The organism is Pseudomonas sp. S2_F07 (assembly GCF_054668325.1).
In genome coordinates, this window is sequence record NZ_CP162758.1 from 225,956 (window position 1) to 283,626 (window position 57,671).

A 57,671-nucleotide genomic window follows, 5' to 3' on the forward strand; every position below is an offset into this window, starting at 1 on the left:
ACTTGAGCGAAGCGAACTTCCAGTTCGATGTGGACCCGATCACCAACAACGCCGGTACCCTCACCATTGCCGACGGCGCGATCATGCCGTTCGGTGGCAGCATCCATAACAGCGGCACCATCGAGCTCGGCTCCACCGGCAGCGCGACCAGCCTTGAGATTCTGTTCCGTGGCGCGACGTTGAGCGGTGGTGGGCAAGTGGTTCTGTCCGACAGCGCGCAGAACGTGATCTTTGGTGGCAGCGCGGACACGGTGCTCACCAATGCCGACAACACCCTCTCGGGTGCCGGCCAGTTGGGAGCGGGGCAGATGATGCTGGTCAACTCGGGCCTGATCCTTGCCAGCGGTATGAATGCACTGGTGATCGATACCGGCAGCAGCGCCGTCACCAACACGGGTGTGCTGCAAGCCAGCGGCAGCGGCGGACTGGTGATTGAAAGTGCGGTCATCAACAGCGGCAGCCTGTGGGCGAACGATGGCAACATCACGGTCCACGGCGACGCCAGTGGCGCGGGAAGCGCGACTATCAGCGGTTCGGCGATCCTGGAGTTCGGTGCAGCCTCCGATCAGCATGTGACGTTCGACAGCGGCGCGGCAGGCACGCTCAAGCTCGATGAGTCGACGGCGTTCAGTGGCAGCGTCAGCGGTTTTGCCGCAGGTGACAAGCTGGACTTCGGCGATGTTGCTTTCGGCGCCAATACGCAGATCACCTATGCAGCGAATGACACGGGCACCGGCGGCATGCTGAGCGTGAGCGACGGTGCGCATGTGGCGCAGGTCGCGCTGAATGGCCAATACGCGGCCGCGGGTTTGCAGGCGAACACCGAGGGCAGCGGCAGTGAGCTGGCCTACGATGCAGCGGCGGCAAGTCATACGATGCTGGGCGGCCAGGCCAACGACATTCTGGTCGGCGGTGCGGGTGACGATCTGTTTTTCGGCGGGCTGGGCAACGACACGCTCAATGGCGGCTTCGGCAACGATACCTTCATGTTTGCTGCGGCAGGCTTCGGCAACGACTCGATCCAGGACTTCGATATTGATCCGGCCGCAGGGCAGGACTTGCTCAATATCGCAGGGCTGGGGATCAGCAGCGAGACGTTCGCTGCCAACGTGAGCATTGCCGCTGACGGGGCGGACACGGTGATCGGGATCGGAGTGGACACTATTCGCCTTGTCGGTGTTAACAGTGCAGGTATCGATCAGACGGACTTTATCCTGATGACATGATGCTTTTGCTACTGGCCGCACGTTGCTATGCGGTTGCAGACCTCATCGCGAACAAATCCGCGATGGGGTTTGCGGACGGTAGAGTCCTGGTTGCGGTGGCTGTTGCAGTGGGAACTTCAGGGTGCTGGCCAGGTCAATTGGGGCCCCGTATCGCAGATGCCGAGCAGCGCCTTGGCCTGTTTTACTTCAGTGTCGTCCGAGATCAGTCGAGTTCGCCCCCCTGATGCCAACCAAGAGTTTTCTGTCGGGACTCATCCTGGCGTTCTGCGCCGTCGCGTCGCTTTGTTCGGTTGCTGCCGAGCGAAGAGCGCCCGCGCAAAGCAACAGCGCATCAACCACCCTGATCGAAACCGCCTCGCGACAGTATGAAAATGGCCAACTGGACCAGGCTGCTGCCACGCTGGAGCGTGCCCTGCATATCCAGCCGAACAATCCCGCGACCCTGCATTACCTCGGTGTGTTGCGTCTTCAGCAGGGGCAGTACCAGCAGGCCGAAACCCTGGCGGCGCGCTCGAACATGCGGGTTGGTGGCAATGTCGCGTTACGCAACCGCAACTTCCAATTGATCCAGGCGGCGCAGCAGGCCCAGGCTTCGGGTATTCCACCCAATGCCAAAGAGGACCTGGTCGCAGCACAGAAGGGGCTGCAAGAGGAGGCCCAAAGGCGCCGCGAAGCGGAATTGGCCGTTGCCGAGCAATCCACTTCCGACACTGGGCACGATGCTGGCAACTTCGCTCGCGCAGAGGCAGATCGGGTTCCGGCTGCGCCGATGGCTGGCAGAACCGGGCCCGAAGGAAAATTACAAATGGCTAATGTCGAGCCGGGGCGGGCGTACGCTGAGGTTGAGATCCCGCGCGACTATATGCCGCCTCCGGGCAAATGCCGAATCTGGTTTCCTGATCGTCCGCCGGGGCATCAGCCTGCACCCGGCAAATGCAAGAAGCTGCGACATCGGGTTCCGTCAGGAGCCTATCTGGTGCGCGGCTGAGTTCTGAGTGTCCACTTCTGGCTAGGGGGGTGTCCGTCGCGAGGGGCTGCAAACAACTGTGATCGGGATAAAGTTACCTGCCGAAAACGCTATCAAATGCGGACTGACCGATCGTCACCAATTGGATCAAGGCCAATTGACCGGTGATTGAGCTACTCGGCCTTTTTACCGGAGGTCACGAGTTCAATCGGATCCGTTATGTAGAACAAGCAGGTAGATATGCAGGGCGATGTTCAATCTGCCTGTACCGATCAACTATGATTTTTCGCTGGCGGATCACGCTGAGGGTAAACATGCGGAGCCTCGATTCTCTCCTTGAGCTTGGCAGCAAAGTCGTGAGCACTTTTTTCATGCCGAAACTGAACTCGTCTGATGCCAAAACATACAGACCAAAGAGCTTCTCTTTGACTGGATAGGTACTCGATTTTCACTGACATGATCATGTCTCCAAGGCGCGATCCAAGGGTTAAAAGTGGATTTCAGCGGTCTTGAGGCCCAAGTCTCGAAGCTCTGCGATCAGGTCATCCAGATGCCCGAAAGACTCGACTTCCTCGTTGTCATCTACCAAGAAATAACTTCTCCCGGCGTCCTTCTTGAAAAACACGATCCACTCCTTGGGGTTGGTCGGGTTTGCGATCACATGGGTGTCAAAGGTCACGCCTTCGGCGTGTTTGCATTTCACAGCTTTACGATTCATGTCAGTCACCACGCTACACGCGCTCTCAAGATTCTCTATTTGCAGTGCATGCCCGCCCAGCTCCATCTGAACTTTCTCTATAAACATTTCCAGCCGCCCGAAGCAGTGGATCAAGGGCATTTAAATTATCACTGTATGTTAATATTATGCACATGCATCCACTGAGGAGCTAGCCATGATTGCGATAGTTGAGGCATGGAAGGCGGGGTTGTTGGGGCGAGAGCATTGGCTGGGCAATATGGTGTCTGGCGTGATCGTCGGGGTCGTGGCGCTCCCTCTGGCAATGGCGTTTGCCATTGCATCTGGCGTCAAACCTGAGCAAGGCATCTACACCGCAATCATCGGTGGCCTGCTGGTTTCGCTCTTTGGGGGAAGCCGCTTGCAGATTGCCGGGCCGACAGGCGCGTTCATCGTGATTTTGGCGGGAGTCACGGCCGAGCATGGTGTTGACGGTCTGCAAATCGCCACGATGATGGCAGGTGCCATATTGTTATTGCTGGGGATGACCCGGCTCGGTGCAATCATCAAGTTTATCCCCGATCCGGTGATCGTCGGATTCACCGCAGGCATCGGCGTGATCATCTGGGTCGGACAGTGGAAAGACTTTTTCGGTTTACCGAGGATCAGTGGAGAGCATTTCCATGAAAAGCTCTGGCATTTGCTCCAGGCGCTCCCTGATCTTCATTTGGCCACGACCCTGCTGGCGGTACTTAGTCTTTTCCTGGTCATCACCGCGTCCAAAATGCCCGGACTCAAACGGGTACCTGGTCCATTAGTCGCAATGGCGGTAGCTACAGCGATACAGTCAACCTTTCATTTCGAGGGGGTAGCCACGATTGGCAGCGCATTTGGTGGCATACCTCAAGGCCTTCCAGCGTTGAGCCTGCCTGAAATCACGCTGTCTCGCGTCATCGATTTGATCGGTCCGGCGTTCACTATCGCCATGCTTGGAGCGATCGAATCACTGCTGTCGGCGATGGTGGCCGATGGCATGGCGGGCACTAAGCATGATTCCAATCAGGAGCTGATCGGTCAGGGAGTGGCTAATCTGGTCACTCCATTGTTTGGCGGTTTCGCAGCTACCGGAGCGATTGCCCGTACTGCAACCAATATCCGTAACGGCGGCACGAGCCCGCTGGCCGGCATTATGCACGCGGTCACGTTGGTGCTTATTATTCTGTTTCTGGCACCTCTGGCCTCAAACATTCCACTGTGCGCTCTGGCCGCCATTCTTTTCGTGGTCGCGTACAACATGAGCGAGTTGAAGCACTTCAAACGCATGGTCCAGCGGGCCCCTCGCGCAGACGTAGCTATTCTGCTCATCACTTTCAGTCTCACAGTGTTCAGTGACTTGGTGATCGCTGTGAATATCGGCGTCATCCTTGCGATGCTGCACTTCATGCGCCGCATGGCCTCATCTGTTGAGGTACAACAGGTAGTCGAGCATGAGCTAGAAGAAGAGTTGAGGGCCAATGGGCACACTCGCCTGCCGGCAGGCACATTGATTTATACGATTGAAGGGCCATTGTTCTTTGGCGCGGCTGAGACCTTCGAGCGAGTCTTGGCACAGACCCATACCGATCCACGTCTGCTGATTATTCGCTTGAAGCGTGTACCGTTCATGGATATCACTGGCTTGCAGGTGCTGGAGGAGGTCATTCAGCAACTGCACAAGCGCAATATCGTGGTGAAACTCTGCGAAGCGAACACGAAGGTGCTCAACAAGCTCGATAGGGTGGGTATCTTGCAAGAAATCGGCACGGAGCATTACCACGCCGACTTCAACACCGCGCTGGCTAAAGCGGTCAGCCTCGCAGAGGGTCCGTCGATCCTTTAGAGGCTTGCTGCCCGTGTCAGGTTATGACTTGGTACTGGCGGCATGCTTACTTTTGGTTGAATAGGTGGCGCCGTGGGTGTCCAGGTAGTCACGAATCAGTTGACGGACCACCTGAGAAGGCGTCAGGTCTTGTGCTGCACAGAGTTTCTCGAAGGCTTTTTTCTTGACGGGATCAATGAGCACAGTGAGGCGCGCAGTCTTGCTTTCCATGGGGTATTCAATCGCTCAAGTCGCTAGATGTTAATCAAATTGTAATTGCCTTGTCCGGTGCTGTCACTGTGCTGCTCGTTAGTTCGACTTTACTCACACGAAAAGATTTGGCTCTCACGGTGGGTGATGAGTCGGATCTGCTTCGACTCAGCGTGGATAATCCCCATCCGCAAGGAAGGGAGCAAATTTATTCCAGGCTAGCCGACTGCCTGCAACGGGTGGACTGTGGCTAGTCACGAGCGACCGGATATGGCCGCGGTCCGAAAAAGAAACCGCGGCAACCGATCAATCAGGCGGAGGGGAGCAGGCCTTTCTGTTTGGCAACATGAGTCGCCAGTGCGTCCATCAAATCCGGGGACAGGCAGTCATAGGGTTCCAGGCCGATCGAGCGCAGGCGCTCGCGAATAGCCTTCATTTGCGCTGGCGGTGTGCCGGTTTCGATGATGGAGGACACGAACGCCGCGAATCCCGGCGCCGCCCATCCGCTCTGTGGCGAAAGTTCGGTGTGGACGAAGTCCAGGCCATAAAACGCATGGTCCTTGTTCTCGATGCGCCCAAAGAGATGAGCGTGACACTGCTTGCAGGCGTGGCGCTGGATGGTGGCGGTTTCGTCGACAATTGCCAGTTTTTCGCTGTGGGCAATGACGCTGACCTTATCTCGAGGCACCACCGCGATGACGGCGAATGTCGCGTTTTGTGGTTTCCAGCATTTGCTGCATCCGCACGCGTGGTTATACAGAGTTTGTGCGTCGATCTTGACCTCGACCTTGTCGGTCGCACACAGGCATTGCAGGGTGCCACCTGTGAAATTCGCGGCGGCGGGTTGGATACCGTTGTCCAGTGCGGGGTGAAGTTGCAAGGTGCTCATGCTGGCGTCTCCGTTTCAGGGGGGCGGACAAAATTGCCTGGGGCCGTACCTCAGACCGGTAGTTCAGCGACTTCGAGACGATGGTCAGGGCAGAGGTTGCAGGCTGGTTTTGAAGGTAGTGACCACTCGGTTACGGCCTTCGTGTTTAGCGTGATACAGGCGTTGATCGGCTATACGCAGAATTGCCTCGATGGTGTCGCCATCGCGACCGGATTGCGATACGCCGATGCTCACTGTAACCACGGTTGACCGCTGCAGGCCATGAAAGGAACTGTTTGCAACGGTGTTTCGCAGACGCTCAGCGATTTCGTGCGCGCCTTCAAGTGAAGTCTGAGGTAGCAGTATCATGAATTCTTCCCCGCCCACTCGGGCTACACCGTCATACGGCCGGATCGAATCGAGGCATTTCTCCACGAAACTCTTCAGGATGTCATCGCCAACCTGATGCCCGAAGCGATCGTTGATGGACTTGAAATTATCCAGATCGAGTGCCAACACGGAGAACGGCGCACCGCCGCGTTTGGTCCGGCCAATTTCGGCTTCGACCCGCTCCATGAACCGACGCCGATTATCAGCGCCTGTCAGTGGATCGGTCGCCGCAAGGTGCCCGAGTTTTTGATTGGTGCGCTGGAGCTCCTGCAGGGCGCTCTCGGTATACGCCATCGCCTCGGCAAGACGCACCATCAACTCCTCCTGGCTGTAAATCTTCGAAAACGACCGCGTGGTGAGGAACGCTTGCACTACCCCATAGCTCAGCATGAAGAATCCACCGGCGAAGATCGCGTGGGCGAGCCACCACATATGGTTCCACGGACGTGCAAGGATGAAGGCAAGAGAGGACAGCGCGAACGCGGTGACCGAGATGATGAAAATTGTCATCAGCGGCGAACGGATACGGCGCAGTACGAGTATTGTCACGGTCAATGTGGAAAGAACGAGGGCACCACCCTCCATCGAGAGGCGCACCGCGAGATCGCTGGCGATCGGCGAATTCGCGACGTACGCCACTGCCCCGTCAACCACCAGGAACAGTCCTATCCAGGTCAACCACGGGCGGGCCTTCATTCGTTGGTCCGCGGTATCAGGTGGGCGGTGGTACGACAGCATTGCGACTAACAGCAGAATCGACATGACCAGTCGAGAGGCTGGTCCATAAAGCAGGAAGAGCCAGATATTGTGGTGTGCTTGTTCGGTGAACGCACCGTGCAACGCGTAGATCAGAACAAAGCCGAGAAATCCAAGCGTCATCCATCGCAGCAGCGGATCTCCCGATGACTGATAGCAGCGCCACGTTACGTAGGTAACAAACAAGCCTGCCAAGGTGGCTGTCGTGATCGCAACTATATGGAACAGGTGATTCTCGAATAAAAGCGTGGGGTCCTGGAAAAAGTATAAGTAACCAATCAGATAGGCCGGAACAAACGCAAATCCTGCGAGCAGCAAGTAGGCGTAAACCCTGACCATGAGGCGAACGGCTTCAGGTGGTTCGTCGGTGGCGATGAGATTGCTCATGGTTCCCTCCAATCTTGAATCCATACAGCCAACACCGGTCCGGTGTTGGCGCCGCCTGCATGCCCACGGTCACTCGTATCAATACCTAAATACGGGATGGACCGGTCTATGGCATTTCAATTATGGATAAAAATTCAACCTTCTGATCAGAGTTTTTTCAGGAAGTCCAGTAGCAGCTCATTGACCTCTGTCGCGCGCTCTTGTTGTATCCAGTGGCCGGCACCTTCGAGGATATGACACCCGCGCAGTTCCGGCAGTGTCTGCGCGAAGGCTTCGATCTGCCGCGGGGAGCTCGGAAACTTCAGCACGCCGTCGCGGCTGCCCGCAATGAACATCGACGGCTGCCGGATAATGCAACCGCGCCAAGGTGCCAGCAGTGCCCATGAGCGAGTCATGTTGCGGTACCAGTTCAAGCCGCCGCGAAATCCGCTGCGGGTGAATTCGCGGGTGTAGTAGGCAATATCCTCGAGGTTTAGCCAGTCTGGCAGGGTTTCGGGCTCGATCATCGCGCCCAGGAAGCCCTGGCCTGGCTGCAGCCTGCCGAAAACCGGCCAATCGGGCCCGTCACCCGAGCCACTGAAGTAGATGCGCCGGATCGACGACTCGACGTCCCTTTCCAGCTCGGCCTCGGCCACACCCGGCGTCTGGAAATACTGGATGTAGAAGTCGCTGATACCCCGTGAGACAAGCGCACTGAGGAGCTCCACGCGCCCCGGTGGCGAGAAGGGAACACTCATGCCGACCACGGCGCGGAACAGATCGGGTCGCATCAATGCTGCGCTCCAGGCCACCTGCGCGCCCCAGTCATGGCCAACGATCACTGCTTGCTGTTCGCCGAGTGCATTGACCAACTCGACCATGTCGCCTACCAGGTGGAGCGTGGTGTAGGCGTCGGGTTCGGCTGGCGCATCCGTGCCGCCATAGCCGCGCATGTCGGGCGCTACCGCTCTGTAGCCGGCGGCCGCCAGCGCAGCAAGCTGGTTGCGCCACGAGTACCACAGCTCCGGGAATCCGTGGCACAGCAAGACCAACGGACCGGAGCCCTGGATGGCGACCTGCATGCGGATGCCATTGATGTCGAGCAGTTCGAGGTGTGGCTCGTTCATGTGCGCTTCCTGCTATTCAAGCGATGGCCTCCAGTAACCGCGGCAGATTCGCCAGAGCCTGCTGCTTGCTGACAGAGAGCCGATGCAGCTGCGCCAGTTTCTCGGTGTCGGCCTCTTGCATGCCCCTGACCACCGCCGTCATGAAGTACAAACGCGACTGCCTGACCCAGCGGGCCAGGCCTTCATGCTCTCCCCAGCGTAGTTGGTTACCCAGGTTGACCGCCCACATTCTGATCCAGTCCGTGGGGAGGTGAGGCGGGGGGACCATTGTGCAAAACGCGTTCATTTGCGTTTGATCCTCCAGGTGGCTTTCCACATAAGCGATCAAGGCCGCGCTGAACAACGGTTGGCAGGTGCTTACCATCAACAGGTTGATCTTGCCTCCGTCGAACACCTGCATTTCAGGCAGTGACGGAATGGCGCTGGCACTGCAATCAATGTGCAGAACGCCTGGGCTCGTGGCGATGCTTCCCTGCTCGAGCACAATGCGCGTTGGCTCGATCACTCGCACCCGCCCCAGGCGCACAATGTTGTCGATGCGTCGCAGCTCACGCAGTTCCGCCTGTGTGACGGTGGCGCAGCGGTAAGCAGTGGGTTCGACGGACTTGTCCAGGCGCAGGAGCTGGCCCGCCGCCTCAAGCCTGGAGAACAGGTCCGGGATCGAGTCCGCGGCGGCGATGGCCTCGAACTGTGCCGTGAGGCCGCCGATTGTTCGTTCGAAGCCGTCGAGGCCGGGTTGCAGGTTGGCCCGGTCGATCAACCACGGATCGTTCGGCATGATCCAGCAGATTTTTTCGGGCGCAACACCGTTTTGCAGGCACCACAGGCAGGCGTCGATCCCGGTCTTGCCCGATCCCACCACGACGTAGCCAGTGTGTGGGTGCCGGATCTTCGGCAGGTCGTTCAGTGGCACGCATTGCACGCCGGGCTCCACCGTGTATCTGGGCGGGTGGGTCGAGGGCACCGCCGTCTGGGCATGGGTGGCGTCCACCACCTTTTTGTACACCCGCACCTGATGGCTTACACCGCTAACGAGGGAGGTAAACCGGTGGTCGTCAATGCGGTCGCCGGTGTAGTCGCACATGGGGAAGTAACGGACCCGACCTGACGGCAGAAACTGCTGGTTCATCACCTGATCGAAGTAGCTCACCACCTCGGCGCCGGAGGCTAGCTCATACAAGCCCTCGTTCAGTGCCGTCGTGTCTTTCGTTCCGCTGCCCAGTTCCCGTGAGTTGACGCCATAGAAGGCCGAGGGCTGGTGCAATCGGACAAAGGGGTAGGCATCATTCCAGTGCCCGCCAGGTCGACCGTGTCGATCCACCATCACGATGCGTGCATTCGTTTCCTTGAGCAGCGTATCGACGAAGGCCATGGCCGTCGCGCCAGCCCCGATGACCAGGTAGTCGGTTTCGATAGGATTTGCGTCCATAAGGTTGCACCTTCCCGGAGGCTGCCCCTCCTTAACCTCCGAAGATTAGCCACCCATGCCGCGCGCAATAGAACGAATGCTCCTCACCCACATAACCAATGGAATTAATGGCTGCAGCCTGAATGTCCATACTCAAGTGGGCATGCGCGAAGAAACATCCAGCCATGCGGCCTGGATTTCAGTTAACCGGTAGTCAATGACCGCGCGGTAGACGGACGCCCCGAAAACCGTCCCGGTGAACAACTTGAACGCATTGTCAGGTGTATTTAACGGAATGTTCCATTTAACAACTTTCTGCCTCGGGCGCACGGAAGGCCTTACTGTAGTAGCCGGACTGGTCGAAACAGCAAACCTGCTTCTTTCCGGATGCAAGCATATCGCAGGCATCACCAATTCTTTTTGCGCGCGTCTTAAGTTGCTTGGCTGAAGTAATCCAGTGAATCCAGTCTACTCGTGCGATGGTCGTCGTATTGTTCCAAACGTTACGAGCCTCGGGAGCGGCTGCCAGTGCCTCCTGAAAATCTGCCGGGATGTCAGGCTCGGGTTCCTTCTTCACAGGGGTTAGCTCGAGTGTAACGATATCCCCAACGGCCGCGCCTGCGGCCTCGAGTAACGCTCTACTTACCTGCAGCCAATGGCTCAGCTGACCATCGGGCTCAAGGGTTGCCTGGAAATGCTGTCCATTGATTGTGCCTTCAACGGTTGTCCTTCCTCGCCTCGGAAGCTGTTCACTCGCGTCTCTTGGCAGTACTACGAACGCCCACGACGTATCGTTACCAGGCTTTGCCGGACGAAGAAGCTTTGCTTCGAATCGGGATTTCACATCGATTGTTGTCATTGCAACTCCTCCAACTAATACGCCAAGCTCAGCTGCGGTCGTTACCCAGGCCGACAGACAGGTGCCGATTCCGAGGTTCAGGGACGAGCGGTAACGGCACAATGTGACACATTCGGGATAAGACAGGTCAGTGATGCGGGCCGTTGCGAACCACTTGCCACTCACGCGGGGAATCGGGCTATCCAGTGCCTGGCAATCTCTTCGCGCCGGCAGATCCACACCGCATCGTGGCATTGCACGTAATCGAGAAAACGCGCCAGCGCCATCGCACGACCTGGGTGGCCACTGATCCGCCCATGCAGGCCGATGCTCATCATCTTCGGGTGTTGCGCGCCCTCCTGCCACAACAGGTCGAAAGCGTCCTTGAGCAGCTGGAAGAAGTCTTCACCGCAGGCGAAACCATTGGGCAGCAGATAGCGGGCGTCGTTGTTGACCAGTGTGTAAGGAATCACCAGGTGAGCGGGCGAGCCTGGGAGCCAATAGGGCAGGTCATCGTTGTAGGCGTCCGAGCTATAGAGAAACCCACCTTCCTCACGCAACAGACGGCGGGTGTTCTGGCTGACCCTTCCTGTGTACCAACCCACGGGGCGCTTACCGCAGATCTGCTCGATCACGTCGAGAGTGAGGCGAATATGGCGCCGCTCCTGGTCTTCAGGCATGTCGCGATAGTCCAGCCAACGGTAGCCATGCCCGGCAATCTCATGCCCCGCAGCGCAAAGCGCCAGGCCAATGGCCGGGGTGAGTTCCAGTGCCCGGCCGACGGCGAAGGCGGTCAGCGGCAGGCCGCGGGCGCTGAACAGATCCAGAATGCGCCACACCCCCGCGCGCGATCCGTATTCGTACATGCCCTCGACGCTCAAGTCCGGTTCCCCCACACGTGGCGGGCGGCCCGGCAGCTCGTGAAGCCAGGCCTCCGACTGGGCATCGCCATTAAGGAGGCATGACTCCGCGCCTTCTTCGATATTGAGTACGAACTGGACCGCGACGCGCGCCTCACCGGGCCAACGCGGGTGGGGCGGGCAGCCGCCATATCCGATGAGGTCGCGAGCGGACATCAGCCCAGCTCGAAGGTCGTGACGCCGAACACACGTTCGTGCGCGATCGCCGGAGGAGGGCCGAGGTACATGCGTGCGCAGCCGAAAACCTCGAGCATGCCCTGTTGGTGCACGAGTGCCATCGCGGCGGGGTTATTCTCCGGGGCATCGAGAAACAGCGGGCCACCCTCGGCAAATTCCGCCAGGCGCGCATAGAGGGCATTGGCTGCCAGGGCGTCATCGGCGAACAAGGGGCCGATCTTGTAGCCTTCCCGGCAGCGCCTTACTACGCCATAGCCGTTTAGCCTGCCCGCGCGCCGGCAACCCACGGCGAGCGCATCGGCCTGGGCTATCCACCCGCTCAGGAAACTTGCGCGCGCGGCGGGAAAACAGGTGCGGTCGTAATCGACAACCTGATCGAACGGGAAGGAGGCCAACGGGACGATGTCCTGGCCGTCTACCTGCGAAGTCGTCGGGCGGGCGGTGAGATCGGCGCGAAAACGCATGTTGCGATGGGAGAAGACGAAACCACCCTTGGCGTAGTAGTCCTGCATCGCGAAGACGCCGTCCATGCCGATGCTCGCGCCTGGGCGCAGTCGGGCGAGGAGTCGCTCGCGGCGTGCGTGCCAGAGGGTATCGCCCAGGCCTTGACCGCGATATTCAGGCCGGACGATGAAAAAACCCATGAAGCCGAATTCGCCATTGTAGGAGGTGATGGCACCGCCGCCGATCAATTCGCCGCCCCGGGACGCCGCGATGAAGGCGGCAGGGTCCGTCGCCCAGAACAGCTCGGCATCGTGAAGGCCGGGATTCCAACCCTCACGGGCAGCCCAATCGACGAGCTCGTCCAGCTCGGGACGGGTCATGTTGCGTATGACCAGCTGATTCGACACCGCGAAGTTCTCCTCAGTCGCTATTGACGGTATGCCCGACCCGGGTAAAAAAGAGGGTAGCAGGGCACCACCTGTTTGCCATTGGCCTGTCTACCGACCGCTTTGACCCGGAGCATCGGAGGGTTCTTCGCGGATAAACAGCGCGAGCATGCCCAAACTGAACGGTCTTTTGTCCCAGTATCACAATATTGTGTCCTGAAAAGCTGAGTGCAAGGCGCCCTCCGAGGGCTACCTTCAAGCCGACTACTGAAAATAGATGGAGGTAGAAAGTGGATGCACTCACTGCAATGCGCGTTGGTCAATCCTGACCGCCGCCCCCCTGCTCAAGAACGTTCTGCCGGGCAACAACATGACCCTGGCCATGTAGATGCACTCCCGTGCGGGCTTTGAAGAGACTATCGCTCGCCGTCCGGCTACACGCTTGATAACAACAATAAAATAAAGACTTCGAGGAGGCTGCATGGCCTTTCATCCAATCGTCGCCGACGATGACGACGCTGGTTGCGTCAGCGTTTCGCGCCAATATGCCTGGATCGTTTTTGCACTGACGTTCGGCCTGTTGATTTCCGATTACATGTCGCGTCAGGTGCTGAACGCGGTGTTCCCGTTGCTCAAGACCGAGTGGGCGTTGAGCGACGGACAGCTCGGCCTGCTCAGTGGCATCGTTGCCCTGATGGTGGGCCTGCTGACGTTTCCCCTGTCGTTGCTGGCCGACCGTTTCGGCCGGGTCAAGAGCCTGGCGCTGATGGCGTTGCTGTGGAGCGTGGCGACCCTGGGTTGCGCGCTGGCTCAGGACTACCAGCAGATGTTCATCGCGCGCTTCATGGTCGGTGTCGGTGAGGCTGCCTACGGCAGCGTCGGCATCGCCGTGGTGATTTCGGTGTTCCCCAAACACATGCGGGCCACCCTGACCAGTGCCTTCATGGCCGGCGGATTGTTCGGCGCTGTCTTAGGGATGGCCCTGGGCGGCGCCATCGCGGCCAAGCTGGGCTGGCGCTGGTCGTTCGCCGGCATGTCGTTGTTTGGCCTGGTGCTGGCGATGCTCTATCCGCTGATCGTCAAGGAAGCGCGCATTGCGCCATCACGTGTCGCTCCAGTGGCGAACAAGGCAACGGTGGCGGTCAAGCGTCCGCTGCGCACGCTGTGGTCCAGCCGTTCGGTGGTGTCGACCTACATCGGCAGCGGCTTGCAGTTGTTCGTCGGCGGTACGGTGATGGTGTGGATTCCCAGCTACCTCAATCGCTACTACGACATGCCCACCGACAAGGCCGGTGGCATGGCGGCGGGCATCGTGTTGTGCAGCGGTGTGGGGATGATTGTGTGCGGCATGCTCAGCGACCGCCTGTGTCGGCACTCACCGGAGCGCAAGGTCAGCCTGGCCATCGGCTTCTGCCTGGGCAGTTGCCTGTTGCTGTCGACGGCCTTTGCCTTGCAGGCAGGGCCGGTGCAACTGCTGCTGATCTGCCTGGGCATGTTGATTGCCACCGGCACTACAGGCCCCAGTGGCGCGATGGTTGCCAACCTGACCCATTACTCGGTGCACGGTACGGCATTCGCCACGCTGACCCTGGCCAACAACCTGCTGGGGCTGGCGCCGGGGCCGTTCATCACCGGCCGGGTGTCGGACCTCATCGGTCTGCATGCCGCGTTTCAACTGGTGCCATTGATCAGCCTCGTCGCGGCGGCGGTGTTCTTTTATGCCAAGTGTCATTACCACAAAGACATTGCCCGCCTTCAGGGGCAGAGTGTTCCTGAGTCCATGAGCGAATTCGGGCTGGAGGTGAAACTGTGAGTCGTCGTTAACATCCCGACCTGTGCCACAAACACCGTTTTTTGCGGCGACTGTACCAGCAGTCGCCGTTTTTTTTGCCGTGTGTTCAGAATGACTTGGAGGCGGCAGCGTCCGAACCGGACTGTTTCTGCGCGCTGCGCCACACCGCCGGCGGCATGCCGAACTGGTTGATGAACCAGCGGGTAAAGGAGCTCGCCATGGAGAAGCCGAACATGTCGGCAATGTGGCTCAGCGAGTGGTTCGGGTTTTCCATATAACGCAGTACCAGGGCGCGGCGCACATCGTTGATCAGGTCGCTGAAGGCACAGCCATGGTCCTTGAGGCGACGTTGCAGGGTGCGCACGTTCATCCCCTGGTGCTGGGCGATCTGCTCAATGGTGGCGCGGCCCATGGGCAACAGCAGGTAGATGGCCTTGCGCACTTCGAACAGCGTCGAGGTGGTCTCGGGGCTTTGCAGCGAGTCCAGGTAGCTCTGGGCATGACGGGCCATGGTCGGGTCGGCATCGGGGTTGATCATGTCGAGGCTGGCGACAGGGCAAACGATGCCATTGAACTCGCTGCCGAATTCCAGGTTGCAGCCGAATACGCGTCGATGCAGGTACAGGTTGTCCGGCGGCTGGTGCATGAAGTTGACGCTGTAAGGGCGCCAGTGCGAGCCGAGCAGGGCCGAGCACAGACCGAACGTCACGCCGATGGCCAGCTCCGTGGCCTGGCGACTGGGCATCGGCGACTCGGTGACCATCTCTTCACGGATGATCACCATCTTGCCGCACTCTTCAACGAAGATGGCCAGCGAGTCATTCATCAGATGACGGTAGCGCACCATCACCTGCAGCGCTTCGCGCAGGGTGCGTTGATGGCTGAGCAGCAGGCTGACCACGCCGAAGTCCGATAACTGGCGCGACTCGGCCATGCTCAGGCCGAAGGTCTGGCAACCGCTGGCGATGGCCGAATCTTCCAGCAGACGCACGGCGGCATCGATGGGAATGCGCGATTCCGGGTCTTGCAGCTGAGCCTTGTTCAGACCTGCGACTGCCATGACGTCGAGCGGGTTGAATCCCAGGTCCTGGGTAACGTCCAGGTATTTGGTCAAAACGGCGGCGCGAACAAGCGTGGGCATGCGTAGGACTTCCCTCGGCCGATGGTGACGTGAAGATGTGTTGCGCGATCGGGCGCTGTTCTGATGATGTTTGCGCTGCTCCCGGGACGATCCCGGTGGGGGACTGCAAGTAGCGCGACCAGATCCAGGATCGTATTTTTTGCATCACCATCGAATGGGTTGCTGGACCCGAATTCACGAACCGCTGGAGCCATCAAGGACCCAGGATCCTGGGCGGTCTACGTGTATCCGGTAGGTGTTGTGGCCCCCATCAACGGAGCAGGGGCCACTGACCCATAGTAGGTTGCACGAGCGCGGTGCAAGGAGCATTTCAGGACAGAATCTTCGCGTATTGGGACGCTTGCGCAAGGGTGGCGGGGTCAGAAACGTCGGGGGTGCGAGGCTCAGGCAATGTGGCTGGCCAACAGGCTTGAGTCGGCCATTAACCTGCTTTCTTATTCAGGCGACAGGGGCCCGGATGCCGTCTTGCTCGCTCGGTAGGAGACGGCCCAAGCCGAGGGTGTCTTGCCAAAACGGCTGCGGAACCAGCGTGAAAAATCACCGGCAGAGGAAAAACCGAGGAGTTCGGCGACTTCATACAATCGGCGCTTGCTGTTGGCCAGATACTCTTCGGCGAGTTCGGCGCGTACGGTATTCATGATGGTCGTGACACTCTCTCCCTCGGCTGCCAGGTGTCGGTTGAGGGTGCGTCGGTGCATTCCGAGATGCTGGGCCACGCCATCGACGGAGCACAGTCCGCTTGGCAGTAGCATCTTGACGATCTGGCGTACCCGCTGCGCCGGTTCGTCGCGCAGGTTGGCCAACTGCATGTCCAGCGATCGCTTCACCTCGCGATGCAACGCGGGGTCGGCCGTGGGAATAGGCAGGTCCAGATCATGCCGACGGCATACGATGGCATTGAATTCCTGGGAAAACTCGATGTTGGTACCCAACACGCGGTGGTGCACTTCGAGGCTGGAAGGTCGCTCGTGAGTGAAACTGACCCTTACCGGCCGGAAGGCATGGCCGCTCAGGATGCTCAACGTGCGAAGCATAATACCGGTTGCCTGTTCAATCGCCTGGCGCCAGACGCCACGATGGCCCTGCATGTTTACACCCACATGCAGCAGGGTCAGGTCGCCTGCATCCTCGAGCCACATTTGCACACCGGCGTTATGCAAGCGCGTATAGCGAAAGCACGATTGCAGCGCTGCGCGAAGTGTTGGCTCTTCGCGGATGAGCAGCGCGAGCATGCCAAAGTTGGAGAGGTGCCGGGTTTCCGCAAGCAGCAGCCCGAAGGCCTCCTGGCCGGACAGGCGGGCTGACTCCTCCAGCAGCCAGCCTACCGAATCGCTGCTGATCATGATGTTGGGATCGTCGAGGACACTGGCCGGTAGCCGGGTCATGCGCAGCATGCGAAATGGATCGAGCCCCACTGAACGGGCAACCTGCTCAAAGTCGGTAAGGCTGGCGCTTCGCGTCAAGGTATACATGCTTGGCCTCGTGTCCCAGTTTCACCAGATTGTGTCCCGGGAAGCTTAGTGCAGGACAACCGCCCAAGGCTACCTTCACGCCGACAATGACAACAAAGATGGAGGTAGATAATGGACACGCGCACCGCTACAGGTATCGGCCAGCCGCTCGCGGCAAGGGCGCAGGTGGACGCCGACGACCCCGATGCATTCAACCACTGCTTTGCCGAACTCAACGGCATTCGCATGCATTACATCGACGAGGGACAAGGGCCTCTCGTCATCCTGCTGCACGGTTTTCCTTACCTTTGGTACATGTGGCGGCGCCAGATCGCGGCACTGGCCGAGGCCGGTTATCGAGTCGTGGTCCCTGATCAGCGGGGGTTTGGCCAAACCGATCGACCCGATGCCATTGAAGCCTATGACATAAGTCAGGCCGTCGGCGACATGGTCGGCTTGATGGCGACGCTGGGCGAAACATCGGCTGTGATCATCGGGCACGACCTGGGCGCCTGGGTGGCCCAGGCGGCGGCCATGCTGCGGCCGGATCTGTTCCGTGGCCTGGTGATGCTCAATACGCCAGTGCCGCCGCGGGGCAAGGTCAAGCCGACCATAGGCTTGCAGGCAATGGCGAAGGGCAGGGTGTATCACCACCTGTATTTCCAGCAGCTCCACAAGCCGGACCGCGAGTTGGCCAGCGATCCGCGCAAGACCTTGCGCAGCGTCTTCTACTCGATCTCCGGCAGCGCTGTCGGGGCTGAACGCTGGCGCCTGTTCGTCGAACCTGGTGAACCCATTCTCAACGCGTTCACTGAGCCGAAGGGCGAGTTCCCGTCATGGCTGAGCCCACGGGCGCTCGACTACTACGTCACTGAATACACGCGCACAGGGTTTACCGGTGCCTTGAACTACTACCGCTGTCGTGACCGGAACTGGGAGATCACCGCGTTTCTCGACGGTGCGCTGGTACGCCAGCCGAGTATGTTCATTGGCGGTGCCGCCGACCCTTCGCTGGAACCGGACGAAATCCGCGCGCTCTACGAACGGCTCGACACTTATCTGCCCGGGCTGCAGAAGAAGGTCTTGCTACCCGGCGTGGGCCACAGCGCCGCGGAAGAAAGCGTCGATCAAGTCAATGAATTACTCCTGACCTTTCTCGAGCAACTGGAGCGCTAGAAACAAGTGCACTGTGCGTGGTCGCGATCACTCGCGGCCACGCACAGTGCTTACACTCGTTCAGCCGGCAACCTTGACCAGCAGATGGTCACCGAACTGCTCGCGCAGACGGTTCTTCTGGATCTTGCCCGTAGCACCCAACGCAATCGTATCGACAAAGATCACATCATCCGGCGTCCACCACTTCGCGATCTTGCCTTCATAAAATGCGAGCAGTTCTTCTCGCGTCAGTGTCGCTTGCGGCTTCCTGACGACGATCAGCAATGGGCGTTCGTCCCACTTGGCGTGTCTGGCGGCAATGCAGGCCGCCTGGGAGACTGCCGGATGGCCCATCGCAATGGTTTCCAGCTCGATGGAGCCTATCCATTCGCCGCCCGACTTGATCACATCCTTGCTGCGATCGGTGATCTGCATGAAGCCATCGACGTCGATGGTCGCTACATCGCCGGTTGGGAACCACCCTTGGCCTGCGTGCTCGAGCAGCGGCGAACTGTTCGTTTCGTTCCTGAAATAATCGCGCACCACCCAGGGTCCACGCACCAACAGCTCACCCGAGGTTGCGCCGTCCCAGGGTAATTCCATGCCATCGGCGTCAACGATCTTCATGTCGACGCCAAACACCGCCCGGCCTTGCTTGGATTGCACGACATGACGCTCTGCCGGGGACATTTCGAGGTGCCTGGCCTTCAGGGCGCCGACGGTTCCGATAGGGCTCAGCTCCGTCATCCCCCAGACGTGCAATACCGCTACGCCGTAGGTTTGCTCAAAGGTGTGCAGCATGGACGGGGGGCAGGTCGCGCCACCAATGATGCTGCGTTTCATGCTGGAGAATTGCCGGCCGGTTTTTTCCAGATGACCAAGCAAGCCTTGCCACACGGTCGGGACACCCGCGGACAGTGTCACCTGCTCGGCTTCGAGCAGTTCGAACAGCGATGCTCCATCCAGGGCCGGTCCGGGAAATACAAGTTTTGCCCCGACCATGCACGCGATGTAGGGAAGTCCCCAGGCGTTGATATGGAACATCGGCACAACGGGCAGGATCACGTCGTGCGCCGAACAATTCAGGGCATCGGGGAGCGCGGCGGCATAGGTGTGCAGCACCGACGAGCGATGACTGTACAAAACCCCTTTCGGGTTGCCCGTCGTGCCAGAGGTGTAGCAGAGCGTACTGGCGGCATCCTCGTCGAAAACCGGCCAGGCGTAGCCGGCGGATCCCTGTTGAAGGAGGTCTTCATAGCACAGCAAGTTGTCGATGCCGGCATCCTTGGGCATACGCGCCTGATCGGTCATGGCGATGAACGCCTTGACCCCATTGCAGCGCCCGGCGATGGCCTTGATCAGTGGCAGGAAGGTCAAGTCGAAGAAGATGTACTGGTCTTCGGCGTGATTGGCGATGTAGGCGACCTGGTCTTCATGCAGGCGAGGGTTGATGGTATGCACAATGGCACCCATGCCGGCAACGCCGTAGTACAACTCCAGGTGCCTATAGCCATTCCATGCCAGTGTACCGATTCGCTCGGAAGGCTTGACGCCCAGGCGGGTCAGCGCGCTGGCCAGCTGGCGCGCGCGGCGGTGGCAGTCACGGAAGGTGTAGCGATGGATATCGCCCTCCACCCGACGGGATACGATCTGCGTATCGCCGTGATGGCGGTCGGCATGTTCAATGAGTGAGGAAATCAAAAGCTGCTTTTGCATCATCAGGCCTTTCATGGCATCGCTCCGTTCGCTTGTCTGTGATCGGGGAGCGAGCAGGCGGCCAGGCCCGGGTCAGATGTCGCGTCAAGACCGCGACCCGACACAGCCTGTTTCCCTCCCCTGAATGATTGCCAACCGGCAACTGGCCCGGTCGCCCCTTGAACCAGAGGCGCCGGGTTTTCCCGTGAAATCCGGGTCAGTTGAATGCCGTCAGGTCCTTCGGCGCGATGTCATGTTGCTCGCAATAAGCCAGATAGCGTTGCAACCCGGTCTTCCAGTTCTCCAGCGCGACGATGTTGTCGTTGCCGTCAAGGAACGCGAGATCGCCCGTCACTTGAACCAGCATGAGCGAATACCCGTCCGTGGTCCCCGTGCTGACGACTTCAGGGGTGTGAGTCGACGCGGCCGTCTCGTAGACGATGCTGCCGGGGCCGGCGATCCAGTCGTGTTCCTTGTATTTCCACTGGCCTTCGATCGTGTAGACCATGACCGTGCCCGTGTGGTGGTGCTTGGGCAGTTGCATGTCCAGCGGCGCCTTCATCATGACAATCCATTCACCGCGAATCGGGTCAAGCTTGAAGTACTTCAGCAGGACGTTTTCGGCATAGGGCGTAAAGGGAATCCACGGCAGCGATTCGCCATCGATGACTGCGGTGTCGACGTGTTCGTAGAGCATAGGTATCTCCATTGTTTTTGTTTGAGGTCGAGCATTTGTGAGCGGCCAGGGCTGCCCGACTGACTCAGATGGTCGGTCGGGTGCCCTAAATTCTCCCGGAGGGAACCCGTTTGGATTAGGCAAGCGGGGTGCCCGCAAGGGTGGCGCGCAGCATCTTTCTGGGTGCATTGCCGTAGTCCGCCACCGCGTAGTGCTGGACTTGCAGGTTGTCCCACATGGCAATCGTGTTGGTTCGCCACTTCAGGCGTACCTGGTACTCCGGAATGGCAGCCTGGGACATCAGGTAGTTCATCAGGTGATGAGCCTCTGGCATGAAGTCCTGGCCGTAGCGGATATCCTCGAAGTTGAAGAAGTTCGAGAAGTGGGTCGTGAACGCGGAGTTGACGAACAAGACCTTTTCGCCGGTCTCCGGATGGGTAAGCACCACCGGGTGTTCAACGGCGGGGTTCTTCGCGGCCATCCCATGACGCTCTTCGCGTGGCAACTGGGCGCCGAAAGTCTGCTCGGCGCCATGCTTTGCATACAGACCGTCGATTCGTTGCTTGATGGCCTGCGGCAGTTTTTCGTAAGCCATCACCATGTTGGAAAACAAGGTATCGCCGCCGGCCTCCGGCCCCATCTCGCAGCGCAAAACCGCACCGCGGGGCGGCGCCGGCTTGTAGGTGACATCGGCATGCCAGAGGTTTTCGCGGCTGGCCTTTTCGACATAGCTCTTGGGTTTACCCGGATCGAGATTGCGATACAGCATCAGCAGCTTGTCCGCCTCCGGATGGCTCGGTGCCAGAGGGTGGGCTTCCAGTTCGCCGAATTGCGCGGCGAAGTGCTGTTGCTCCAGGGGGGTGATGTCCTGGTCGCGGAAGAACAGCACTTTGTGCTTCAACCACAGTGCCCTGATTTCTGCGATCAGTTCGGGGTCCTGGGCAGCGTCGGCCAGGTTGACGTTGCTGAGCTCGGCACCGATGGCGGGGGAGCAAATCTGCACCTTGATCGAATGCTGGCGCACTGACGAGCGGATAATGGCGGGTGCCGAGGCGGGAAGAGGTGAAGGAGCGTCTTGGGGTGCGGCGACTGTTGTCATTGTTGTCTCCAATCCGTGCTTGTCCGGGTGCGCTGTGCACATCCGGTATAGGTAGCGGGTCCCTGCCAGTGGGGCAGGGATGCAGGTCCAATAGTAGGTGTCCAGGGCGCAATGTCATGGGCATGGCGGGACAGTTTCTTCGCATATTGGGACGCTGGAGAGGAGGAGAACGAACAAAGTTGCTCGCGGGCTGCAGTACCCGGCCGGTCTGCATCTGACTGCGCAATTGGAGAGTCGCCTGCGCAATCGGGGAGGTTGGCGGGCAGTGCAATCGCTAGTTTAGGGTCCATTCAGCAACAAGACCTCGCTAAAGGAAGGCTTATGCAATACAGGCTTGCCATCGCCCACTGTGGGCCCTGCGCTTTTGAGTCGACTAAGGGAAACCTTTAGCCGGGTTGAAGATTTCCCCCCAGAGGATGCTGTTCATCTCGATATCGGCGCGGCGCCTGCTGACTTACCTTGGTTAGACAAGAGGCGTGTCGTCGTGGCGGACTGTTCCATTGAGCCCGCCTGGCGTTTTACCCCCATAACAACAATAGGCCTGACAATGCTCGAACCCATCGTTCTCTATATCCCTGATGCAATCCGCCTTCCTGCGCAAGAAGGCTCGGTGTTCGGCTGCCGGCATTTTTAATTTTCAGTTCGAATCTGCTCCTATAAATACAGTGCCCAGCACATACAAGTGTGGAGAAGTTAGATGTATCAGGTAAAACAATCTTGCCGTGGGCTCGGTATTGCCGGCGTGTTGGGAATGATCTGTTCACCATTGGCAGTCTATGCCGATGTTGTCGATGACAGTCACTTGAAAGTGGATACGCGCAACTTCTACTTGCACCGTAACTACACCAATAACAACGCGCCGGTTTCTGAAGTGCATAGTTGGTCTCAGGGTTTCGATGCGCAGTTTACGTCCGGTTATACCGACACGGCCCTGGCCATCGGCCTTGATGTGGATGCGCAGTACGCCGTGCGCCTGGATTCGTCGGGCAACGACGGTTCGCTGCCCTACAGCGTCCGTGACCAGCAGACGGCCGATGACTACAGTCGCGCCGGTGCAACCTTCAAGATGCGCTACAGCAAGACCGAGCTGAAGGTGGGTGACCTTCGCCCACAATTGCCGGTGGCGTACGATGACACCAGCCGGCAACTGGATACGATCTATCAAGGGGCTGTGGTCGAGTCCAGGGAAGTCGACGGGTTGACGATGACCGGTGGCCGGTTCTGGTCTGCCGTGACGCGGGAATCTTCCAACCACGAGAAACTGTACAAGTTTGGCTCCACCGATAATCTCGACAGTGACGGCCTGGATTTCGGCGGCGCAACTTACGACATTACCAAGAACCTGCAAGCCAGTTATTTCTACGGCGTGTTGCACGATATTTATCAGCAACACTATTTTGGCCTGATGCATATGGCTGACCTGGGTAATGGCTACAAACTTAAAACCGACTTGCGCTACTTCAATAACAATGAAGATGGCAATGCCTTGAACGGTGAGATCGACAACCGTTCCTACGGTGGCTTGTTCACTTTGCTCAAAGGCGCGCACATGTTTGGCCTCAGTTACCAGCGCATGCTTGGTGACAGCGTGTTCCCGACGATGAACGGTTATATCCCGCAACCTTACCTGGTGCACTGGTCGTCCCTGGGGTTTGTCCGCCCGGATGAAAAGTCCTGGGGCGCGCGCTACAGCTATGACTTTGCCGGGATGGGCATGCCGGGGCTCAAGCTCTACACCCGCTACATCAAGGGTACCAACTGGGACCGAGGCAACAACCTGAGCGACAACCAGGAAAGCGAACGCTTCCTGGGGCTCAGCTACGTGGTCCAGAGCGGAGCGCTGCAAGGCCTGGGGCTGGACCTGCGCAACATCGACGTGAAACAGAAGTACGGCTACGACTACAACGAATTCCGTGTCGCCACGACCTACACCTGGAAGTTCTGGTAAGCCCGGTCCACCCAGGGATTGACCCCATAACAATAAGAGGCCTGACCATGTTCGAACCCTTTGTCCTTTGCATCTGCCCCGCAACTTCCCAGTCGGTGTGCTGTGCACCGTCACCCGGCGCGCTGCGCGCATGAGCGGATTCCAAGAGGAGCAAACACTAGTGAATATCCAGGTCGATAACGCGGTCCTGCAGCAGCAGAAGAAGAAAACCTACATTTACGAGTGGTACGTGGTCGGCTTGTGCATGATCGCCTACATCTTTTCATTTGTGGATCGGCAGATCCTGGCGCTGATGATCGAGCCGATCAAAGCCGACCTGCAGATCAGCGACACCCAGTTCAGCTTGCTGCACGGGCTGGCCTTTTCGTTGTTCTATGCGTTCATGGGCATGCCCATCGCCTATCTGGCCGACCGCTTCTCCCGGCCGAAGATCATCGCCGTCGGCGTGGTGTTCTGGAGCCTGGCGACGGCGGCCTGCGGCCTGAGCAAGAACTTCCTGCACATGTTCCTCGCCCGCATTGGCGTTGGCGTCGGCGAAGCGGCCCTGTCGCCCTCGGCCTATTCGATGTTCAGCGACATGTTCCCCAAGGAGAAACTCGGCCGCGCCGTGGGCATCTACTCGATCGGCTCGTTCGTCGGTGGTGGCCTGGCCTTCCTGGTGGGCGGCTATGTGATCGCGATGCTCAAGGACATGAACACCATTGAGGTCGCCGTTCTCGGCGCGATGAAGGCCTGGCAGCTGGCGTTCTTCATTGTCGGCCTGCCCGGCATCGTGGTCGGCCTGTTGATCTGGCTCACCGTGCGCGATCCGGCGCGCAAAGGCCTGCAGGTCGATGCGCAGGGTCGGGCGAAGAAGGTCGCGATGAGCGATGGCTTGCGCTTCCTTGGCCGCCACCGTGCCACTTTCACCTGCCATTACCTGGGCTTTTCGTTCTACGCCATGGCCCTGTTCTGCTTGATGAGCTGGAGCCCGGCGCTGTACATCCGCAAGTTTGGCCTGTCGCCGATGGAGGCTGGCTACATGCTCGGCACCGTGCTGTTGGTGGCCAACACCGCCGGGGTGCTGTTCGGTGGATGGCTCACCGACTACCTGGCCAAGAAAGGTCATCAGGACGCTGCCATGCGCACTGGCGTCATCGGTGCCCTCGGCATGGCGGTGCCGGCCGTGCTGTTCTCGCAAGTCGATCAACTTTGGCTGTCGGTGACCCTGTTGGTGCCGGCGATGTTCTTCGCTTCGTTCCCGATGCCGGCGTCCACGGCAGCGATGCAGATCCTCGCGCCGAACCAGGTACGTGCGCAGGTATCGGCGGTGTTCCTGCTGATCAGCAACCTGCTGGGGTTGGGCCTGGGCACCACGCTGGTGGCGCTGTTGACCGACCGCTACTTCGGATCGCCTGCGGCAGTCGGCTCGTCGATGTCGCTGGTGATCGCCGGCGCCTCGGCATTGACCGTACTTCTACTGTGGCGTGGTTGCCGTCATTTCCGCGAAAGCTATGCCCGTGAGCACCCGACCCGGGCCTGATTGGTCATAGTCCACGATCGGCGCCCCGGCCTCGCTCCTGTTAAAGGGAGCGGGGCCGAGGTGCTCCAGGTCAGGAGAACCCTTGATGTTGAATGACGTACACCTGCTTGAACGGCACAGCCTGCTCAGCTCGGCCGATTACCGCGAGATCAAGGACAAGGTCAGCCAATACCTGTGCCCCCACAGCTTCAACGTGCTGTGTGACGAGCCGATCCACACCCGGCTCAACGGCGTATTCTTCGGCGATTCGGCACTGCTCGACCTGCGCTATGGCGCGCCGGTGGAGATCACCATCGGCGACATTGCCGATCAGTACCTGTTTCGCATCACCTTGCAGGGGCATTGCGAAGTGGCCCACGGGCGGCGCAGCGCGGCGATGCAGTCGGGCTACCTGAGCGTTTCCTCGCCGTTCGCGCAAAGCCGCATCGTCACCGATGGCGAGTGCCGCAACCTGATCCTGCGCGTCGACCGTGATGCCCTGGAGACGCAACTGCAACGCCTGCTTGGCCGCAGCCTGCGACAGTCGGTGATCTTTGATGTCAGCGTCGACCACCTGGGCGTCGGGGTCGTCAGCCTCTATCACACCCTGGACTACATTTGCCGGCTGTACGGCAGCGGCGTTGACGGTTCGCGCCTGGCTAGCGGCCTGTCCGAATACCTGATGCAGTTGCTGCTCACTCAGCTGCCGCACAACTACTCGGCGGATCTGTTGATCGACTCGCGCGCGCCGCTGCCGCACCACGTGAAAAAGGCCCGTGACTACATCGAGGAACACCTCGACGAACCGATCAGCCTGACGACCCTGAGCGAACTGTGTGGCGTCTCGGTGCGCACCTTGCAGAACGGCTTCAACCAGTTCCTCCAGCAGGCGCCGGTCGAGTACATCCGCGACCGTCGCCTGGCGGTGATCCACGAATCGCTCAAACAGGGCAGGGCCGGCGAGACCGTCACCGATATCCTGTTGCGTCATGGCATCAACAGCTTCGGGCATTTTTCCAGCGCCTACCGGCAGCGCTATGGTTGCCTGCCGTCGGACACCCTGCGGCGGCAAAAGCATTGAGACTCCTGCGCAATCCGTCATTCGGCTGCGCAATCGGATGAGTCCGTGGCGGTGCGGCTCGATAGGATCGAGTCTCTGACAAAAAGGAGTATCTGCATGAATATTACTGTGCTGGGTGGTGGTCACGGCTGTTACGCCGCTGCTGTCGAAATGGCTGAAAAGGGCCACCAGACCCGCCTGTGGCGTCGAGACGGCGCCGCGCTCAAGGAACTGCTGGCCATCGGCAGCCTGACCATCAAGGACTACAAGGGCACTCGCAAATTGTCCGTCGGCCAGCAGGGCGACAAGCTCTCGTTCAGCGACGACCTGGCCGAAGCCCTGGCCGACGCACAATTGGTGATCATCCCGCTGCCGTCGACCTCCCACGAAGACCTGGCCAAACATGTTGCGCCGCACCTGCACGACGGTCAGGTGGTGTTCCTGCCGCCGGGCACCTTCGGCAGCTTCGTGTTCGCCAAGGCCATGGCCGATGCGGGCAACCGCAGCAAGGTCGCCTTCGCAGAAACCGGTACGCTGCCGTACCTGGTACGCAAACACGGCGCCAGCGACCTGGTGATCAGCGGCTATGCTACCCGCCTGCCGACCGGGGTATTGCCCAGCAACCTGTCCGAGCATGCTTTCGCGGTGCTGCGTGAAGCCTACCCGAGCGTCGAGCCGATTGAAGACGCCCTGAGCGGTGCGTTGATGAACGCAGGTCCCATCATCCACCCGCCGCTGATCATGATGAACGCAGGTCCACTGGAGCATTTCGAGGCCTGGGACATTCACAACGAAGGCACCCAACCGTCAATTCGCCGCGTGACCAACCAGCTCGATGCCGAGCGCATGGCCGTGCGCGAAGCACTGACCTACGGCGCGCCGCATTTCCCGCTGTCCGACCACTACAACACCACTGAAGGCGACGAGTGGATGTACGGTCGCGGTGCCCATGGCAAGCTGACCGACAGCGGCGACTGGCGCGAAGACATCGACCTGCAGAAGCATCGCTACATGCTCGAAGACACCCGCCTGGGCCTGTCCTTCCTGGTGTCCGTCGGTCGCTGGGCCGGTGTGCCGACTCCGGTTGCGCAAGGCCTGCTGAGCATCGCCTCGGTCGTCGCTGCGCGTGATCTCTACGCCGAAGGCCGCACCCTGGAAAACCTCGGTCTGGCCACGCTGAGTCGGGCGCAGATGACCGAGCTGCTGACCAAGGGCTACAACTGATGAACGCCGCGCTGCCCCAAGTCAGCGTGGTCGGTGCCGGGCGGATGGGCGAGGGCATTGCCCTGGCATTCATCCATGCGGGCCTGCCGGTGACCCTGATCGATATCAAGGATCGCGCCGAGGATGAGCGGCACGGCTATTTCGAGCGTGTGCGCAACAACATCCACAGCGAATTGCAGATGCTGGTACGCCTTGGTGTGCTCGAAGGGCATCAGGCGGACATCGCGCTAGCCCGGTTGACGCTGCAATCCAGATCCCAAACCGCAGAGGTTTTGCGCCAGTGCGACCTGGTGTTCGAAGCGGTGCCGGAAGTCATCGCAGTCAAGCAGGAGACCTTCGCCTGGGTCAGCGAGCATGTCCCGGCCTCGACCATCATCGCCTCGACCACTTCGACTTTCCTGGTCACCGAACTGAGCGAAATGGTCAGTGAGCCCCAGCGCTTCGTGAACGCGCACTGGCTAAATCCCGCGTACCTGATGCCGTTGGTGGAAGTCAGCCGCAGCGATGCGACCTGCCCGCAGGTGGTCCAGAGGCTGCTGCAACTGCTCAAGCGCATCGGCAAGGTGCCCGTGGTGTGCAACCCGGTGGCTGGCTACATCGTGCCGCGCATCCAGGCATTGGTCATGAACGAAGCGGCACGGATGGTGGAAGAGGGCGTGGCCAGTGCAGAGGATATCGACACGGCGGTACGCGTCGGCTTTGGTTTACGTTTCTCGGTGCTAGGCCTGCTTGAGTTCATCGACTGGGGCGGCGGCGACATCCTTTACTACGCCTCGCGCTACCTGAGTGGTGCGCTGTCACCGCGCTTCGAATCGCCGCAGGTAATCGCCGACAACATGCAAAACGGCCGCAATGGCTTGCGCGATGGCCAGGGTTTCTACGACTACCGCGACATGGACGTAGACGCCTACAAGCAGCAGCGCCTTGGCGACTTTGTTCGCAAGCTGGAGTTGTCGGGGCTGACGCCTGCGTTCGATGGCGCCTTGAAACAGGCCTGAGCATCAGGGCCTGGAGGCCGGGCCCTGACACGCTTCACGCTACGATTTCCCAGTCCTACAGGCAGTACTGGCTGGTGGGCAGCACGTCGATCTTGTCGAAATCGATGAAGCGGCTGCAACTGTCCATCATCGCCGCCAGGTTGCGCTGGAATTTCGCGTCGTCGCCCGCCGCATCGAAAAAGGCCATGGGATCGGTCATGGCCGCTGGCGGAAAACATTCCTCGACGATGGCGTCGATCCGTGGGGCGCCGTGGGTCAGTGCCGACACCACCAGGTTTTGCACGTACTGGAAGTTGGCTTGCGTGTCCACGGCCACGGCCGTGTGATGGTTGCGCCAGATGTCCAGCCAGGCCTCGGGGGTCAGCCGTGGAGGGCGGGTCAGCAGGGCCAGTTGGGCAAATCCGTGGGTACGCTCACCGGGCGTTGCCGGGAACCGGGTATTGGCGATGGCGACCGACTCGCAGACCAGGTAGGCGGCCATGCGCGCGGTTGCCGCGCTGATCAATTGGTCGAACGGGCGACGGGCCGGGCCGTTGGCACTGTCCAGCCACAGTGACAGGCTGCCATCGGGCAACGGTCGGTTGTTTTCCTGGCGCAGGCCGCTGGCCGGCTGGACATCGGCATCGGCCAGGTTCAATTGCACACCTCGGGCACCGAGTGCCTGCAATTGCCCGGCGACCTCGCTGCGCAGGCGATGGGCGAAGGTATCAGGACTGACTTGGGTATCACGCCACAGCAGATAGATGACTTTTTCCATAGCTATCAAGCTCCTCGTTGCGGTTGATGGATGGGGTCGCGGTCGTGCTGTCTGGCCCATCCGGATGACCGAAAATCCCTGGCGTCATAGTCAATCAAGGTCAGCCCCGGGTAATACTTCAAACAGACTATTGACTCACAATATGAGGGCAATGACTGCGCCGCTCGACGCCGGGCAGCCATGGAAAACAGCAGCTAAGCTCTCTTGCGCCGGGGTGGCAGTGCAAGCGTTGCCCCGGGAGGTCCATTTCCGGCAAGGGAGCCACCCGCCATGAGCGCCGAACAGAGTCATTACAGCCCGCCGACCCTGCTGGTGGTCGATGACACGCCCGACAACCTGATGCTGATGACGGATTTGCTCAAGGATCGCTACCGGGTCAAGGCCGCCAATAGCGGTGAAAAGGCTTTGCGCGTACTGCAGGGCGACACCCTCCCGGACCTGATCCTGCTGGACGTGATGATGCCCGGGCTGTCCGGCCATGAAGTGGCCCGGCAGCTCAAGCGCGACCCGCGTACCCGCGACATTCCGATCATCTTCCTGACGGCCATGGCCGGCACCGAAGACGAGATCCATGGCCTGGAGCTGGGGGCCGTCGACTACATCACCAAACCGATCAGGCCGGCGCTGGTCCTGGCGCGGGTGGATACCCAGCTCAAGCTCAAGGCGGCGGCAGACTTCCTGCGCGATCACAACGACTATCTGGAGAAGGAGGTGGCGCGCCGGACCCGCGAAGTGATTGCGATCCAGGATGTGGCCATCCAGGCCATGGCTTCACTGGCCGAGACTCGCGATAACGAAACGGGCAACCATATCCGGCGGACCCAGCATTACATCAAGGTGCTGGCGGAGCATCTACGCGGTCATCCGCGCTTCAGTCACTTTCTCACCGAGGCCACCATCGCGTTATTGTTCAAGTCGGCGCCGCTGCATGACATCGGCAAGATTGGCATCCCCGACCATATCCTCCTCAAGCCGGGACGCTATACCGAGGAAGAATTCGAGATCATGAAGACCCATACAACGCTGGGGCGTGACGCCATCCAGCATGCCGAGGATCAGCTTGGCATTCGCGCCGAATTCCTCAGCCTGGCCAAGGAGATTGCCTACAGTCACCAGGAAAAATGGGACGGCAGTGGCTATCCGCAAGGGCTGGTGGGTGACGACATCCCTATCAGCGCCCGGTTGATGGCGGTGGCGGACGTCTATGACGCGTTGATCAGCCGTCGGGTCTATAAAGCGGGGATGCCCCACGCGCAAGCCGTCGAGATTATTCGTCAGGGGCGCGGCACGCACTTCGACCCCGATATCTGCGATGCCTTCCTGGATTGCCTCGAACAATTCCAGACCATTGCCGAGCGCTTCGCCGATACCGACCAGGACATGGCCGTCCAGCGGGCGGCCCTGGAGCGTCTCGGCCAGACTCCGTGAATCGGCAACTGTCCCTTTGTCAGTAATTTCATCAGGTCCACGAGGATAGTCATGGCTGGTTTGCGTACCCTGCTTGAGCGCCTCGCGCTGCTTCACAAACTGATCCTGGGTTTTTCAGCGCTGCTGCTGTTGGTGCTGGTGCTCGGCGTGCAAAGCCTGCGCACCCAGCAATCGCTGAAGCAGGACATGCAGAACCTCTATCTGCAGGAACTGGTCGGCATGGAGCACTTGCAGGAAGCACGTGTGCAATTGCCCCATATGCTGCAAGCGCTGCAACGCGCGGTGGGCACCGACAGCGCGCAGATTCGTGTCGAATCCCTGCAGCAACTGCAGGAAATCCGCGAAGGCCTGCAGCAGGCCGTGGCCCAGGCCAAAGTGACCTTAAAGCGTGCGGAGAATCTGGCGCGTCTCTCCGAGTTCGATCTGTTGCTGCAACAGTTGCAGCGTCTTGGCGACCAGGCCTTTGTACTGATCGACCAGGGCCAGCAGAACAAGGCGTTGGTGCTGCTCAATAGCAGTGAATTCCAACAACTTGCCCAGCAGGCCGACGGCCTGTTGTACGCGATCGCCCAGGTCAAGGAAGCCTCGATTCGCGACACGGCCAAGGACATTGCCGAGTTTGCCGAACACAGCACCATGCTGACCTACGTCCTGTTGTTCGGTGGCTTGTCGCTGGCATTGCTGTTGTCCTGGGTCGTCAGCCAGTCGATTCGCAATCCGCTCAACCGAGTACGGGTGGCGGTAGACCAATTGGCCGCCGGGCAGCTCGATCAACCGATTCCCCACACCGACCTTAACAACGAAACCGGTGATCTGGCGCGGGCCATCGCCAAATTGCAGACCGAGTCCCAACAACTTGAGCGTCAGCGCTGGATCAAGGCCCATACCGCTCAATTGCAGGTCGATCTGCAGCAGGCGGAAACCCCGGCCGAACTGGCGCAGGTGTTCCTGCAATGCATGGCCGGCCTGCACGGAATCTGCCAGGGGGTGCTGTACAGCGCGCAGGAGGATTCCGGCACGCTGCTGTTGATGGGGCGTTATGCCACCGATTCCGAGCGACCACCCGAGGCGCAAGTCATGTTCGGCGAGGGCCTGCTGGGGCAGTGCGCGGTGGATCGCGTGCCGCGTCAGTTTCAGTCGATGCCGGAGCAATACTGGCGTTTGCGCTCGCCCCTTGGCGAGGTCCCGGCCCGTTGCCTGCTACTGCAACCCATTGTCCGTGGCGAGCGGTTGCTGGGGGTGCTCGAACTGGCCGGGCTGGAACCCTTGGGCGAGCGTGAACTATTGCTGCTGCAGGAAGCCACCCCACGTTTGGCCGCGGCCATGGCGATTCTGGAGCGTAATCAGGCGGTCAAGACCCTGTTGGCGGAGACCCGGCGCCAGGCCAATGAAATGGCCGAACAGGCACTGCAACTTGAGCAGCAGGCCCAGGCACTGGAAAGCCAGCAATCGGCGTTGCGCGCCACCGAGGCCTGGTATCGCGGGATTATCGAAGCGGCGCCGGACGGCATGCTGGTGGTGGATGCCGAAGGACAGATCCTGCGCACCAATCGCCAACTGGACCAGCTGTTCGGCTATAACGCCGGCGAGTTGATTGGAGAGACCATCGATCGCCTGGTGCCGTTGGCCAGCAGAGGGCGCCACGAGGCGCTGCGCAAGGGCTTCATGGCCCACGGTACCACTCGCCAAATGGGGGCCAACCTGGACGATCTGCAAGGCGTGCGCAAAGACGGCAGTCTGTTCTCGGCGGAGATCAGCCTGTCGCGCTTGCCGAGCCTGGAAGGGGGCGGCGTCTGCGTGTGCGCGTCGGTGCGCGACGTGAGTGAACGGCGTCATCTGCAGGCTGCACTCAAGGCCAACGAGGCACAGTTGCGCGCGGTACTCGACAGCAGCCCGGTGGCCATGGTGATCAGGGACGTCGATGGCCGTCCGACCTACTGCAATCCGCAGTTCGACAGTTTGTTCGGGACTCGCCTGGCTGAACTCGAAGGTGCGGATCCGGCGCAGTTCTGGGTCGACCCGCAGGCACACCAGCGCTTTCTCGAAGCGGCAGCGCAAGGTGCCGTGCTGAATTTCGAGACCACCCTGCAGCGCGCCGGCGGCGAGCGCTTCGACGTACTGGTTTCGGCCGTCACGATGACGCTGGGGGAGCGGGGCATGGGGGCCAATTGGTACTTTGACATCACCGACCGCAAGACCGCCGAGGCCGAGGTGCAGCGCGCACGGGAGGCCGCCGAAGAGGCGACCCGGGCCAAGAGCAACTTCCTGGCCACCATGAGCCACGAGATCCGTACACCGATGAACGCCATCATCGGCATGAGCTACCTGGCATTGCGCACCGAGCTCAACCACCGCCAGCGTAACTACATCGAAAAAGTCCATCGCTCGGCGGAATACCTGTTGGTGATCATCAACGACATCCTCGACTTCTCCGGGATCGAGGCCGGCAAGATGCACCTGGAGCAGATTCCCTTCCACCTTGAGGCCGTGCTCGACGGCTTTGCCAGCATGATCGGCCTCAAAGCCGAGGACAAAGGCCTGGAGCTGCTGTTCAGCACCGATGCCGAGCTGCCGACCGCCTTGATCGGCGATCCGCTGCGCCTTGGCCAGGTGCTGATCAACCTGGGCAACAATGCGACGAAGTTCACCGAGCAGGGCGAGATCGTGCTCGGCGTAGAGCAGCGGGGCTCGGCGGGAGAGCAGGCGCTGTTGCATTTCTGGGTACGTGACACCGGCATCGGCATGAACGCCGAACAATGCTCGCGCCTGTTTCAACCCTTCAGCCAGGCCGACAGCACCACCACCCGCAAGTACGGAGGCACAGGGTTGGGCCTGGCCATCTCCCGCCATCTGGTGGAATTGATGGGCGGGCGCATTTGGGTAGAGAGCGAGCCGGGCCTGGGTTCCACTTTCCATTTCGAGGTGAGCCTGGGGGTGCAGCGCGACAGCCATTTGCGGCGCATGGTGACCGCCGACGAATTGCTCGGCAGCCGTGTGCTGGTGGTCGATGACAACGCCAGCGCGCGCGAGATCCTCTCCAGCATGGCCCGCAGTTTTGGCGTGGAGGTGGATGTCGCGCAAAGTGGCCGGGCCGCACTGGCCATGCTGGTGGACGCCGAAGCGAAGGTGTTGCCCTATGATCTGGTGCTGATGGATTGGCGCATGCCTGGCATGGACGGCGTGGAAACGGTGCGCCAGATGCAGGCCGCCAAACTGGTGCAAACGCCAGCGGTGATCATGGTCACGGCGTTCGGGCGCGAGGAGGCCCGCGAAGAGGCTAGTCGACAGGGTATTCAATTGCCGGTGGTACTGACCAAACCGGTGACGCCGTCTACGTTGCTTGAGGCGCTGGGCAGGGTGCTCGGCAAGACTCCCCAGGCCGATACCCGGGCCAGTGAGCGATTGGGCCAGAGCACCGGCGCCATGGCCAGCCTGCATGGCGCGCGACTGCTGTTGGTCGAAGACAATGAGCTGAACCGCGAGCTGGCCTGTGAACTGCTGGAGGGCGCCGGGATCGAATTGCGCCTGGCCGTTCACGGCGCAGAAGCGCTCGACCAACTGGAGCGCGACGCAGACTTCGACGGTGTGCTGATGGACTGCCAGATGCCGGTGATGGACGGTTATACCGCGACCCGCAAGATACGTGAGCAGCCGCGCTGGGCGAATCTGCCGGTGATCGCCATGACTGCCGACGCCATGGCGGGGGATCGTGAGCGGGCGCTGGCCTGCGGCATGAACGACCACATCTCCAAACCCTTGAACGTCGACGACATGTTCGCCACGTTGGCCAGGTGGATACATCCGCGAGCTGACCGTGGCACGATCCCGGCCGACGTTTCGCCGGTCACCACGGAGTCGGTGGCGAGCCTGCCAGCCAGCCTTCCCGGCATTGATTTGAAAGCGGGCCTGGGCACCTGCATGGGCAAGGTCGAGCTCTATCTGCGCCTGCTGCGCAAGTTTCGCTCCAGCCACCAGGCTTTTTGCGCCGAGTTCCTGGCTGCCCGAGGCCGGGGCGATCCTTCGGCGACGGTCAGGCTGGCCCATACCCTGCGCGGGACGGCGGGCAACATTGGTGCCGTTGAAGTGGCGAATGCAGCCGCCGCACTGGAACTGGCCTGCCTGAACGATGGGGCGAGCGATGGGGCGGAGCAGGACCTGGCTGACCGGCTGGTGGAAGTCGAGCGTTGCCTGACAACCGTATTGGAAGGCTTATCGGTGCTCGGCGAGCCTACAACGTCAGCAGGCTCATCAAGCGCGCCAGCGGGCAGCGAATGGCATGCACAATTGGCCCACGTCCGGTCTCTGCTGGCCGAGAGCGACACCCAGGCGCTGACGGCCTTGCTCAAACTGCAGGGGCTGGCTTCAGACCCGATGATGACCGAGCAGTTGCTTCGGGTTGTGCGGCAAGCGGAGCGCTTCGATTTCGATCAGGCGCTGGAGCTGCTGGAGAACCTGTCCTGAGGGATCAACGCAACTTCAGCGGATCGACCATCCGCGCCGCGATGGCCATGCCCACCAGGTCCGGCAGTGTGTTGGCCTGCATGCGTTTCATGACGCGCGCGCGATACAGATCAATGGTTTTTGCGCTCACGCCCAGTTGCTCCGCGATTTCGCGGGTGGTGTAACCCTGCACCAGTGGTAACAGGATATCGCGCTCGCGCGGGGTCAAGGTCAGCAAGCGCGCCTGCAAGGCTTCGTGACCCTGGTTGCCCGAACGGTTGGCGGCACAGTTGCTGAGCGCCTGTTGCACGCTGTCCAGCAACAGCTGTTCGTTGTAGGGCTTCTCGATAAAGTCATGGGCGCCGGCCTTGAACGCACGCACCACGATCGGCACATCCGCGTGCCCGCTGACGAAGATGATCGGCAGGTTCAGTTGGCGCACACGCATTTCTTCCTGCACGTTCAACCCGCCCATACCGGGCATGCGCACGTCCAGCAGCACACAGGCATCGAGGCTTGCATCGCAGGCGTCGAGGAACGCGACGCCACTGGTAAACGGCAAGGCCTTGAGCCCGACCGACTCCAATAACCAGACCGTCGAATCGAGCATGCCCTGGTCATCATCGACCACGTACACAACGTGCTCCGTTACACCTGCCATTACCTGATTCCTATTGTTGTTTTGTTGGGCCGGCAAGCGGCAAGCGGCAACCCATCAGCAGCCCGACAGGCTGGCGCCGGGCATTCAGTTCGCCACCGAAACCTTCGATGATGCTGCGGCTCATGGACAGACCGAGCCCCAGGCCATCGGCCTTGCTGGTGTAGAACGGGGTAAATATCTGCTCCAGCTCCGGCTCGCTGACGCCCGGCCCCTGGTCTCGCACACTGATTTCCACGCAGGCGTCACTGCCATGCTCCACGGCCATCACGATTACAGAGGGTTGCCCGGGGTGTTGCTCACGGTTGGCATCGATGGCATTGCGCAACAAATTGAGCAGCACCTGTTCCAGCAACACGCGGTCGGCATAAACGGGTGGCAGATTATCCGGCAGTCGATCCTCGATTGTCACTTGGCAATTACTCGCCTCCCAGGCACACAAGCGCACGGCTTCGCGGGCGACGTCGGTCAAGTTCAGCGCCTGCATGCGACGCTGTCCCTTGCGCAAAAAGGAGCGTAGCCGCCGGATCACTTCGGAGGCGTGGGTGGCGTGATGGGTAATGCGCTCCAGGCCCTGGGTCACTCTGGCAGCGGCCTGGGGATTGGAATCCAGTGTCTGTAGATAGCGCTGGCTTGCATTCGCATAATTGACCACGGCAGCCAGCGGCTGGTTGATTTCGTGGGCGATCCCCGAGGCCAGTTCACCGAGCGTGACCAACCGTGCGGTGTGTGCCAGTTCGTCCTGATGACGGCGCTGTTGCACTTCCCGCAATTCGCGCTCGGTCATGTCGCGCGCGACCAAAGAGTAATAACGCTCGCCGCCGGCGGAACGGTGCGCCAGCAGTACCAGCGACACTGGCACCGATGTACCGCCACCCGGTGGTTGCAACCGCGCATCGGTGCTCCAGACACCATCGCGCTCGGCGCGCCTCCAGCCATCGCGTTGCAGGCGCGCAAAGTCGCCGCTGGCGAACAACGCGGCCAGGGCCGGCATGGGTTGTTGCTCACCGATCCCGAGGATGCGTCGCGCGGCCGGATTGAGGTAAGTGACCAGGCCCTCGGGAGCGATGAACAACACCGGGTCGATGTTGGCCTCGACCACTTCGGCCAGGCGTCGCTTGTTTTCCTCGGCCTGCACCCGGGCCGTGATGTCCCGGGATATGCTGACGATTTCGACCACCGCCCCAGTGTAGGTTTCGCGGATCGCCCGGCTGGCGGTTTCGAACCACAGGTAATGGCCGTCACGATGGCGGATGCGATAGGTCATGGTGTGATAGCCATCCTGCTCCAGCGCATCGCGCGCGCGCTGCACCAGGCCGGCCAGGTCCTGGCCATGAAACAGGCCCTGGGCCATTTGCCCGCGCAACTCTTCGGGCCAGTAACCGAGCAGGGTCCAGGACGCCGGTGATGCATCGATAACGCGCCCTTCGGGGGTGTGACGGGATATCAGGTCGGTGGTGTTTTCGATGATCAGCCGGTACAGCCGTCGTGCGGTGGCCGCTTCACGCTCGGCCAGCACTTGCGCCGTGGCGTCGCGGCAACGGGCGAGCACTCGGTTGTCCTGGGGATCGGGAATGAACGTCCAGATCAGGATCTGCGTTTCGAACTGAGCCTCGACACCTTCGACGGCGCGTTGCTGGTCCAGGCAGGCACGCACCAGCACCCGATGATTGACCGGTAAAAAACCCAACACATCGGTCAGCGACTTCTCGGCGAGCAGCGCCATCAGTGCCGCGTTGAACTCCAGCGGTCGACCTTGCGCATCGAGCAACAGGCTCGGTTGCGGATCGTGGCCCAGCAGCGGCGAACCACGCAGCAGGCCGTTGACGCTGCTCAGCAGCGTCGTCAATAGATCCTGAACCCAGCCCAGCCAATCGAGACTCACACCCTCGCGCACTTCCACCAGCAACAAGCCCGGCTGCCCCGACTGCAAGGCCAGATCAAATACCTGGCCATGGCTGATCGCGGCCCGGCGCAAACGTCCGGACAACCAGCAATCGAGTTGACGGACTTGAGCCAGGTCCAGGCGGCCTGCCTCGACCAGATGCTCGAAGAGCAACTGGTCACTGGCCAGCGCCGGGTCGCCAAGTCCCGGCGGTAAATGCTGGGCGGCGCCCTCATGGCTGTAGATTCGCGCATTGGGCTGCCAGCTCAGGTAAACCGCCCGCTGCACCTCAGGGCAATCCTGCAGCGCCCGACACAATGCATCGGCCCGGGCGGCCAGAGACACACCCTCGCGCTGCAGGCGCAACCAACTGTGCAATCGAACGGGCGTCTGGGTCATTGCGGGTCCACTTTCTCAGGGAAACCAAGCATATACCAGCCTTGGGGTGTTGACGGCATTGAATCGGAGCTTGATATGGTACATATACTATACGACATAGGTTTAACTTCCATATCGATGGCTGAATGTTATATAAAGTCATCCGGACTTTGAAGGTGACCCCGGCGACTACGCTGCAAGGTCAACCATAGAGCTAACAATCAGCCATCGAGTACCCGCACATGTCTATCTATGACCAAGGCCTGGGCCCTTCGGCCGTCAACCACATTGCCTTGTCTCCGCTGAGTTTCATCGAGCGCACCGCCAGCACTTATCCCGATCACCTCGCCGTCATCCACGGTTCGATTCGCCGCACCTGGGCGCAGACCTACACCCGTTGCCGACGCCTGGCCTCGGCGCTGGCCGGTCGCGGTATCGGCAAGGACGATACGGTGGCGGTGATGTTGCCCAACATCCCCGAGATGCTCGAAGTGCATTTCGGTGTGCCGATGATCGGCGCCGTGCTCAACCCGCTCAACGTTCGTCTCGATGCCGAGGCGATCGCCTTTATGCTGCAGCATGGCGAAGCCAAGGTGTTGATCACCGACCGCGAGTTCCATGATGTGATCCAGGCGGCGCTTGGCATGCTCGATCACCCGCCTTTGGTGATCGACGTCAATGACCCGGAATACGGTGAAGGTCAGGCCGCGAGCGACCTGGATTACGAAGCGTTGTTGGCCGAAGGCGACCCGGCATTCGACTGGCAATGGCCGGGCGACGAGTGGCAGGCCATTTCGCTGAATTACACGTCAGGCACCACCGGCAACCCCAAGGGCGTGGTCTACCACCATCGCGGCGCTTATCTGAGCGCATTGGGCAACCAGATGACCTGGGCCATAGGCAATCATCCGGTGTACCTCTGGACCCTGCCGATGTTCCATTGCAATGGCTGGTGCTACCCATGGACCATCACCGCCCTGGCGGGTGTGCACGTTTTCCTGCGCCGGGTCGATCCACAGAAAATCCTCACGCTGATCCGCGAGCATCAGGTCACTCACCTGTGCGGTGCGCCGATCGTGCTCAATGCACTGGTGAACATGCCCGAATCAGCGAAGGCGGCCATCGATCATCCGGTCAATGCCCTGGTCGCGGGTGCTGCGCCACCGGCCAAAGTCATCGGTGCCGTCGAAGAGATGGGCATCAAGGTCACTCACGTGTTTGGCCTGACCGAAACCTATGGCCCGGTGACGGTCTGCGCCTGGCACGCCGAATGGGATGAGTTTTCCCTGGAGGAGAGGGCGCAGATCAAGTCGCGACAGGGTGTGCGCTACCCGACGCTGGAAGGCTTGATGGTCGGCGATTGCACAACGCTGGAGCCAACCCCGCGTGACGGACAGACCATCGGTGAGATCTTCCTGCGCGGTAACACCGTCATGAAGGGTTACCTGAAGAACCCGAGCGCCACTGCCGAAGCGTTCGAAGGCGGCTGGTTCCACACCGGTGACCTGGCCGTCTGGCATCCCGACGGTTATGTCGAAATCAAGGACCGGCTCAAGGACATCATCATCTCGGGCGGCGAGAACATTTCCACCATCGAACTCGAAGGGGTGCTCTATCGTCACCCGGGTGTGCTGGAAGCAGCCGTGGTCGCCCGTCCCGATGAGAAATGGGGCGAAACGCCCTGCGCCTTCGTCACCTTGAAGGCCGATCACCAGGACGTTCGCGAGGCAGACATCATCAGTTTCTGCCGTGAGCACCTGGCCGGATTCAAGGTACCGCGCACAGTGGTCTTCACGCTCTTGCCGAAGACGTCCACCGGCAAGATCCAGAAGTACGTGTTGCGCGACCGGGCCAAGGCGCTCTAACCCGATCTGACATCGCATCCATCGAGCAGCAGGTGTTTGACCTGCTGCTACGGGTTCGTGCACGCCGAATCCGGCTGTGCCTTGCCCATGAAACAACCGTCCCAACGAGGTTTACGTTATGCCCCAATTCAAAGCCCCGCTGCGCGACATGCGCTTTGTGCTGCACGAAGTGTTCGACGCTCCGGCCATGTGGGCGCGCCTGCCGGCCTTGGCCGAGAGCATCGACACCGATACGGCTGACGCCATAATCGAGGAGGCGGCCAAAGTCACCTCGCACCTGATTGCGCCCCTCAATCGCAGCGGCGACGAAGAAGGCGCGCAGTGGCATGAGGGCCGGGTCACCACCCCCATCGGTTTCAAACAGGCTTACGCGACCTACATCGAAGGCGGTTGGGTGGGGCTGTCCGGCAACCCCGGGTTCGGTGGCATGGGCATGCCGAAAATGCTGGCCGTGCAGTTCGAAGAGATGCTCTACGGCGCCAACTCAAGTTTTGCGCTGTATAGCGCATTGAGTTCCGGTGCCTGCCTGGCGCTGGACGCCCACGCCAGCGACGCCCTGAAAAACCTCTATCTGCCACCAATGTATGAAGGCCGCTGGGCTGGCTCCATGTGCCTCACCGAGGCCCATGCCGGTACCGACCTGGGGCTGATCCGCACCCGCGCCGAACCTGAGGCTGACGGCAGCTACAGGATCACCGGCAGCAAGATTTTCATCACCGGGGGCGATCAGGACCTGACCGAGAACATCGTGCATCTGGTACTGGCCAAACTGCCGAACGCGCCTGCCGGTCCGAAAGGCATTTCGCTGTTTATCGTGCCTAAAGTCCTGGTCAATGCCGACGGCTCCCTTGGCGCGGCCAACGCGGTGAGTTGCGGCTCGATCGAACACAAGATGGGCATCAAGGCCTCGGCCACCTGCGTGATGAACTTCGACGGCGCCAGTGGCTGGCTGGTCGGTGAAGAGAACAAAGGCCTGGCGGCGATGTTCACCATGATGAATTACGAACGTCTGTCGATTGGCATTCAGGGCATCGGCTGCGCCGAGGCGTCCTACCAGAGCGCCGTCGCCTATGCTCGCGACCGCATTCAAGGTCGGGCTCCCAGCGGTGCCTTGGCCCCGGGTAAACCGGCCGACCCGATCATCGCTCACCCGGATGTGCGGCGCATGCTGCTGGGCATGAAAGCCATGACCGAAGGCGGTCGCGCGTTCGCCAGCTATGTCGGGCAACAACTGGATCTGTCGAAGTTTTCCGACGATGCCGGCGAGCGCGACAGCGCGCAGATCCTGGTTGCGCTGCTGACGCCAGTGGCCAAGGCGTTTTTTACCGACACCGGCCTGGAAAGCTGCATCAACGGCCAGCAGGTGTTCGGCGGCCATGGCTACATCCGCGAATGGGGCCAGGAACAATTGGTCCGTGATGTGCGCATTGCACAGATCTACGAAGGCACCAATGGCATCCAGGCATTGGACCTGCTCGCACGCAAAGTGCTCGCCAACGATGGCGTCGCGCTACGCCTGTTCGCCCGGGAAGTCCGCCACTTCGCCCTGCACCACGAAAGCGCCTATGGCAGCGAACTGCTGCAGGCCCTGGAGCGCCTGGAGGGCCTCAGCAACTGGTTGCTGGAGCGGGCCAAAGCCAACGCCAACGAAGTCGGCGCAGCCTCCGTGGAGTACCTGCACCTGTTCGGCTATGTCGCCTACGCCTACATGTGGTCGCGCATGGCCGCCGTGGCCCGCTCCAGACTCGACCGGGACCCGCCGTTCTACGCTGCCAAACTGGCCACCGCCGAGTTCTACTTCGCCCGCCTGCTGCCACGCACGCTGAGCCTGGAAGCCAGCATCCGTGCCGGCAGTGCGCCCCTGTACGGACTTGCTGACGAACAGTTCTGACGATTGAGTGTTGCGCGGCGCCTTCCTACGCCCTGGCCCGCGCTTTTTATTCACTGGCCCTCTCAACGTACGGCAGGAAAGCCTGATGAATATGCAAGCCAGTACAACGCAAGGTCACTTGAACTGGGACGACATGCGCTTCTTTCTCGAGGTCGCCCGTGCCCGCACCGCCAGCGGTGCAGCCCGCCGCTTGGGGGTGGACTACACCACGGTAGCGCGACGCATCCGCGCCCTGGAGCAGAGCCTGGGTGCCATGCTGTTCGAGAAATCGCGAACCGCAGGCTTCGTGCTGACCGTGGAGGGGCAGCGTCTGGTCTGCCACGCCGAAACCCTGGAAAGTACGCTGCTGGTAGCCTGCGAGCAGGTTTTCGGCACCACAGGGGGGCTCGCCGGGCACCTGCGCATCGGCTGTACCGAAGCCTTCGGATCCTGTTTCGTCGCCGCGCAGATGAGCCACTTCCTCGAGCACTACCCGCATATCTCGGCGGATATTTTGCCGGTCCCGCACTTCGTCAACCTGTCACGGCGCGAGGCGGATATCGCCATCACCCTGGAACGGCCCGAGCGCGGTCCGTACGTGTGCTCGAGGTTGTGCGATTACCGCTTGCGTGTGTATGCGACGCCGGAGTACCTGGCCAGTCATCCGCCGATTGGCTGTCGCGAGGACCTGGCCGCTCACCCGTTCGTGACCTACGTCGATGACCTGGCCTTCAGCTTCAAGCTGCTCTACCTGAACGACTTGATGCTCGGCGCGCGCAGTCGCCTGCGCAGCACCAGCGTGGTCGCCCAGTACCATGCGGCACTGGAAGGGCGCGCGCTGGCGATCCTGCCTTGCTTCCTCGCCGGTCCCGACCCGCGCCTGTGCGAGGTGCTGCCGGGTGAAGTGGAGGTCACTCGACAGTTCTGGATGTACTACTGCGAGGACCTGCGCAACCTCAAGAGGATTACCCTGGTGGCCGACTACCTGCGCACCTGCGCGCAGCTCAATCGTGCGCTGCTGATGGGCGAGTCATACAAGATGGCCTACCTGCCGTCGCCGTGAACGACTGCCGCCAGGTCTGCGGTCTCGGTTGCCCGCAATGCTCCCTGCAGAGTACTCATCACCATTTCTAGCAGCAGTTTGCGGCGAGCTCCAATGCCGGTCTTGGGCTGCCCGACCCAGGCCGGCAATTGATTGAGCAGGGAAACGATGCCGCTTACGGTCGCGCGCCGGGTGGCGCCAGCCGGTTTACCGGTGAGTTGCTCCAGGGTCTCCACCAGATGTTCCTCGTAGCGCCGGCGCAGGGCCAGAATCGAGGCTTGCTGTTCGCCGCTCAAACAATGGAGGTCGTACTCGGCCAGGCGGAAATGCGCGGCCATCCGCTCGTGGAGCCGCAGGTGCGCCTCAAGCAGGCCGTGCAGTCGTACAGTGGGGGCGGATTTGCGCCGGGTCACCAGGCTCGCGCCGTCAAGCAACGCTTCGTAGAGCTCCTCGATCAGTTCCAACAGCAGTGCTTCTTTGCTGTCGATGTGGTTGTAAAGGGAGCCGGCGGTGATCCCCAGGCCAGTGGCCAGGTCGCGCATGCTGACTCGGCTGAAACCATGCCTGGCGAACAGTTCGACAGCCTTGTGACGCGTTTCCAGGTAACGCGTGTTGCGCTCTTCGTCGACCGGCAACGCAAAAAGGTTTTTGGAGGGCTGCATGTTGCTCATCCACCTCATACGCGAAACTGTCCCAATAGCCGATTGAGCTGACCCGCCAGTTGGCCCAGTTCCTGGCTCGCCTCGTTGGACCGGTCCGCTGCCTGGGCATTTTCGTGGGCCAGAGAGGCGGCGAGGGTCACGTTCTGGTTGATGTCTTCGACCACGTGCGACTGCTCCAGGGTGGCGCTGGCGATCGAGGCGTTCAATTCAGTGACATTGCGCAGTGCGCCGAGTACCTGGTGCAAACTTTCAGCCGTTTGGTGGGCCTGCTCCACGGTTTGTCGAGCGGCCAGGCTGCTGGCATTGATGACATTCACCGCGGCTTCCGAGTTTCCGTGCAGGCGCTCGATCATGTCCTGGATTTGCGCGGTGGACTGCTGGGTGCGCTGGGCCAGCAGCCGCACTTCGTCTGCTACCACAGCGAAGCCGCGCCCCTGTTCGCCAGCGCGCGCTGCCTCGATGGCGGCGTTCAGCGCGAGCAGATTGGTCTGCTCGGCGATGGCGCGGATCACTTCCAGCACGCTGCCGATCTGAGTGCTTTCCCGGGCCAGGCTCTGGATCACCTCGACGGCCTGGCCGATGGTATCGGATAGCTGGTCGATCTGGAGCAGGCTGCTGTCGATGTTGTGCTGGCCCCGGCGTGCCTGTTCTTCGGCCTGGCGAACTTCGTTGGCCGCGTGCTCGGCGTTCCCGGCCACTTCCTGCACGGCGTAGGAGACCTCATGGATGGCGGCGGCCACCAGCTCCATCTGCTGCGATTGCTGCTGGCTGTGGTTCTGGCTATCGGCGGCGATTTCGCCGAGTGACTTCGAAGCCTGGTCGAGGCTGTCAGCGGACTGTATGGACTGGCCGATCACGCCACGCAGCTTGTTGGTGAAAACGTTGAAATGGCTGCTCAAGTCTGTCAGTTCATCGCGCCAGCGGTTATCCAGATTGCGGGTCAGGTCGGCCTCGCCGCTGGCGATGTTCTCCATGGCATCGACCACCCGCGCCAGTGGCGAGGCGATGCTGCGGGCAATCAGCAGGATCAGCGCACTGAGCAGCAGGGTGATCGTCAGCAATATGACGAAGGCCTGGATCAGCTGGCGGCGGAACTCGACTTGCACGTCGTCGATGTAGATGCCCGAGCCGACAATCCAGCCCCAGGGCTTGAACAATTCGACGTAGGAAACTTTCTCCACCGGCGCGTCGGAACCCGGCTTGGGCCAGCGGTAGTGCACCAGGCCGGCGCCATCGCGGTTGGCGGTGGCGACCATTTCGTCGAACAGCGCCTTGCCGTCCGGATCGAGTGTACCGGCCATGCGCTTGCCCTCGAGTTTGGCATTGGGGTGCATGACCATTCGCGTGTCGAGGTCTTCGAGCCAGAAGTAATCCTCACGGTCGTAGCGCAAGTCGCGCATGACCGCGATGGCCTGCTGCTGGGCCTGCTCACGACTCAGACCCTGGCCTTCCAGGCCTTGGAAGTGGCGCAGGATGCCGCTGGCGGTCTCGACCACGTGGCGGGTTTTCAGCGCCTTGGCCGTATAAAGGTCGTCATGGCTCTGCTTGAGCATCAAGCCGGCGAGAATCATCAGCATCAGGATGGATGTCAGCAAGATCAGCCACAGACGGCTGCTAATGGAAATATTGCGCAAGCCGAACATGGGCAACTCCACAACGGGCAAGACAGGGAAATGCCGGACGCGGCAGTCGCGTCCGGCGGGAGGGAGTCAGAGCGCGTAGTGGCTCAGTTCGCGGGCGATCAGCAGGCGCTGGACCTCGCTGGAGCCTTCGTAGATCTGGGTGATGCGCGCGTCGCGGTAGTAACGCTCCACCGGGTAGTCCTCCAGGTAGCCGTAGCCACCATGGATCTGCAGGGCGCTGGAGCACACGCGTTCGGCCATTTCCGAAGCGAATAGCTTGGCCTGGGAGGCCTCGGACAGGCACGGTTGCCCGGCGCTTTTCAGGCGCGCCGCATGCAGGATCAGCAGGCGGCTGGCGTTGAGTCGGGTGTGCATGTCGGCGAGCAGGTTGGACACGCTCTGGTGCTCGATGATCGGCTTGCCGAACTGGACGCGTTCGCGGGCATAGCCCAGGGCAGCCTCGAAGGCGGCGCGGGCGATGCCCAGGGCCTGGGCGGCGATGCCGATGCGGCCGCCTTCAAGGTTCGACAGGGCAATGGCCAGGCCTTTGCCGCGTTCGCCCAGCAGGTTGGCCTCGGGGATGGTGCAGTCGTTGAGGGTCACCGCGCAGGTATCGGAGGCCTTGATGCCCATCTTGTGTTCGCTGCGGTCGACCACGAACCCGGGGTTGTCAGTGGGTACCAGGAAGGCCGACAGCCCCTTTTTGCCCAGCTGCGCATCGGTGACGGCGAAGACAATGGCCAGACTGGCGCGCTTGCCGTTGCTGACGAATTGCTTGGCGCCGTTGAGTACCCATTGGCCGTCGCGCAGTTCGGCACGGGTACGCAGGTTGTGCGCTTCGGAGCCGGCCTGTGGCTCGGTCAGGCAGAAGCAGCCGATCGCTTGACCACTGACCAGCAACGGCAGCCAGCTGTCCTGTTGCGCGGGGGTGCCGTATTTCAGCAGGGGGCCGCAGCCCACCGAATTGTGGATGCTCATCAGCGCGCCGAGGGCACCGTCGCCAGCCGAGATTTCCTCGACGGCCAGGGCGTAGGCCACATAGTCGGTGTAGCTGCCGCCCCAGGTGTCCGGCACGACCATGCCCAGCAGCCCCAGCTCGCCCATCTGCGCCACCACGGCGTCATCGATCCAGCCGGCCTTCTCCCAGGCCTGGGCATGTGGCGCGACTTCGCTGCGGGCGAAGTCGCGCGCCATGTCGCGGATCATGCGTTGTTCTTCGGTCAATTCGATATCGTGCATTGCAAAGTCTCCTGCCGATCAGGCGGTGCGTACGGGCTTGCCGGAGGCGCGTTCAAAGTCGTTGAAGAAGGCCTGCACCCTGGCAGGTACCAGCTCTGCCAGGGTTGGCGGGTTCCAGCGCGGGCGCTTGTCCTTGTCGATGATCAGGGCGCGCACACCCTCCATCAGGTCGCCCTTGTCGAACCACTGGTAGTCCAGGTGCAACTCCAGAGCGAAGCACTCGGCCAGGCTCAGGTAACGACCACGGCGCAACAACTCAAGCGTCGTGGCCATCGCCAGTGGCGAGCGGCTGTCGAGCAGTTTCACCGTCTGCTCGGCCCAGTCTTGCAGCTCGGGGCGTTGTTCACGCTGCAGCGCGGTACGAATGGCCGGGACATCGGGCAAGGCGAAATATTCGTCGATCGCCAGGCGACAGGCCTTGAGCTCGGACCCGACAAGACGCTCTGTGGCCATGTCGGCAAGCAGGTCGTGCAAGTCTTCGTCGGGCGCAGCGGTCCAGTTCAGGTGGTCGAGACAGGCATCCAGTTCGGCCAGCCGTTCGCTGGGCAGGTAGTAGTCGGCAAGGTTCGCATAGAGAGCATCGGCGGCACGCACCTGGCAGCCGGTGATACCCAGGTAGGTTCCCAGTTCCCCCGGCAGGCGCGGCAGGAAATAGCTGCCACCGACATCGGGGAAAAAGCCGATGCCGACTTCCGGCATGCCCATCCGCGTGCGCTCAGTGATCACCCGCAGCGAGGCGGCCTGGGCCAGGCCCATGCCACCACCAAGGACGAAACCATCGAGCAGCGCCAGCACGGGCTTGGTGTAGCCATGCAGGTACTCGTCGAGGGCGTATTCCTCCTCGAGGAACAGCTCATGCTGGTTATCGCCGGCCTTGTAGCTGTCGTACAGCATGCGAATGTCGCCGCCGGCGCAGAAGGCCTTTTCACCGGCGCCGCGAATGGTCACGGCGACGATCTGCGGGTCCTGTTCCCAAGCCCACAGGTGCCGGCAGAGCAGGCGCACCATGGGCAGGTCCAGGGTGTTCAACGCGCTTGGCCGATTCAGTGTCAGGTGGCCGACGCGGTTGCGTACGCTGGCCAGCACCGGGGCTTGCTGCTCGCTCATGCTCAGGCTTCCCCGCGGAACAGGTTGATGATGGCGGAGAAGTCCAGGCCGCCGTTACCTTGCAGGCTGAAGGTCTGGTACAGCTGCTGGGCTACGGCACCGAGCGCCACCGGTTGACGCGCGTGCCTGGCCGCTTCGGTGGCCAGGCCCAGATCCTTGAGCATCAGGTCGCTGCCAAATCCGCCGCTGTAGCCGCGTGAGGCCGGCGCGTTTTCCAGTACGCCCGGGAACGGGTTGTTGACCTCCGAGCTCCAGCAGCGACCGCTGGAGGTATTGATGATCCCGGCCAGTACCTTGGCGTCCATCCCGAGGGATACACCCAGGGCCATGGCTTCGGCGACGCCGACCATGGAGATGCCAAGCAGCATGTTGTTGGCGATCTTGGCCACCTGGCCGTTGCCTGCCGCGCCGCAGTGCACGATGTTCTTGCCCATGGCCGAGAGGATCGGCAGGGCCTGGTCGAACACACTGTCCGGGCCGCCGACCATAAAGGTCAGGGTGCCTGCCGCGGCGCCGCCGGTGCCGCCGGAAACCGGTGCGTCGAGCATTGGGTTGCCTTGGGCAAGGGCGTACTTGGCCACCTCGCGGGTGCTCAGCGGGTCGATCGTCGAACTGTCGATCAGCAACACGCCTGGACCGATATTGGCCAGCAGGCCGTCCTTGCCGCGATAGACCTGCTTCACGTGGTCGGCGGTCGGCAGCATGGTGATGATCACCTCAACCCCGGCCTTGGCCACGGCGGCGGGCGAGTCGGCGGCGCGGGCGCCGGCCTCCACCAGGGCGGCGACTGCCTGGGGGAAGGGATCGAAGACGGTCAGGCTGTGGCCAGCCTTGAGCAGGTTGCGGGCCATTGGGCCGCCCATGTTGCCGAGGCCGAGAAATCCGATATGCATGTTGGCTACCTTTTACGATAGGGGGGCAGTGGCGCAGGAAATCCTGCACGCTTGTCGTCGGCCGACGCCGGGCGCCGGCCGGCCAAGGTCATTTCAGGGTGATGGTGGTGTTCACCGCGCCGCCGGTGTCGTCCTCGTCGAACCAGCGCTGGGTGATCGTCTTGGTCTGGGTGTAGAAGGTCACCACTTGCTTGCCATAGGGACCCAGGTCGCCCAGCTTGGAGGCGCGCGAACCGGAGAAGGAGAACAGCGGGACCGGTACCGGGATCGGCACGTTGATGCCGACCTGGCCGACGTCGATCTCTTCCTGGAAGTGACGCGCGGCAGCGCCGGAACGGGTGAACAGGGCAGTGCCGTTGCCGTTCGGGTTGGCATTGATGATCTCGATCGCCTCGTCCAGGTTGGCGGCGTGCATGACGCACAACACCGGGCCGAAGATCTCTTCGCGGTACACGGACATTTGCGCGGTGACGCCGGAGAAAATGGTCGGGCCGACGAAGTTGCCGTCCTGGTAGCCCGGCACGCTCGGGTTGCGTCCGTCCAGTTCGAGCCCGGCGCCTTCTTCGACGCCGCTGGCGATCAGGCCGTTGACGCGGTCCAGGGCGGCGCAGGAAATCACCGGGCCGATGTCGGTGCCCGGCTCGGTGCCGCCATTGATCTTGAGGGTCTTGGTCCGTTCGATCAGGTCCGGCAGCCAGGTTTGCGCTTCACCCACGAGGATCACCACCGGCAGGGCCATGCAGCGCTGGCCGGCGGCGCCGAAGGAGGCGCCCAGCAGGTTGTTGAGAGTCTGCTGTTTGTTGGCATCGGGCAGGACGATGGCGTGGTTCTTCGCGCCCATCATGCACTGCGCGCGCTTGCCGTTCTGGGTGGCGCGGTTGTAGACGTGGGTGCCGACCTTGGTCGAGCCGACGAAGGACACGGCCTTGATGTCCGGGTGGTCGCAGATCAGGTTCACCGCGTCGACGCCGCCGTGGATGACGTTGAGCACGCCCTTGGGTACACCGGCCTCCAGCGCCAGTTCCACCAGGCGCATGGTCACCAGCGGGTCCTGCTCGGACGGCTTGAGGACGAAGGTGTTGCCGGTGGCAATGGCCATCGGGAACATCCACAACGGGATCATCGCCGGGAAGTTGAACGGGGTGATGCCGGCGCACACTCCAGGGGTTGCAGCAGGGTGTAGGTGTCGACGCCGTTGGCCACGTTGTTGGCCAGTTCGCCCATCTGCAGGTTACCGATGCTGGCGGCGTGCTCGACCACTTCGAGGCCGCGGAACACGTCACCTTCGGCATCCGGCAGGGTCTTGCCTTGCTCGGCGGTCAGCAGGGCGGCCAGTTCCTTGATGTTCTCGCGGATCAGTTGCTGGTACTTGAGGAAGACACGGGCACGGGCACCGATCGGGGTCTTGCGCCAGGTCTTGAAAGCTTGTTTGGCGCTGGCAACGGCGGCGTTCATTTCCTCTGCGGTGGCGAAGGGGACGCGGGCCAGAACTTCCTGGGTAGCCGGGTTGACCACGTCGCGCCACTGGGTGCTGCGCGATTCGACGAACTCGCCGTTGATCAGAAGCTTGACGCTGGGAATGATGGAAGAGGTCATTTACGGGTCCTGTCTGCTTTCTTTAGGTCGAATGAGGCCCCTCGGCGTGGTTGGCCGAGCGGTCGGGTTTAGGTCAGGAAGGGCCGGCGTGCCGGCCCGGGGTTCAGCCCTTGAGTTGCGGGAAGTCTTCTTCGAAGTATTCCCGCGGGCCACGTGCGTCGCTCTGGCGGCGCTGCATTTCCATTTGCCGCAGTTCCACCCGGCGGATCTTTCCGGAGATGGTCTTGGGCAGCTCGTTGACAAATTCGATGCGCCGTACCCGCTTGTAGGGCGCCAGGTGCTCGCGGGCGAACGCGAAGATGCTGCCGGCCAGTTCGTGGCTGCCCTGGGCTTCATGGGCCAGGATCAGATAGGCCTTGGGCACTGCCAGGCGCACCGGGTCGGGGCTTGGCACCACGGCCACTTCCATCACCGCCGGGTGCTCGATCAGCGCGCTTTCCAGCTCGAAGGGGCTGATGCGGTAGTCGGAAGCCTTGAACACGTCGTCGGCACGGCCGACGAAGGTGATGTAGCCCTCTTCGTCGATCTGCGCGGTGTCGCCGGTGCGGTAGTAGCCGTCGCGCATCACTTCGGCGGTCTTTTCCGGGCTGTCCTCGTAGCACAGCATCAGGCCGAGCGGACGCACGTCCAGCGGCAGGGCCACCTCGCCTTCGTTGCCCGGCACGCCATCAGGGTCGAGCATGGTCACCCGGTAGCCTGGCAGCGGGCGGCCCATGGACCCCGGCTTGAGCCGCTGGCCAGGCGTGTTGCCGACCAGGGCGGTGGTTTCCGACTGACCGAAGCCGTCGCGCAGCAACAGGCCCCAGGCATGCAGGATCTGCTCGATGATCTCCGGGTTGAGCGGCTCACCGGCGCCCACCAGTTCACGCAGTTTCAAGCGCTCCTTGTAACTGGCCAGGTCTTCCTGGATCAGCATGCGCCACACGGTTGGCGGCGCGCACAGGCTGGTAACGCCGTAGCGTTCCAGCACGCCGAGCAGGGCGGGCGCGCTGAAGCGTGCGGTGTTGTGGATGAAGATGCAGGCACCGGCATTCCAGGGTGCGAAGAGGCAACTCCAGGCGTGCTTGGCCCAGCCCGGGGACGAAATGTTCAGGTGCAGGTCGCCCGGCTGCAGACCGATCCAGTACATGGTCGAGAGGTGGCCGACCGGGTAACTCTGGTGACTGTGCAGCACCATCTTCGGCTTGGAGGTGGTGCCGGAGGTGAAGTACAGCAGCATCGGGTCGGTGGCCAGCGTGCGGCCCTCGGTTTCGAACTGCTCGGAATGTTCGCTGGCGGCGCTGTGCGGGGTCCAGCCGGCGGGTGACGGACCGACGCAGATGCGGCTGCAGCCTTCACCCAGCCCGACGAACTTGTCGACATGGGCGCTACCGACCACCAGGTGGGAAACATGACCACGCTCGATGCGGTCGCGCAGGTCTTCGGGGGTCAGCAGGGCGGTGGCGGGAATGACCACGGCGCCGAGCTTGAAGGCGGCCAGCATGGTTTCCCACAGGGCCACGTCGTTACCGAGCATCAGCAGGATGCGTTCGCCGCGGCGCACGCCCAGGGCGCGCAGGTGATTGGCCACCTGGTTGGAGCGCGCGGCCAGTTGCTGGAAGCTGTAGCGTTGTTCGCTGCCGTCCTCTTCGACGATCCACAGGGCATTGGCCTGGTTGCCCTCGGCCATGGCGTCAAAGTAATCCAGCGCCCAATTGAATTCGCTCAGCTGCGGCCAGCGGAAGTCACGCACGGCGGTGGCGTAGTCGGTACGGTGGGCCAGCAGGAAGTCGCGAGCGGCCAGGAAGGGTTGGCAGTTGTTGTTCATTGCAGTCTCCCGAGACGCGCGCGAGTACCTGAAAGTGGGGAGACAACGGCAAGCAAGAATGGCTTCACGGTGGGTGCCCTGTTTATTTTTATTGGGACTGACCTGGTTCATGACCAGGCGGTTGAATCGAGTATAGGCAGGCATAAATCAAATAAGAATGCTCAAAAAGTCCCGTGCGTTGTGCAAAAAAGCACAGGCTTGCGGCATCCCCGATGCGCCAGGAATGCACAAGGCGGGCGCTGCCCGCACCGTCAAACGATGCAAGCAGCGCCCGCCTTGTGCGGGGGCTTACCAGAGCGCCAGGGTATAGCTGAGGATCAGGCGGTTCTCGTTGAGATCGTTACCGAAGTGGGCGCTGCGCACCGTAGCGTTGCGCCACTTCAGACCAACGTTTTTCAGCGGGCCGCTCTGCACTACGTAGCCGACGTCGGTGTCGCGCTCCCATTCGCGGCCGTCGGGCTTGCCGGCGCCCAGATCGATGCTGTCGCCGGACAGGTAGCGGGTCATGAAGGTCAGGCCGGGAATGCCCAGCGCCGCGAAGTTGTAGTCGTAGCGCGCCTGCCAGGAACGCTCGTCCTTGTTGGCGAAATCGTTGATCTGCACGAAGTTGACCAGGAAGGCATCGCTGCCATTGACGTAGGCAAAGCCGGTGTCGCCGCTCATGCGTTGGTAGCCCAGACCCAAGGCATGGCCGCCGAGGGAATAGGTGAACATGGCGCCAAAGGCGTTGTTGTCGATGTTGCTGTTGCCGTCGTCGGTGGAGCGGGCGTAGCGCAGGTCGCTCTTGAGCGTCTGGCCTGCGCCCAGCGGCAGCACGTGGACCAGACTGAACTGGTGCTGGTGGTAGAAGTCGTCCAGGCCGCCATAGTTGTAGCCGGTGTTCAGCCGGTCGCTCCACTGGTAGGCAAGGCCGGCGAAATTGAAGGCGTCGCTGCGGGCCTGGCCACTGACAATGCCCTTGGCGCCGGTGGTGGTGATCGACATTTTTTCGTAGTTTGAGGAGTCGCGCTGGTTGACCCGATCCACGCGCCCGGCATCGACGCTCAGGCCTTTGATCTCCTGGACGTTCAACTGGCCACCGCGAAATGTTTGTGGCAGCAGGCGCGAGTCATTGGCCAGCAGTACCGGCAACTTCGGGGTCAGGGTGCCGAGCTTGAGCACGCTGTTGGACGCTTTGAACTTGGCCGTCAGGCCCAGTTCGCCATACTCGTCCTTGGCACGCTTGGGCGGCTCGTTATCGCGTTTGAGCAGGCCGGAGCCGGAGCGATCGGGACTGGAGTCGAGCTTGACGCCGAGCTGGCCAAGGGCATCGACACCGACGCCGATCATGCCGTCGGTATAACCGGATTCGTAGCGCAGCAGGAAACCCTGGGCCCATTCTTCTTGCTTGGACTGGGCGGCATTTGCCTGGCGGAAGTCGCGGTTGAAGTAGAAGTTGCGCGTTTCCAGCCTGGCCGTGCTGTCTGCGAAGAAGTCGGCGTGAGCCTGTGCGGCGAGACCGGTGCCGGCCAGGAACAGGGTGAGGGTGGTGGGTTTCATGGGTTGCCTTTTGTTGTTTTTGTTGTCGACGAGCCGCTCCCGCGCCGTTTGGAGTTGGCGAGGGAAGGGCGCTTTTGGGGTGTCCTGCGCCGAGCGGCGCAGGTCGGGCGTAAAAAAGCGCGAAGCAAAGGAGCGGACTCGCGCTCGGGGTGTCAGCCCCGGAAAAAGCAGCGTCAGTGACTGCTGGCCATGGCAGCTCCAAGGCCGGTCTGGGCACGGACGAACTGGTCGGCATAGGCGGCGCGTTCGCGGTCGGCGCGTTCGCTGCGGTCCAGCCTGGAAGCGACCACTATGACCAGGAAGGCCAGTGGCATGGAGAACAGCGCTGGCTGGTCGTAAGGGAAGAGCGCCTGGGCATGCCCCAGTACACCGACCCACACCGACGGCGAACCGATCACCAGGGCCAGTGCGCTGATCAGGCCGGTCAGGCCGCCATAGAGGGCGCCGCGGGTGGTCAGGCCGCCCCAGTACATGGCCATGATCAGTACCGGGAAATTCGCCGAGGCGGCGATGCCGAACGTCAGGCCGACCAGGAAGGCGATGTTCTGGCCCTCGAACAGAATGCCGAGGGCAATCGCAACGATGCCCAGGCAGATGGTGGCGATGCGCGACACGCGCATTTCCTTCTTCTCGTCGGCGCAGCCCTTCTTCAATACCGACGCGTAAAGGTCATGGGAGATGGCCGAGGCACCGGCCAGGGCCAGGCCGGCCACCACGGCGAGAATGGTGGCGAAAGCCACGGCAGAGAGGAAACCGAGAAACAGGTTGCCGCCCACCGCCTTCGCCAGGTGCATGGCCACCATATTGCCGCCGCCAATCATGGCCCCGCCGATCTTGCCATCGACGTAGAACTGAGGATCCGTGCCGACGATGACGATGGCGGTATAGCCCAGGACGCAGACCACCAGGAAGAAGAAACCGATGAACACCGTGGCGAACAGTACGGATTTACGCGCCTCCTTGGCATTGGGCACAGTGAAGAAGCGCATCAGGATGTGCGGCAGGCCGGCAATGCCGAAGACCAGTCCAAGGGATAGGGACACCGCGTTGATCGGGTCGGCCAGCAAGGTGCCCGGGCCCATGATCTGCACGCCGCTGGCATGCGCGGCCACCGCCTGGGCGGCCAGGTTCTCGAAGCTGAAGTCGAAGCGACTCAGGGCCATCAGCACCAGGGTGGTGCCGCCCGCCAGGAGCAGGACCGCCTTGGTGATCTGTACCCATGTGGTGGCGAGCATGCCGCCGAAGATCACGTAGACCAGCATCAACAGTCCGACTACCACCACCGCCGTGCGGTAGTCGAGACCGAACAGCAGTTTGATCAGTTGACCGGCGCCGACCATTTGCACCACCAGATAGCAGCAGACCACGGTCAGCGATCCGAGGGCGGCGAAGCTGCGCACGCGGGTTTGATCGAGGCGGTAGGAGACGATGTCGGCGAAGGTGTAGCGCCCCAGGTTGCGCAAGCGCTCGGCCATCAGGAAGGTGACGATGGGCCAGCCGACGAAGAAGCCGATGATGTAGACGAAACCGTCGTAGCCCTTGGCGAATACCAGGCTCGACAGGCCCAGCAGAGTGGCCGCCGACATGTAGTCACCGGCGATGGCCAGGCCATTCTGGAAGCCGGTGATACCGCCACCGGCGCTATAGAAATCGGCGGCGGAACGGGTGCGTCGTGCCGCCCACCAGGTGATCAGCAGGGTGGCCAGGACGAAGACGAAAAACATGCCGATGGCGTGCAAGTTGAGTGGTTGCTTCTGCGCAATGATGGGCTCGGCATGGGCCAGTACAGGGCTGAGGGCGAGCAGGGCGGACAGGCGTTTCATGCGCGGGACTCCTGCAGGATCTGCGAACTGAGTACGTCGAAGCGGGTGTTGGCGCTGTGCACGTACCAGGCGGTGAGTAGCCAGGACAACAGGATGATCGTCACGCCGATTGGCATGCCGAGGCTGAGGTGACTGCCGTCGTACAGCGGCAGGTGCAGCCAGGCAGGGGCGAAAGCCACCACCATGATGAAGCTGTAGTAGATGGCCAGTACCGCGCCGCTCAGTGACCAGGCCAGCAGTGCACGCTGGCGCGCCAGGCGCTGGAACTTTGGGTTGGCCCTGACCAGTGCACAGGTCAGGACGTGGTTCGGATGGTCGGTCGTCATGGTGAGGCTCCGCATTTCTAGTTGTTTTTGTTGTTCGGCCTTTTGAGGGGCGTACGGGTACCCGGGCAGCGACCCGATGCGGGACGCCGCCTGAATGCTGATGTGCTGGAGTTATTGCCGCCCGGTTGACCTTGCGGTGCAGAGAGGGCGGTGCAGGAGGGCGGGCCCACGGCAGACGAGAATCGTGGCCGCGATTGCGCTGTTGCGCAGCTGCTTGTGTCCGGCGTGAAAGCCGGTTTTTATCCATGCGTTCATGCTGTCAGCCCTCGATATTTATTATTGGGGTGGGGGGCTTTCCTGGCCCGAAAACGACGCTGGCCAAGCTGGGTGAGATGCGAGTATATAAGTGCATATTTCCCATATGTATTGGCAGAAAAGCCCGATGGATATGCAAAAACGCACAACGCAGCCCCCACTGAACTGGGACGACTTGCGCTTCTTCCTCGAAGTTGCCCGTGCTCGCACCGCCAGCGGTGCGGCCCGCCGCCTGGGAGTGGACTACACCACGGTGTCACGGCGCATCCGCGCCCTGGAGCAGTGCCTGGGCGCCCTGCTGTTCGAGAAATCGCGGACTTCCGGTTTTGTCCTGACCGTGGAGGGGCAGCGTCTGGTCGGCCACGCCGAATCCCTGGAAAGTACGCTGCTGGTAGCCTGCGAGCAGGTTTTCGGCACCACGGGGGGGCTCTCCGGGCATCTGCGCATCGGCTGTACCGAAGCCTTCGGGACCTGTTTCATCACTGCGCAGATGAGTCACTTCCTCGAGCACTATCCGAATATTTCGGTGGACATTTTGCCGGTCCCGCATTTCATCAACCTGTCACGGCGCGAGGCGGACATCGCCATCACCCTGGAACGCCCCGAGCGCGGTCCCTATGTGTGCTCGCGATTGTGCGACTACCGCCTGCGCCTGTATGCGACGCCGGAGTACCTGGCCAATCATCCGCCGATCGGCTGTCGCGAGGACCTGGCCGGCCACTCGTTCGTAACCTATGTCGAGGACCTGGCCTTCAGCTTCAAGCTGCTCTACCTGAACGACCTGATGCCCGGCGCCAACAGCCGCCTGCGCAGCACCAGCGTGGTCGCCCATTACCACGCAGCCCTGGAAGGGCGGGCGCTGGCCATCCTGCCTTGCTTCCTCGCCGGCCCCGATCCCCGCCTGTGCGAAGTGCTGCCGGGTGAAGTGGAGGTCACGCGGCAGTTCTGGATGTATTACAGCGAGGACCTGCGCAAGCTGAAGCGGGTCACCCTGGTGGCCGAGTACCTGCGCGCTTGCGCGGAACTGAATCGTCCGCTGCTGATGGGCGAGTCACGTGTGATGGGCTATCTACCGTCACCTTGAGGGGCGACGCATTTCACCTCTCGCCGAAGTTTCTCGAAATGGTGCCCAACTCCGTGTGTTGATGCACGCGCACGAATGGCCAGTCCGTGCCCCCTATACAGTTTCCGGCAGTGAACGCCTCCACCTTGAGGTTGTGAGGCAAGCGAGATTGCCAGTCGAGATGGCAGTTCGTGTGCATTCGGCAATGACCTAAGCCTTGAAGCCACGCCGTTTGGCCGCGCAATGACGCGCTGAAAATCACCAGATAAGAAAAACAGATACCCGCTTAAGGATTTCCCAGAGGCGGCGCAGACAGCTGCGGCTTTAAAGTCACGGCCAGCGTTCGGCTGTCGGGCAGTCTCTGGCCTGCACCGATCTTCAGGCCGTTCGGTATCTCTACAAAAACAAGAAGGTGAAAACATGAGTCACGAGACAGTCGACATCAAGGCGTGGATCGACAACCGACCGGTTGCCGGGTACCAGTGGCTCATCATGAGCCTGTGTTTCTTTATTGTTTTATTCGATGGGCTGGATGTGGCGGTCATGGGCTTTATCGCGCCTTCACTGATTCAGGAGTGGGGGCTGTCCAAAGCGGCGTTTGGTCCGGTCATGAGTGCCGGGATGGTCGGCCTGGCCATCGGTGCCCTGACCGCTGGCCCTTACGCTGACCGTGTGGGGCGCAAGAAAGTACTGTTGTTGGCGGTGACGGGGTTCAGCGTGTTGAGCCTGGCGTGTGCGTTTGCGCGTAACCCTTATGAGCTGGCGGCCTTGCGGCTATTGACCGGTGTGGCACTGGGCGCCGCGATGCCCAACACCACCACACTGCTGGCCGAATACCTGCCGGAGCGCAATCGCTCGCTGTTCATCACCATCATGTTTACCGGCTTCAACATGGGATCGGGGCTGGGCGGCTTATTGGCAGCCTGGTTGATTCCCCTGTATGGCTGGAAATCGGTGTTGCTGGCCGGCGGGATTCTGCCAATGGTGTTGTTGCCTTTCCTCTGGTTGTTTCTGCCTGAATCCGCACGTTTCCTGGCAGCGCGCAATGCACCTGCCGCG

General features: G+C 61.4%; 43 protein-coding genes and 2 pseudogenes (2 of these 45 running past the window's edge). 17 read left to right on the forward strand and 28 right to left on the reverse strand.

The window, feature by feature from the left end; all coding sequences use genetic code 11:
• A protein-coding gene (locus tag AB4O40_RS01040) for a beta strand repeat-containing protein (RefSeq protein ID WP_460056605.1) crosses the window boundary here: on the forward strand, positions 1-1,226 show its 3' end. It extends 4,264 nt beyond the left edge of the window; the window shows 1,226 of its 5,490 coding nt (coding positions 4,265-5,490); its start codon lies beyond the left edge, outside the window; the stop codon is at positions 1,224-1,226.
• Positions 1,227-1,449: 223 nt separating this feature from the next.
• Positions 1,450-2,214: a tetratricopeptide repeat protein gene (locus AB4O40_RS01045; protein WP_460056602.1), complete on the forward strand. Its 765-nt coding sequence runs from the start codon at positions 1,450-1,452 to the stop codon at positions 2,212-2,214.
• 466 nt (positions 2,215-2,680) lie between these two features.
• Here AB4O40_RS01045 and AB4O40_RS01050 read toward each other — a convergent pair whose 3' ends face one another.
• On the reverse strand, positions 2,681-2,911 hold the full coding sequence (locus AB4O40_RS01050) for a hypothetical protein (RefSeq protein ID WP_056723133.1): 231 nt from the start codon (positions 2,909-2,911) through the stop codon (positions 2,681-2,683).
• A gap of 175 nt (positions 2,912-3,086) precedes the next feature.
• Here AB4O40_RS01050 and AB4O40_RS01055 point away from each other — a divergent pair, with 175 nt between their 5' ends.
• Positions 3,087-4,748 carry a SulP family inorganic anion transporter gene (locus AB4O40_RS01055; RefSeq protein WP_409079388.1) on the forward strand — a complete coding sequence of 554 codons (1,662 nt, stop codon included), beginning with the start codon at positions 3,087-3,089 and terminating at the stop codon, positions 4,746-4,748.
• A gap of 21 nt (positions 4,749-4,769) precedes the next feature.
• Here the strand turns inward: AB4O40_RS01055 and AB4O40_RS01060 are convergent, their stop codons facing one another.
• From AB4O40_RS01060 to AB4O40_RS01095, 8 genes are all read right to left on the reverse strand, one after another.
• Positions 4,770-4,958 carry a ribbon-helix-helix domain-containing protein gene (locus AB4O40_RS01060; RefSeq protein ID WP_056722830.1) on the reverse strand — a complete coding sequence of 63 codons (189 nt, stop codon included), beginning with the start codon at positions 4,956-4,958 and terminating at the stop codon, positions 4,770-4,772.
• Positions 4,959-5,247: 289 nt separating this feature from the next.
• The gene (gene gfa, locus AB4O40_RS01065) at positions 5,248-5,826 is read right to left on the reverse strand and encodes an S-(hydroxymethyl)glutathione synthase (RefSeq protein WP_056722828.1); all 579 of its coding nucleotides are present in this window, start codon (positions 5,824-5,826) and stop codon (positions 5,248-5,250) included.
• A gap of 84 nt (positions 5,827-5,910) precedes the next feature.
• Positions 5,911-7,338, reverse strand: a complete 1,428-nt coding sequence (locus AB4O40_RS01070) for a GGDEF domain-containing protein (RefSeq protein WP_056722826.1) — start codon at positions 7,336-7,338, stop codon at positions 5,911-5,913.
• A gap of 146 nt (positions 7,339-7,484) precedes the next feature.
• On the reverse strand, positions 7,485-8,444 hold the full coding sequence (locus AB4O40_RS01075) for an alpha/beta fold hydrolase (protein ID WP_460056597.1): 960 nt from the start codon (positions 8,442-8,444) through the stop codon (positions 7,485-7,487).
• Between the two features lie 16 nt (positions 8,445-8,460).
• The gene (locus tag AB4O40_RS01080; RefSeq protein WP_460056595.1) at positions 8,461-9,873 is read right to left on the reverse strand and encodes an NAD(P)/FAD-dependent oxidoreductase; all 1,413 of its coding nucleotides are present in this window, start codon (positions 9,871-9,873) and stop codon (positions 8,461-8,463) included.
• A 283-nt stretch (positions 9,874-10,156) separates the two neighbouring features.
• Positions 10,157-10,711 (reverse strand): YdeI/OmpD-associated family protein, encoded by a 555-nt coding sequence (locus tag AB4O40_RS01085; RefSeq protein WP_056722819.1) that lies wholly within the window; start codon positions 10,709-10,711, stop codon positions 10,157-10,159.
• Positions 10,712-10,872: 161 nt separating this feature from the next.
• Entirely contained in the window at positions 10,873-11,766 is an 894-nt protein-coding gene (locus AB4O40_RS01090) for a polysaccharide deacetylase family protein (protein WP_056722816.1), read from the reverse strand.
• The gene (locus tag AB4O40_RS01095; protein ID WP_056722814.1) at positions 11,766-12,638 is read right to left on the reverse strand and encodes a GNAT family N-acetyltransferase; all 873 of its coding nucleotides are present in this window, start codon (positions 12,636-12,638) and stop codon (positions 11,766-11,768) included. Before AB4O40_RS01095 ends, AB4O40_RS01090 begins: the two co-directional genes overlap by 1 nt.
• Positions 12,639-13,098: 460 nt before the next feature.
• On the opposite strand from AB4O40_RS01095, the gene AB4O40_RS01100 reads away from it, so the two are divergent.
• The gene (locus AB4O40_RS01100) at positions 13,099-14,430 is read left to right on the forward strand and encodes an MFS transporter (RefSeq protein ID WP_056722811.1); all 1,332 of its coding nucleotides are present in this window, start codon (positions 13,099-13,101) and stop codon (positions 14,428-14,430) included.
• 85 nt (positions 14,431-14,515) lie between these two features.
• Here AB4O40_RS01100 and AB4O40_RS01105 read toward each other — a convergent pair whose 3' ends face one another.
• Together AB4O40_RS01105 and AB4O40_RS01110 are read right to left on the reverse strand one after the other, a co-directional pair.
• Entirely contained in the window at positions 14,516-15,550 is a 1,035-nt protein-coding gene (locus AB4O40_RS01105; protein WP_056722808.1) for an AraC family transcriptional regulator, read from the reverse strand.
• 434 nt (positions 15,551-15,984) lie between these two features.
• Positions 15,985-17,022, reverse strand: coding sequence for an AraC family transcriptional regulator (locus tag AB4O40_RS01110; RefSeq protein WP_223541629.1), 1,038 nt, complete (start codon positions 17,020-17,022; stop codon positions 15,985-15,987).
• Positions 17,023-17,133: 111 nt separating this feature from the next.
• On the opposite strand from AB4O40_RS01110, the gene AB4O40_RS01115 reads away from it, so the two are divergent.
• A complete protein-coding gene (locus AB4O40_RS01115; protein WP_460056589.1) occupies positions 17,134-18,177 on the forward strand; it encodes an alpha/beta fold hydrolase in 1,044 nt (347 codons plus the stop codon).
• A gap of 60 nt (positions 18,178-18,237) precedes the next feature.
• Here the strand turns inward: AB4O40_RS01115 and AB4O40_RS01120 are convergent, their stop codons facing one another.
• The 3 genes from AB4O40_RS01120 to AB4O40_RS01130 all read right to left on the reverse strand — a co-directional run bounded on the left by AB4O40_RS01120 (position 18,238) and on the right by AB4O40_RS01130 (position 21,536).
• Positions 18,238-19,887, reverse strand: a complete 1,650-nt coding sequence (locus AB4O40_RS01120; RefSeq protein ID WP_056722805.1) for a 3-(methylthio)propionyl-CoA ligase — start codon at positions 19,885-19,887, stop codon at positions 18,238-18,240.
• 181 nt (positions 19,888-20,068) lie between these two features.
• On the reverse strand, positions 20,069-20,548 hold the full coding sequence (locus tag AB4O40_RS01125) for a 2,4'-dihydroxyacetophenone dioxygenase family protein (RefSeq protein WP_056722803.1): 480 nt from the start codon (positions 20,546-20,548) through the stop codon (positions 20,069-20,071).
• A 115-nt stretch (positions 20,549-20,663) separates the two neighbouring features.
• On the reverse strand, positions 20,664-21,536 hold the full coding sequence (locus tag AB4O40_RS01130) for a TauD/TfdA dioxygenase family protein (protein ID WP_201783877.1): 873 nt from the start codon (positions 21,534-21,536) through the stop codon (positions 20,664-20,666).
• A gap of 787 nt (positions 21,537-22,323) precedes the next feature.
• Here AB4O40_RS01130 and AB4O40_RS01135 point away from each other — a divergent pair.
• The 5 genes from AB4O40_RS01135 (at position 22,324) to AB4O40_RS01155 (ending at position 28,357) form a co-directional block, all read left to right on the forward strand.
• On the forward strand, positions 22,324-23,574 hold the full coding sequence (locus AB4O40_RS01135; protein ID WP_056722799.1) for an OprD family outer membrane porin: 1,251 nt from the start codon (positions 22,324-22,326) through the stop codon (positions 23,572-23,574).
• A 160-nt stretch (positions 23,575-23,734) separates the two neighbouring features.
• A complete protein-coding gene (locus tag AB4O40_RS01140; protein WP_056722797.1) occupies positions 23,735-25,096 on the forward strand; it encodes a spinster family MFS transporter in 1,362 nt (453 codons plus the stop codon).
• A gap of 85 nt (positions 25,097-25,181) precedes the next feature.
• Entirely contained in the window at positions 25,182-26,156 is a 975-nt protein-coding gene (locus AB4O40_RS01145) for an AraC family transcriptional regulator (RefSeq protein WP_223541627.1), read from the forward strand.
• A gap of 96 nt (positions 26,157-26,252) precedes the next feature.
• The gene (locus tag AB4O40_RS01150; RefSeq protein WP_056722792.1) at positions 26,253-27,359 is read left to right on the forward strand and encodes an NAD/NADP-dependent octopine/nopaline dehydrogenase family protein; all 1,107 of its coding nucleotides are present in this window, start codon (positions 26,253-26,255) and stop codon (positions 27,357-27,359) included.
• Positions 27,359-28,357, forward strand: a complete 999-nt coding sequence (locus AB4O40_RS01155; RefSeq protein WP_460056582.1) for a 3-hydroxybutyryl-CoA dehydrogenase — start codon at positions 27,359-27,361, stop codon at positions 28,355-28,357. Before AB4O40_RS01150 ends, AB4O40_RS01155 begins: the two co-directional genes overlap by 1 nt.
• 55 nt (positions 28,358-28,412) lie before the next feature.
• Here the strand turns inward: AB4O40_RS01155 and AB4O40_RS01160 are convergent, their stop codons facing one another.
• Complete coding sequence (locus AB4O40_RS01160; protein ID WP_056722789.1) at positions 28,413-29,114, reverse strand: EthD domain-containing protein; 702 nt, start codon at positions 29,112-29,114, stop codon at positions 28,413-28,415.
• Positions 29,115-29,384: 270 nt separating this feature from the next.
• On the opposite strand from AB4O40_RS01160, the gene AB4O40_RS01165 reads away from it, so the two are divergent.
• Together AB4O40_RS01165 and AB4O40_RS01170 are read left to right on the forward strand one after the other, a co-directional pair.
• The gene (locus tag AB4O40_RS01165; RefSeq protein ID WP_056722787.1) at positions 29,385-30,542 is read left to right on the forward strand and encodes an HD-GYP domain-containing protein; all 1,158 of its coding nucleotides are present in this window, start codon (positions 29,385-29,387) and stop codon (positions 30,540-30,542) included.
• A gap of 51 nt (positions 30,543-30,593) precedes the next feature.
• Positions 30,594-35,003 carry a response regulator gene (locus tag AB4O40_RS01170; protein ID WP_460160128.1) on the forward strand — a complete coding sequence of 1,470 codons (4,410 nt, stop codon included), beginning with the start codon at positions 30,594-30,596 and terminating at the stop codon, positions 35,001-35,003.
• A 4-nt stretch (positions 35,004-35,007) separates the two neighbouring features.
• On the opposite strand, the gene AB4O40_RS01175 is transcribed toward AB4O40_RS01170, so the two are convergent.
• Positions 35,008-35,643 (reverse strand): response regulator transcription factor, encoded by a 636-nt coding sequence (locus AB4O40_RS01175; RefSeq protein WP_056722784.1) that lies wholly within the window; start codon positions 35,641-35,643, stop codon positions 35,008-35,010.
• Between the two features lie 10 nt (positions 35,644-35,653).
• Positions 35,654-37,924: a PAS domain-containing sensor histidine kinase gene (locus tag AB4O40_RS01180; RefSeq protein ID WP_223541624.1), complete on the reverse strand. Its 2,271-nt coding sequence runs from the start codon at positions 37,922-37,924 to the stop codon at positions 35,654-35,656.
• A gap of 221 nt (positions 37,925-38,145) precedes the next feature.
• Here AB4O40_RS01180 and AB4O40_RS01185 point away from each other — a divergent pair, with 221 nt between their 5' ends.
• The 3 genes from AB4O40_RS01185 to AB4O40_RS01195 all read left to right on the forward strand — a co-directional run bounded on the left by AB4O40_RS01185 (position 38,146) and on the right by AB4O40_RS01195 (position 42,701).
• Positions 38,146-39,768 carry an acyl-CoA synthetase gene (locus AB4O40_RS01185; protein WP_409079395.1) on the forward strand — a complete coding sequence of 541 codons (1,623 nt, stop codon included), beginning with the start codon at positions 38,146-38,148 and terminating at the stop codon, positions 39,766-39,768.
• A 118-nt stretch (positions 39,769-39,886) separates the two neighbouring features.
• A complete protein-coding gene (locus AB4O40_RS01190) occupies positions 39,887-41,659 on the forward strand; it encodes an acyl-CoA dehydrogenase C-terminal domain-containing protein (RefSeq protein ID WP_414917996.1) in 1,773 nt (590 codons plus the stop codon).
• Between the two features lie 85 nt (positions 41,660-41,744).
• Positions 41,745-42,701, forward strand: a complete 957-nt coding sequence (locus AB4O40_RS01195) for a LysR family transcriptional regulator (protein ID WP_156385727.1) — start codon at positions 41,745-41,747, stop codon at positions 42,699-42,701.
• Here the strand turns inward: AB4O40_RS01195 and AB4O40_RS01200 are convergent.
• The 11 genes and pseudogenes from AB4O40_RS01200 to AB4O40_RS01250 all read right to left on the reverse strand — a co-directional run bounded on the left by AB4O40_RS01200 (position 42,683) and on the right by AB4O40_RS01250 (position 55,294).
• Complete coding sequence (locus tag AB4O40_RS01200) at positions 42,683-43,360, reverse strand: TetR/AcrR family transcriptional regulator (protein WP_056722775.1); 678 nt, start codon at positions 43,358-43,360, stop codon at positions 42,683-42,685. The genes AB4O40_RS01195 and AB4O40_RS01200 overlap by 19 nt on opposite strands.
• Positions 43,357-44,091, reverse strand: a complete 735-nt coding sequence (locus AB4O40_RS01205) for a methyl-accepting chemotaxis protein (RefSeq protein WP_460160159.1) — start codon at positions 44,089-44,091, stop codon at positions 43,357-43,359. The genes AB4O40_RS01200 and AB4O40_RS01205 overlap by 4 nt, the downstream gene beginning before the upstream one ends.
• Positions 44,092-44,262: 171 nt before the next feature.
• A pseudogene (locus tag AB4O40_RS01210) lies at positions 44,263-44,985 on the reverse strand (cache domain-containing protein); the annotation flags it as partial.
• 66 nt (positions 44,986-45,051) lie between these two features.
• The gene (locus AB4O40_RS01215; protein WP_223541622.1) at positions 45,052-46,203 is read right to left on the reverse strand and encodes an acyl-CoA dehydrogenase family protein; all 1,152 of its coding nucleotides are present in this window, start codon (positions 46,201-46,203) and stop codon (positions 45,052-45,054) included.
• 18 nt (positions 46,204-46,221) lie between these two features.
• On the reverse strand, positions 46,222-47,310 hold the full coding sequence (locus tag AB4O40_RS01220; RefSeq protein ID WP_460056569.1) for an enoyl-CoA hydratase/isomerase family protein: 1,089 nt from the start codon (positions 47,308-47,310) through the stop codon (positions 46,222-46,224).
• 2 nt (positions 47,311-47,312) lie between these two features.
• The gene (gene mmsB / locus AB4O40_RS01225) at positions 47,313-48,203 is read right to left on the reverse strand and encodes a 3-hydroxyisobutyrate dehydrogenase (protein WP_223541620.1); all 891 of its coding nucleotides are present in this window, start codon (positions 48,201-48,203) and stop codon (positions 47,313-47,315) included.
• 88 nt (positions 48,204-48,291) lie between these two features.
• Positions 48,292-49,799, reverse strand: a pseudogene (locus AB4O40_RS01230) (CoA-acylating methylmalonate-semialdehyde dehydrogenase).
• Positions 49,800-49,902: 103 nt separating this feature from the next.
• Positions 49,903-51,606 carry an AMP-binding protein gene (locus AB4O40_RS01235; protein ID WP_056722765.1) on the reverse strand — a complete coding sequence of 568 codons (1,704 nt, stop codon included), beginning with the start codon at positions 51,604-51,606 and terminating at the stop codon, positions 49,903-49,905.
• A gap of 288 nt (positions 51,607-51,894) precedes the next feature.
• Positions 51,895-53,145, reverse strand: coding sequence for an OprD family porin (locus AB4O40_RS01240; protein WP_056722763.1), 1,251 nt, complete (start codon positions 53,143-53,145; stop codon positions 51,895-51,897).
• Positions 53,146-53,318: 173 nt separating this feature from the next.
• The gene (locus AB4O40_RS01245; protein ID WP_056722761.1) at positions 53,319-54,968 is read right to left on the reverse strand and encodes a cation acetate symporter; all 1,650 of its coding nucleotides are present in this window, start codon (positions 54,966-54,968) and stop codon (positions 53,319-53,321) included.
• On the reverse strand, positions 54,965-55,294 hold the full coding sequence (locus AB4O40_RS01250; RefSeq protein WP_056722759.1) for a DUF485 domain-containing protein: 330 nt from the start codon (positions 55,292-55,294) through the stop codon (positions 54,965-54,967). The genes AB4O40_RS01245 and AB4O40_RS01250 overlap by 4 nt, the downstream gene beginning before the upstream one ends.
• A 388-nt stretch (positions 55,295-55,682) precedes the next feature.
• Here AB4O40_RS01250 and AB4O40_RS01255 point away from each other — a divergent pair, with 388 nt between their 5' ends.
• Together AB4O40_RS01255 and AB4O40_RS01260 are read left to right on the forward strand one after the other, a co-directional pair.
• Entirely contained in the window at positions 55,683-56,633 is a 951-nt protein-coding gene (locus AB4O40_RS01255; protein WP_201783876.1) for a LysR family transcriptional regulator, read from the forward strand.
• A gap of 399 nt (positions 56,634-57,032) precedes the next feature.
• Positions 57,033-57,671, forward strand: the 5' end (the start) of a protein-coding gene (locus AB4O40_RS01260) for an MFS transporter (protein ID WP_414913271.1). It continues 699 nt past the right edge of the window; the window shows 639 of its 1,338 coding nt (coding positions 1-639); its start codon is at positions 57,033-57,035; the stop codon falls past the right edge of the window.

Bases quoted from the DNA above. Each gene is read 5' to 3' on its own strand.
- AB4O40_RS01045 (WP_460056602.1), top strand. From the start codon at position 1,450: ATGCCAACCAAGAGTTTTCTGTCGGGACTCATCCTGGCGTTCTGCGCC.
- AB4O40_RS01050 (WP_056723133.1), bottom strand. From the start codon at position 2,911: ATGAATCGTAAAGCTGTGAAATGCAAACACGCCGAAGGCGTGACCTTT.
- AB4O40_RS01055 (WP_409079388.1), top strand. From the start codon at position 3,087: ATGATTGCGATAGTTGAGGCATGGAAGGCGGGGTTGTTGGGGCGAGAG.
- AB4O40_RS01060 (WP_056722830.1), bottom strand. From the start codon at position 4,958: ATGGAAAGCAAGACTGCGCGCCTCACTGTGCTCATTGATCCCGTCAAG.
- gfa (WP_056722828.1), bottom strand. From the start codon at position 5,826: ATGAGCACCTTGCAACTTCACCCCGCACTGGACAACGGTATCCAACCC.
- AB4O40_RS01070 (WP_056722826.1), bottom strand. From the start codon at position 7,338: ATGAGCAATCTCATCGCCACCGACGAACCACCTGAAGCCGTTCGCCTC.
- AB4O40_RS01075 (WP_460056597.1), bottom strand. From the start codon at position 8,444: ATGAACGAGCCACACCTCGAACTGCTCGACATCAATGGCATCCGCATG.
- AB4O40_RS01080 (WP_460056595.1), bottom strand. From the start codon at position 9,873: ATGGACGCAAATCCTATCGAAACCGACTACCTGGTCATCGGGGCTGGC.
- AB4O40_RS01085 (WP_056722819.1), bottom strand. From the start codon at position 10,711: ATGACAACAATCGATGTGAAATCCCGATTCGAAGCAAAGCTTCTTCGT.
- AB4O40_RS01090 (WP_056722816.1), bottom strand. From the start codon at position 11,766: ATGTCCGCTCGCGACCTCATCGGATATGGCGGCTGCCCGCCCCACCCG.
- AB4O40_RS01100 (WP_056722811.1), top strand. From the start codon at position 13,099: ATGGCCTTTCATCCAATCGTCGCCGACGATGACGACGCTGGTTGCGTC.
- AB4O40_RS01105 (WP_056722808.1), bottom strand. From the start codon at position 15,550: ATGCCCACGCTTGTTCGCGCCGCCGTTTTGACCAAATACCTGGACGTT.
- AB4O40_RS01110 (WP_223541629.1), bottom strand. From the start codon at position 17,022: ATGTATACCTTGACGCGAAGCGCCAGCCTTACCGACTTTGAGCAGGTT.
- AB4O40_RS01115 (WP_460056589.1), top strand. From the start codon at position 17,134: ATGGACACGCGCACCGCTACAGGTATCGGCCAGCCGCTCGCGGCAAGG.
- AB4O40_RS01120 (WP_056722805.1), bottom strand. From the start codon at position 19,887: ATGAAAGGCCTGATGATGCAAAAGCAGCTTTTGATTTCCTCACTCATT.
- AB4O40_RS01125 (WP_056722803.1), bottom strand. From the start codon at position 20,548: ATGCTCTACGAACACGTCGACACCGCAGTCATCGATGGCGAATCGCTG.
- AB4O40_RS01135 (WP_056722799.1), top strand. From the start codon at position 22,324: ATGTATCAGGTAAAACAATCTTGCCGTGGGCTCGGTATTGCCGGCGTG.
- AB4O40_RS01145 (WP_223541627.1), top strand. From the start codon at position 25,182: ATGTTGAATGACGTACACCTGCTTGAACGGCACAGCCTGCTCAGCTCG.
- AB4O40_RS01150 (WP_056722792.1), top strand. From the start codon at position 26,253: ATGAATATTACTGTGCTGGGTGGTGGTCACGGCTGTTACGCCGCTGCT.
- AB4O40_RS01155 (WP_460056582.1), top strand. From the start codon at position 27,359: ATGAACGCCGCGCTGCCCCAAGTCAGCGTGGTCGGTGCCGGGCGGATG.
- AB4O40_RS01160 (WP_056722789.1), bottom strand. From the start codon at position 29,114: ATGGAAAAAGTCATCTATCTGCTGTGGCGTGATACCCAAGTCAGTCCT.
- AB4O40_RS01165 (WP_056722787.1), top strand. From the start codon at position 29,385: ATGAGCGCCGAACAGAGTCATTACAGCCCGCCGACCCTGCTGGTGGTC.
- AB4O40_RS01170 (WP_460160128.1), top strand. From the start codon at position 30,594: ATGGCTGGTTTGCGTACCCTGCTTGAGCGCCTCGCGCTGCTTCACAAA.
- AB4O40_RS01175 (WP_056722784.1), bottom strand. From the start codon at position 35,643: ATGGCAGGTGTAACGGAGCACGTTGTGTACGTGGTCGATGATGACCAG.
- AB4O40_RS01180 (WP_223541624.1), bottom strand. From the start codon at position 37,924: ATGACCCAGACGCCCGTTCGATTGCACAGTTGGTTGCGCCTGCAGCGC.
- AB4O40_RS01185 (WP_409079395.1), top strand. From the start codon at position 38,146: ATGTCTATCTATGACCAAGGCCTGGGCCCTTCGGCCGTCAACCACATT.
- AB4O40_RS01190 (WP_414917996.1), top strand. From the start codon at position 39,887: ATGCCCCAATTCAAAGCCCCGCTGCGCGACATGCGCTTTGTGCTGCAC.
- AB4O40_RS01195 (WP_156385727.1), top strand. From the start codon at position 41,745: ATGAATATGCAAGCCAGTACAACGCAAGGTCACTTGAACTGGGACGAC.
- AB4O40_RS01200 (WP_056722775.1), bottom strand. From the start codon at position 43,360: ATGAGGTGGATGAGCAACATGCAGCCCTCCAAAAACCTTTTTGCGTTG.
- AB4O40_RS01205 (WP_460160159.1), bottom strand. From the start codon at position 44,091: ATGGAGCTGGTGGCCGCCGCCATCCATGAGGTCTCCTACGCCGTGCAG.
- AB4O40_RS01215 (WP_223541622.1), bottom strand. From the start codon at position 46,203: ATGCACGATATCGAATTGACCGAAGAACAACGCATGATCCGCGACATG.
- AB4O40_RS01220 (WP_460056569.1), bottom strand. From the start codon at position 47,310: ATGAGCGAGCAGCAAGCCCCGGTGCTGGCCAGCGTACGCAACCGCGTC.
- mmsB (WP_223541620.1), bottom strand. From the start codon at position 48,203: ATGCATATCGGATTTCTCGGCCTCGGCAACATGGGCGGCCCAATGGCC.
- AB4O40_RS01235 (WP_056722765.1), bottom strand. From the start codon at position 51,606: ATGAACAACAACTGCCAACCCTTCCTGGCCGCTCGCGACTTCCTGCTG.
- AB4O40_RS01240 (WP_056722763.1), bottom strand. From the start codon at position 53,145: ATGAAACCCACCACCCTCACCCTGTTCCTGGCCGGCACCGGTCTCGCC.
- AB4O40_RS01245 (WP_056722761.1), bottom strand. From the start codon at position 54,968: ATGAAACGCCTGTCCGCCCTGCTCGCCCTCAGCCCTGTACTGGCCCAT.
- AB4O40_RS01250 (WP_056722759.1), bottom strand. From the start codon at position 55,294: ATGACGACCGACCATCCGAACCACGTCCTGACCTGTGCACTGGTCAGG.
- AB4O40_RS01255 (WP_201783876.1), top strand. From the start codon at position 55,683: ATGCAAAAACGCACAACGCAGCCCCCACTGAACTGGGACGACTTGCGC.